The sequence below is a fragment of the Parvivirga hydrogeniphila genome (assembly GCF_023371205.1).
Lineage (GTDB): Bacteria > Actinomycetota > Coriobacteriia > Anaerosomatales > Anaerosomataceae > Parvivirga > Parvivirga hydrogeniphila.
Genome location: NZ_JAMCCO010000001.1, coordinates 620301 through 677548, shown reverse-complemented (window position 1 = coordinate 677548; position 57248 = coordinate 620301). Strand labels below are relative to the sequence as shown.

56 protein-coding genes and 1 pseudogene (2 of these 57 cut by a window edge) are annotated in these 57248 nt (G+C 67.9%); 13 read left to right on the top strand and 44 right to left on the bottom strand.

Annotation, left to right across the window (positions count from 1 at the left end):
• Nucleotides 1–153, top strand: partial view of a cyclic 2,3-diphosphoglycerate synthase gene (locus MX659_RS03530; RefSeq protein WP_323745457.1) — the 3' end only. Its footprint begins 1191 nt before the window's first position; 153 of the gene's 1344 nt are visible here — the last part of the coding sequence; its start codon lies beyond the left edge, outside the window; it ends in the stop codon at nt 151–153.
• The gene (locus tag MX659_RS03525) at nt 150–1103 is read left to right on the top strand and encodes a carbamate kinase (RefSeq protein ID WP_267192087.1); all 954 of its coding nucleotides are present in this window, start codon (nt 150–152) and stop codon (nt 1101–1103) included. Before MX659_RS03530 ends, MX659_RS03525 begins: the two co-directional genes overlap by 4 nt.
• A 4-nt stretch (nt 1104–1107) precedes the next feature.
• On the opposite strand, the gene MX659_RS03520 is transcribed toward MX659_RS03525, so the two are convergent.
• Both MX659_RS03520 and MX659_RS03515 read right to left on the bottom strand, forming a co-directional pair.
• Entirely contained in the window at nt 1108–1995 is an 888-nt protein-coding gene (locus MX659_RS03520; protein ID WP_267192086.1) for a DegV family protein, read from the bottom strand.
• Nucleotides 1996–2029: 34 nt separating this feature from the next.
• A complete protein-coding gene (locus tag MX659_RS03515; protein ID WP_267192085.1) occupies nt 2030–2899 on the bottom strand; it encodes a DegV family protein in 870 nt (289 codons plus the stop codon).
• A gap of 132 nt (nt 2900–3031) precedes the next feature.
• Here MX659_RS03515 and MX659_RS03510 point away from each other — a divergent pair, with 132 nt between their 5' ends.
• Nucleotides 3032–4735, top strand: coding sequence for an alkaline phosphatase family protein (locus MX659_RS03510; protein WP_267192084.1), 1704 nt, complete (start codon nt 3032–3034; stop codon nt 4733–4735).
• Here the strand turns inward: MX659_RS03510 and MX659_RS03505 are convergent.
• Nucleotides 4726–6258, bottom strand: coding sequence for a B12-binding domain-containing radical SAM protein (locus MX659_RS03505; protein WP_267192083.1), 1533 nt, complete (start codon nt 6256–6258; stop codon nt 4726–4728). The genes MX659_RS03510 and MX659_RS03505 overlap by 10 nt on opposite strands.
• A gap of 175 nt (nt 6259–6433) precedes the next feature.
• Between MX659_RS03505 and MX659_RS03500 the strand changes: the two genes are divergently transcribed.
• Nucleotides 6434–7012, top strand: a complete 579-nt coding sequence (locus MX659_RS03500) for a hypothetical protein (RefSeq protein WP_267192082.1) — start codon at nt 6434–6436, stop codon at nt 7010–7012.
• Here the strand turns inward: MX659_RS03500 and MX659_RS03495 are convergent.
• From MX659_RS03495 to MX659_RS03475, 5 genes are all read right to left on the bottom strand, one after another.
• Entirely contained in the window at nt 7009–7593 is a 585-nt protein-coding gene (locus tag MX659_RS03495; protein WP_267192081.1) for a flavodoxin family protein, read from the bottom strand. The genes MX659_RS03500 and MX659_RS03495 overlap by 4 nt on opposite strands.
• A gap of 19 nt (nt 7594–7612) precedes the next feature.
• Nucleotides 7613–8218 carry a bifunctional nicotinamidase/pyrazinamidase gene (pncA, locus tag MX659_RS03490; RefSeq protein WP_267192498.1) on the bottom strand — a complete coding sequence of 202 codons (606 nt, stop codon included), beginning with the start codon at nt 8216–8218 and terminating at the stop codon, nt 7613–7615.
• A 28-nt stretch (nt 8219–8246) separates the two neighbouring features.
• Nucleotides 8247–9701, bottom strand: a complete 1455-nt coding sequence (locus MX659_RS03485; protein ID WP_267192080.1) for a nicotinate phosphoribosyltransferase — start codon at nt 9699–9701, stop codon at nt 8247–8249.
• A 97-nt stretch (nt 9702–9798) separates the two neighbouring features.
• Nucleotides 9799–10596, bottom strand: a complete 798-nt coding sequence (locus tag MX659_RS03480) for an ABC transporter permease subunit (RefSeq protein ID WP_267192079.1) — start codon at nt 10594–10596, stop codon at nt 9799–9801.
• Nucleotides 10593–11534, bottom strand: coding sequence for an ABC transporter ATP-binding protein (locus MX659_RS03475; RefSeq protein ID WP_267192078.1), 942 nt, complete (start codon nt 11532–11534; stop codon nt 10593–10595). The genes MX659_RS03480 and MX659_RS03475 overlap by 4 nt, the downstream gene beginning before the upstream one ends.
• Nucleotides 11535–11620: 86 nt before the next feature.
• Between MX659_RS03475 and MX659_RS03470 the strand changes: the two genes are divergently transcribed.
• A complete protein-coding gene (locus MX659_RS03470) occupies nt 11621–12982 on the top strand; it encodes an MFS transporter (protein ID WP_407674467.1) in 1362 nt (453 codons plus the stop codon).
• Nucleotides 12983–12986: 4 nt separating this feature from the next.
• Here the strand turns inward: MX659_RS03470 and MX659_RS03465 are convergent, their stop codons facing one another.
• From MX659_RS03465 to MX659_RS03410, 12 genes are all read right to left on the bottom strand, one after another.
• Entirely contained in the window at nt 12987–15614 is a 2628-nt protein-coding gene (locus MX659_RS03465) for a complex I subunit 5 family protein (RefSeq protein ID WP_267192076.1), read from the bottom strand.
• A gap of 36 nt (nt 15615–15650) precedes the next feature.
• Nucleotides 15651–17153 carry a complex I subunit 5 family protein gene (locus MX659_RS03460; RefSeq protein ID WP_267192075.1) on the bottom strand — a complete coding sequence of 501 codons (1503 nt, stop codon included), beginning with the start codon at nt 17151–17153 and terminating at the stop codon, nt 15651–15653.
• 12 nt (nt 17154–17165) lie between these two features.
• Entirely contained in the window at nt 17166–18641 is a 1476-nt protein-coding gene (locus MX659_RS03455) for a monovalent cation/H+ antiporter subunit D family protein (protein ID WP_267192074.1), read from the bottom strand.
• A 1-nt stretch (nt 18642) separates the two neighbouring features.
• Complete coding sequence (locus MX659_RS03450) at nt 18643–20136, bottom strand: complex I subunit 5 family protein (RefSeq protein WP_267192073.1); 1494 nt, start codon at nt 20134–20136, stop codon at nt 18643–18645.
• Entirely contained in the window at nt 20137–20490 is a 354-nt protein-coding gene (locus tag MX659_RS03445) for a cation:proton antiporter subunit C (RefSeq protein ID WP_267192072.1), read from the bottom strand. It abuts the gene before it with no gap.
• Nucleotides 20487–21194: a hydrogen gas-evolving membrane-bound hydrogenase subunit E gene (mbhE, locus tag MX659_RS03440; protein ID WP_267192071.1), complete on the bottom strand. Its 708-nt coding sequence runs from the start codon at nt 21192–21194 to the stop codon at nt 20487–20489. Before mbhE ends, MX659_RS03445 begins: the two co-directional genes overlap by 4 nt.
• The gene (locus MX659_RS03435) at nt 21191–21445 is read right to left on the bottom strand and encodes a Na(+)/H(+) antiporter subunit B (protein WP_323745455.1); all 255 of its coding nucleotides are present in this window, start codon (nt 21443–21445) and stop codon (nt 21191–21193) included. The genes mbhE and MX659_RS03435 overlap by 4 nt, the downstream gene beginning before the upstream one ends.
• Entirely contained in the window at nt 21442–21777 is a 336-nt protein-coding gene (mnhG, locus tag MX659_RS03430; RefSeq protein WP_267192070.1) for a monovalent cation/H(+) antiporter subunit G, read from the bottom strand. The genes MX659_RS03435 and mnhG overlap by 4 nt, the downstream gene beginning before the upstream one ends.
• Nucleotides 21774–22049, bottom strand: a complete 276-nt coding sequence (locus MX659_RS03425) for a monovalent cation/H+ antiporter complex subunit F (protein ID WP_267192069.1) — start codon at nt 22047–22049, stop codon at nt 21774–21776. The genes mnhG and MX659_RS03425 overlap by 4 nt, the downstream gene beginning before the upstream one ends.
• Before the next feature lies 1 nt (nt 22050).
• Entirely contained in the window at nt 22051–22530 is a 480-nt protein-coding gene (locus MX659_RS03420; RefSeq protein WP_267192068.1) for a Na+/H+ antiporter subunit E, read from the bottom strand.
• A complete protein-coding gene (locus MX659_RS03415; protein WP_267192067.1) occupies nt 22527–23372 on the bottom strand; it encodes a GGDEF domain-containing protein in 846 nt (281 codons plus the stop codon). The genes MX659_RS03420 and MX659_RS03415 overlap by 4 nt, the downstream gene beginning before the upstream one ends.
• 186 nt (nt 23373–23558) lie before the next feature.
• A complete protein-coding gene (locus MX659_RS03410; protein ID WP_267192066.1) occupies nt 23559–23804 on the bottom strand; it encodes a hypothetical protein in 246 nt (81 codons plus the stop codon).
• Between the two features lie 82 nt (nt 23805–23886).
• Here MX659_RS03410 and MX659_RS03405 point away from each other — a divergent pair, with 82 nt between their 5' ends.
• Nucleotides 23887–24414: a helix-turn-helix domain-containing protein gene (locus MX659_RS03405; protein WP_267192065.1), complete on the top strand. Its 528-nt coding sequence runs from the start codon at nt 23887–23889 to the stop codon at nt 24412–24414.
• A gap of 300 nt (nt 24415–24714) precedes the next feature.
• On the opposite strand, the gene gatB is transcribed toward MX659_RS03405, so the two are convergent.
• Genes gatB through MX659_RS03365 form a run of 8 tightly spaced genes read right to left on the bottom strand, consistent with a single transcriptional unit; the run spans nt 24715 to nt 33142 of the window.
• Complete coding sequence (gene gatB, locus MX659_RS03400; RefSeq protein WP_267192064.1) at nt 24715–26250, bottom strand: Asp-tRNA(Asn)/Glu-tRNA(Gln) amidotransferase subunit GatB; 1536 nt, start codon at nt 26248–26250, stop codon at nt 24715–24717.
• Nucleotides 26250–27737, bottom strand: a complete 1488-nt coding sequence (gene gatA / locus MX659_RS03395) for an Asp-tRNA(Asn)/Glu-tRNA(Gln) amidotransferase subunit GatA (RefSeq protein WP_267192063.1) — start codon at nt 27735–27737, stop codon at nt 26250–26252. The genes gatB and gatA overlap by 1 nt, the downstream gene beginning before the upstream one ends.
• A complete protein-coding gene (gatC, locus tag MX659_RS03390) occupies nt 27737–28039 on the bottom strand; it encodes an Asp-tRNA(Asn)/Glu-tRNA(Gln) amidotransferase subunit GatC (RefSeq protein ID WP_267192062.1) in 303 nt (100 codons plus the stop codon). The genes gatA and gatC overlap by 1 nt, the downstream gene beginning before the upstream one ends.
• A gap of 54 nt (nt 28040–28093) precedes the next feature.
• Nucleotides 28094–28981: a cobalamin B12-binding domain-containing protein gene (locus MX659_RS03385; protein ID WP_267192061.1), complete on the bottom strand. Its 888-nt coding sequence runs from the start codon at nt 28979–28981 to the stop codon at nt 28094–28096.
• Between the two features lie 36 nt (nt 28982–29017).
• The gene (locus MX659_RS03380; RefSeq protein ID WP_267192496.1) at nt 29018–30016 is read right to left on the bottom strand and encodes a CPBP family glutamic-type intramembrane protease; all 999 of its coding nucleotides are present in this window, start codon (nt 30014–30016) and stop codon (nt 29018–29020) included.
• Nucleotides 30016–32070: an NAD-dependent DNA ligase LigA gene (gene ligA / locus MX659_RS03375; protein WP_267192060.1), complete on the bottom strand. Its 2055-nt coding sequence runs from the start codon at nt 32068–32070 to the stop codon at nt 30016–30018. The genes MX659_RS03380 and ligA overlap by 1 nt, the downstream gene beginning before the upstream one ends.
• 3 nt (nt 32071–32073) lie before the next feature.
• Nucleotides 32074–32370 carry a DUF2469 family protein gene (locus MX659_RS03370; protein WP_267192059.1) on the bottom strand — a complete coding sequence of 99 codons (297 nt, stop codon included), beginning with the start codon at nt 32368–32370 and terminating at the stop codon, nt 32074–32076.
• 43 nt (nt 32371–32413) lie between these two features.
• Nucleotides 32414–33142 carry a UPF0280 family protein gene (locus MX659_RS03365; RefSeq protein ID WP_267192058.1) on the bottom strand — a complete coding sequence of 243 codons (729 nt, stop codon included), beginning with the start codon at nt 33140–33142 and terminating at the stop codon, nt 32414–32416.
• A 52-nt stretch (nt 33143–33194) separates the two neighbouring features.
• Here MX659_RS03365 and MX659_RS03360 point away from each other — a divergent pair, with 52 nt between their 5' ends.
• Entirely contained in the window at nt 33195–34238 is a 1044-nt protein-coding gene (locus tag MX659_RS03360; protein ID WP_267192057.1) for a GGDEF domain-containing protein, read from the top strand.
• Here MX659_RS03360 and lipA read toward each other — a convergent pair.
• Nucleotides 34219–35097, bottom strand: coding sequence for a lipoyl synthase (gene lipA / locus MX659_RS03355; RefSeq protein WP_267192056.1), 879 nt, complete (start codon nt 35095–35097; stop codon nt 34219–34221). The two genes, MX659_RS03360 and lipA, sit on opposite strands and share 20 nt — an antisense overlap.
• Nucleotides 35097–36503, bottom strand: a complete 1407-nt coding sequence (gene lpdA / locus MX659_RS03350) for a dihydrolipoyl dehydrogenase (RefSeq protein WP_267192055.1) — start codon at nt 36501–36503, stop codon at nt 35097–35099. Before lpdA ends, lipA begins: the two co-directional genes overlap by 1 nt.
• Nucleotides 36504–36700: 197 nt before the next feature.
• Here lpdA and MX659_RS03345 point away from each other — a divergent pair, with 197 nt between their 5' ends.
• Complete coding sequence (locus MX659_RS03345; RefSeq protein ID WP_267192054.1) at nt 36701–38368, top strand: diguanylate cyclase domain-containing protein; 1668 nt, start codon at nt 36701–36703, stop codon at nt 38366–38368.
• A 4-nt stretch (nt 38369–38372) separates the two neighbouring features.
• On the opposite strand, the gene MX659_RS03340 is transcribed toward MX659_RS03345, so the two are convergent.
• The 10 genes from MX659_RS03340 to MX659_RS03295 form a co-directional block, all read right to left on the bottom strand.
• The gene (locus MX659_RS03340; protein WP_267192053.1) at nt 38373–38750 is read right to left on the bottom strand and encodes a molybdenum cofactor biosynthesis protein MoaE; all 378 of its coding nucleotides are present in this window, start codon (nt 38748–38750) and stop codon (nt 38373–38375) included.
• Between the two features lie 51 nt (nt 38751–38801).
• Nucleotides 38802–39536, bottom strand: a complete 735-nt coding sequence (locus tag MX659_RS03335; RefSeq protein WP_267192052.1) for a molecular chaperone TorD family protein — start codon at nt 39534–39536, stop codon at nt 38802–38804.
• Nucleotides 39537–39675: 139 nt separating this feature from the next.
• Nucleotides 39676–40557, bottom strand: a complete 882-nt coding sequence (locus MX659_RS03330; protein ID WP_267192051.1) for a methylenetetrahydrofolate reductase — start codon at nt 40555–40557, stop codon at nt 39676–39678.
• Complete coding sequence (locus tag MX659_RS03325) at nt 40554–41225, bottom strand: methylenetetrahydrofolate reductase C-terminal domain-containing protein (RefSeq protein WP_267192050.1); 672 nt, start codon at nt 41223–41225, stop codon at nt 40554–40556. Before MX659_RS03325 ends, MX659_RS03330 begins: the two co-directional genes overlap by 4 nt.
• A gap of 1 nt (nt 41226) precedes the next feature.
• Nucleotides 41227–43617, bottom strand: coding sequence for a homocysteine S-methyltransferase family protein (locus MX659_RS03320; protein ID WP_267192049.1), 2391 nt, complete (start codon nt 43615–43617; stop codon nt 41227–41229).
• Nucleotides 43610–43951: a hypothetical protein gene (locus MX659_RS03315; RefSeq protein ID WP_267192048.1), complete on the bottom strand. Its 342-nt coding sequence runs from the start codon at nt 43949–43951 to the stop codon at nt 43610–43612. The genes MX659_RS03320 and MX659_RS03315 overlap by 8 nt, the downstream gene beginning before the upstream one ends.
• A 19-nt stretch (nt 43952–43970) precedes the next feature.
• Entirely contained in the window at nt 43971–44378 is a 408-nt protein-coding gene (locus MX659_RS03310) for an NIL domain-containing protein (RefSeq protein WP_267192047.1), read from the bottom strand.
• A complete protein-coding gene (locus tag MX659_RS03305; protein ID WP_267192046.1) occupies nt 44379–45551 on the bottom strand; it encodes a homocysteine biosynthesis protein in 1173 nt (390 codons plus the stop codon).
• 402 nt (nt 45552–45953) lie between these two features.
• The gene (locus tag MX659_RS03300; RefSeq protein ID WP_267192045.1) at nt 45954–48137 is read right to left on the bottom strand and encodes a cell wall-binding repeat-containing protein; all 2184 of its coding nucleotides are present in this window, start codon (nt 48135–48137) and stop codon (nt 45954–45956) included.
• 39 nt (nt 48138–48176) lie between these two features.
• Nucleotides 48177–48623, bottom strand: a complete 447-nt coding sequence (locus MX659_RS03295) for an NUDIX hydrolase (protein WP_267192044.1) — start codon at nt 48621–48623, stop codon at nt 48177–48179.
• Between the two features lie 93 nt (nt 48624–48716).
• Between MX659_RS03295 and MX659_RS03290 the strand changes: the two genes are divergently transcribed.
• Together MX659_RS03290 and MX659_RS03285 are read left to right on the top strand one after the other, a co-directional pair.
• Nucleotides 48717–49661, top strand: coding sequence for an EamA family transporter (locus MX659_RS03290; RefSeq protein WP_267192043.1), 945 nt, complete (start codon nt 48717–48719; stop codon nt 49659–49661).
• Nucleotides 49662–49755: 94 nt separating this feature from the next.
• On the top strand, nt 49756–50076 hold the full coding sequence (locus MX659_RS03285; RefSeq protein ID WP_267192042.1) for an SHOCT domain-containing protein: 321 nt from the start codon (nt 49756–49758) through the stop codon (nt 50074–50076).
• Between the two features lie 99 nt (nt 50077–50175).
• Here the strand turns inward: MX659_RS03285 and MX659_RS03280 are convergent.
• Nucleotides 50176–50766: pseudogene (locus MX659_RS03280) on the bottom strand (DNA polymerase ligase N-terminal domain-containing protein); the annotation flags it as partial.
• Nucleotides 50763–51959, bottom strand: coding sequence for a cofactor-independent phosphoglycerate mutase (locus MX659_RS03275; protein WP_267192041.1), 1197 nt, complete (start codon nt 51957–51959; stop codon nt 50763–50765). The pseudogene MX659_RS03280 and the gene MX659_RS03275, both read right to left, overlap by 4 nt.
• A gap of 89 nt (nt 51960–52048) precedes the next feature.
• Here MX659_RS03275 and thrC point away from each other — a divergent pair, with 89 nt between their 5' ends.
• Nucleotides 52049–53590: a threonine synthase gene (thrC, locus tag MX659_RS03270; RefSeq protein ID WP_267192040.1), complete on the top strand. Its 1542-nt coding sequence runs from the start codon at nt 52049–52051 to the stop codon at nt 53588–53590.
• Between the two features lie 67 nt (nt 53591–53657).
• On the opposite strand, the gene MX659_RS03265 is transcribed toward thrC, so the two are convergent.
• Together MX659_RS03265 and MX659_RS03260 are read right to left on the bottom strand one after the other, a co-directional pair.
• Nucleotides 53658–53882, bottom strand: coding sequence for a hypothetical protein (locus MX659_RS03265; protein ID WP_267192039.1), 225 nt, complete (start codon nt 53880–53882; stop codon nt 53658–53660).
• 115 nt (nt 53883–53997) lie between these two features.
• On the bottom strand, nt 53998–55329 hold the full coding sequence (locus MX659_RS03260; RefSeq protein ID WP_323745453.1) for a glutamine synthetase family protein: 1332 nt from the start codon (nt 55327–55329) through the stop codon (nt 53998–54000).
• Between the two features lie 122 nt (nt 55330–55451).
• Between MX659_RS03260 and MX659_RS03255 the strand changes: the two genes are divergently transcribed.
• Both MX659_RS03255 and MX659_RS03250 read left to right on the top strand, forming a co-directional pair.
• The gene (locus tag MX659_RS03255) at nt 55452–57041 is read left to right on the top strand and encodes a glutamate synthase-related protein (protein WP_267192038.1); all 1590 of its coding nucleotides are present in this window, start codon (nt 55452–55454) and stop codon (nt 57039–57041) included.
• 93 nt (nt 57042–57134) lie between these two features.
• Nucleotides 57135–57248 carry the beginning of an MFS transporter gene (locus MX659_RS03250; RefSeq protein WP_267192037.1) on the top strand. 1236 nt of this gene lie beyond the right edge of the window, so the window shows 114 of its 1350 coding nt (coding positions 1–114); it begins with the start codon at nt 57135–57137; its stop codon lies beyond the right edge, outside the window.

The window sequence follows — 57248 nt, the reverse complement described above, 5'->3', positions numbered from 1 at the left end:
GTGGCCACGCCGATCGACCTCGCGCGGCTCATCGACATCCCGCACCCGACCGTGCGCGCCACCTACGAAGTCGTGGACGCCTCGTCCCCCACGCTCGACGACGTGATCGGGGCGTTCGTCCAGCAGCACGGTGTCCGAGGCGAGCAGGCGTGAGCGCCGCCTCTGAGGTGCAGCTCCTCGTCATCGCCCTCGGCGGGAACGCGATCCTCCGTCGGAGCGATGACGGCACGATCGAGACGCAGTTCCGTCGTGCCGACGAGTCGATGCGGCAGATCGTGCCGCTCATCGCGGCCGGCACGCGCGTCGTGCTCACGCACGGCAACGGCCCGATCGTCGGCAACATCGTCATCCGCAACGAAGCGGCGCGCGACCGCGTCCCGCCGATGCCGCTCTATATCGCAGACGCCGACAGCGAGGGCGGGATCGGCTTCATGCTGGAGACGAGCCTGACCAACGCCCTGGCTACCGCCGGGATAGACCGCCGCGCGGTCACCGTGGTCACCCGGTGCGTCGTCGACCCGCACGACCCGGCGTTCTCGCGCCCGACGAAACCGATCGGGCCGTACTACACGCCCGAGGAGGCCGCCCGCCTGGCGAAGGAGGAGGGCTGGGAGTTCACGGAGGTCCCCGGCGCGGGAACGCGCCGCGTCGTGCCCTCGCCGAGGCCGACCGAGATCGTCGAGGCCCCGACGATCGCGAAGCTCGCTGCGGCAGGCGACGTCGTCATCGCAGCGGGCGGCGGCGGCGTTCCCGTGCTCAGGCGGCCAGACGGGACGCTCGCGGGCGTGGATGCGGTGATAGACAAGGACTGGGCGTCTGCAATCCTCGCGGAGGCCATCAGCGCGGACCACCTCGTCGTGCTGATGGAGGCCGACCGCGTCTACGAGCGCTACGGGACGCCGGCGGCCCGCCCGCTCGAGCGGCTCACGGTCGAGCAGGCCGAGCGGCTGCTGCCCGAGCTCGACACCGGCAGCGTGGGCCCGAAGGTCGCCGCGTGCGCGCACTTCGCGCGCGCGACTGGAAAGGACGCCGTCATCTGCGCCGTCGATCAGCTTGCCGAGGCGCTCGCCGGGCGCGCGGGCACGCGCATCACGGCCAGGTGAGAGCTTACCGCTCGCGCTCCGCGCCCCAGAACACCACTGCGAGCATGCCCGGTCCGACGTGCGAGCCGATGACAGGGCCGACCGCGAGCTCGATGATCTCGCTCGGTCCGAACCGCTCCGCAACCATCGCCTTCAGCACCGCCGCCTCGTCCGGCGCGTCCGCGTGCGCGATGGCAACCGTGTCTCCGAGCGACGGATCGCGCCGCTCAGCCATGATGTCGAGCAGCGCGCTCATCGACTTCTTCCGGCCGCGCACGCTCCGCTTCAGCACGAGCTTGCCGGCGCGGTCGATGGTGAGGATCGGCTTGATGTCGAGAACGGTCCCTGCCGCGGCCGCCGCGTCCGAGATGCGGCCGCCCCTGCGCAGCGTCTCCAGGTTCTCGAGCGTGAAGTAGCCGTTCACGAGGAGTTTCCGCCGCTCGACGAAGTCCACGATCTCGTCTGCGCTCGCACCGTTCGCGTGCATCTGCATCGCGTGATAGACGAGGAAGCCCTCGGCCGCCGAGGCGTTCAGCGTGTCCACGAGCCGGATGTCGGCCTCGGGGAACTCGGCGAGGACCGACTGCCGCACCAGGTGCGCCGTGTCGAACGTGCCAGAAAGCCCGGACGAGAACGCGAGGTAGACGAGCGTCCTGCCGCTCTCGGCCGCCTTCCGGAACAGCGCTTCGTACTCCACGCGCGGAATCTGCGCGGTGGTCGGAACGGCGCCCCCTCGCATCGCTTGGTAGAAGTCGCGGTGCGGGAAGCTCCTTCCGAAGTCGTCCAGCCGCTCCTCGCCGTTCAGCGTGAACGGGAAGTGCAGCTCCTCGACGTCGAAGCGCTCCACGATCTCGGGCGTGAGATCGGAACACGAGTCGATCGCGAGCATCGGTCGTTCGTCTGGTGCAGTCATCGTCTCTCCTGTCGTGCTGCGTATCGTGCGAGCCCTAACCAGCGCTCTTCTCCATCGGCTTGTCTGTGACGTACACGAGGCCTACGGAACCGGGACCGACGTGCGTCCCGATCGTAGGCCCCACAGGGATCACCGGCACCTCGCGCCCGACCGCCTCCGAGGCCATCGCCGCGAGCTCGCGTCCCTCCGCTTCGTCCGCGATGTGGTGGGCAACGACGTCGATGAGCCCCTTGGCTTCCGCGTCGCGCGAGAGAGCGGCGACGATCTCGGTCATCGCCTTTCGCTTGGTGCGCACCTTCGCGAACACGTCGGTCTTGCCGTCGACCACCGTGAGGATCGGGCGGATCTGCAGAAGCGTGCCTATCAGAGCGGACGCGTTGCCGATGCGGCCACCGCGACGCAGGTACTCGAGCGTGTCGGGCACGAAGATGAAGCGGGTGTGCAGCGTCATCTCCCGGGCAGCAGCTGCAGCCTCCTCAGCGCTCGCGCCCTGCTCTGCCGCCCGGGCGGCCGCGAGCACCGCGAACCCGAGCTCCATGCAGTTCGAGCGCGAGTCGACGACCTCGATGCGAGCGTCCGGGCGCTCTTCGCGCACCATGTCGCGTGCGAGCAGCGCCGTGGAGTACGTCCCGCTCATCTCTGATGAGAGGAACACCGCCACGACCTCGTCGCCCGCCTCGACGGCGGCCCTGAACGCCTCGGCGATCGTCGCCGCGGAAGGCTGCGACGTGGTGGGGAAGCCCTTGCTCTTCAGCAGCGCGTCGTAGAAGGCCTCGTCTGCGACGCGCTCCACGTACGTCACGCCGTCGAGCGTGACAGACAGCGGCACCAGGCGGATGCCGTACCGCTCGACATCGCTTTGCGGAAGGTACGACGTGGTGTCCGTCACGACGCGCACGGCCATGAGCGCTCTCCTTCCATCAGCATCGGGGACCCGCGCAATGATGCGCCTCCTGCACCCGTCCGTCCAGTGCGGCGGCTTGCGCGCTTCGGGCTCGTCGGCCACACTCGCAGCGTCCCAAGAAAGGAGACGGTCGTGAAACGGTGGGCACTGCTCGTCCTCGGCATCGCGTGCTCGCTCGCAAGCGCGTACGGCGCCATGCAGCTCGCAACGTACTCGTGGAACCAGGTCGTCGATTACCGAAGCCCGTTCGTCGACCTTGACATCGAGCGCTTCACCGGAGCGCGTCCCCCGCTCTCCTCGCCCGTGCCAGACGCGACGCAGCGCAGGACCGTCGTCGTCCTCATCGACGGCCTCACCGACGCGGCCTCGCGCTCGATGCGTTCGCTTCAGGAGCTGCGTGAGCGCGGCGCCGACGTGCGCCTGACGGCGCCGCAGCCGAGCCTGTCGTACCCGTGCTGGACGACGGCGTTCTCTGGCGCCACCCCGCAGATCAGCGGCGTCACCACCAACTGGTACGACGGCCGCGTGAAGGTCGAGACGCTCTTCGACGTCGCTCGCGGATCGGGCCGGCGGCTTGCAGTGGCAGGGCCTGACGACCTCGATGCGCTCTACGGCGTGAGCAGCCTCACCTCCGCCACTGCGCTCGTGCCCTGGGGCGAAGGCGAGTACCGCTCCGGGCGTATCGTGGATTCCGCCATCTCGCTCGCGCGCGACGGGCGCTCCGACTTCCTCGTGGCGCTCCTCCCCGACGTCGACGACGCAGGGCACGCGGCAGGCAGCGCGTCTGCGCGCTACGCGAGCACGGTCGCGAAGGTGGACGCGGACCTCTCGCGGCTCATCGACGCGCTCGACAATGGCGCGACCGTCTTCGCGATCTTCCCCGACCACGGGCACACCCCTGAAGGCGGGCACGGCGGGTGGGAAGATCCGGTCATCCACACCTTCGCGGTGTTCGCCGGGCCCGGCGTGCGCCACACGCAGGCCAGCGCTCGTCTCGAAGACGTCGCGCCCACGATCTCGGTGCTCGCCGGCATGCAGTCCCCTCGCCTGGCGCGCGGCATGGCCATCGAGGATGTGCTCGCAGACGGCAACGGACGCGCGAAGGACGCCGACTTCGTGCGGGCCGCGGGCTTCGCGCTCGCGTACGCGCGCGAGGTCGGCGGTCCGCAGGCGATCGCCGGCGTCGACACGCTCGGCTCACGGGCCGACATCGAGCGCGTGATGGCGCGCGCAGACGAGCAGCGCCTCGCCTCCGACCGCCACGAGCGCGTCCCGCAGGCCCTGGCGCTCGCCATCGCCGCGCTCGGGGCCCTCGCCGTCATCGGGCTCGCCTCGTGGCGCGCGCTGCTCGCATCGCTTGCCGGTGTGGCGACGTACAACGCGGTGTTCCTGTCGCTGTACTTCCTCGTGCACCGGTTCCGGTGGTCGCTGTCCACCTTCAACGAAGAATCGCAGGTCCAAGCGTTCTTCAACGCGCGCATGGCCGAGGCGGTGCTCGCAGGACTCGTGGCGTGCGCAGTCGCGGCGATCGTGTACGCGGCGCTCCGGAAGCGGCCGAAGGGGCCGCGCGAGGGTCGCACGGCGGGGTGGCTCGCGCTCGGTGTCGCGACCGTCCTGGCGATACAAGCGGTGTTGGGACTCCAGGTGGCGTGGTTCCTGTGGCGATGGGGAGCGTCGTGCATCTGGCGACTGCCTGACCTGTTCTGGGGCTTCAAGTACGACGTCGACCTGCTGCAGACGACCGCTTTGGGGGTCACCGCAATCCTCGGCCCTGCGGTGACCTACGCGATCGGACGCTGGCATCCGAACGCGCACCGTGCGGAAGCTCAGTCCTGAAGCGCTCTCAGGTACGCGGTGTATTCGGGGTCGCGCAAGAAGGCCCTGACTCGCCGCCGTCCGACGCAGAGCACCGCGCAGGGCGCGAACTTGTACTGAAGGTGCATCCGCGCCCACTCGACGATACGCCGCGACGGCTTCAACCCCCGCAGGTATCTCCTCATTCCAGCGCCGAGCCGACGGTGTCGGACCACGAGTCCTTCCACGAACGCCTTGGCGATGCGGATCCGCGAGTAGAACTGCTTGTATTCGGCTATCACCGCTTCTTGCATCTGGCGTGCTGTCGTCCGGTACGGCCGGATCGCCACGTGCATCCCGTCCAGGAAGCGGAGGTCTTCGACCCTGTCGAAGATGACGCGACCGGTGGCCTCGTGCTCGGCCGTGGCCCGTGTGCCTGGAAGCGGCGTCTCGAACAGGTACTGGAGCGACGTCACGTACCGGCGAGCGAATCCGCCGTTCCGCTTGAGCGTCTCGAGCGTGTCGTGCGCGAAGGCGATGAACATGCCGTGCACGAGGACGCCGTATCGCCGGAGCGCCGTGAGCGCCGCAGCGACGCGGTCGACGTCGGTGCGCTTTTGCACACCTGCGAGGTCTTCGTCCGCTGCGGACTCGACACCGATGCATACCGTCGTCACCGGCGCCGCCTCCCGCAAGAGCCTCAGGAGCTCTCGGTCGAGTCTGCCGCCCTCGTCGAACACGGCATCCGCGCGCAGTTGCACCGTGAGAGGCCGTGCGTAGCTGCGGTCGATGGCTCCCTGTAAGAACCGTTTGAACGAAGGCTTGTTGGCTGCTGCGTTGTCATCGATGAGGAACACGCTGCTGAAGCCCGCCTCTTGACACCGGAGCAGCTCTTGTACGCTGATGCGCTCGTCGCGCAGCACGTATCGCGGCCAGATCTCGTGCACCTCGCAGAACGTGCAGCGCTCGGGACACCCGCGCGAACGCCACACGAGCCCCGTCGTCTGCCGTTCGGCACCGTCAACGAGCGACATGTCGACGAATGGAAGTGCGTCGAGCTCCGTGCGTGCGAGCTGCCGCGGCGGCGGCCCGAAGCGCAGGTCGCCATCTTGACGCCACACGATGCCCGGCACCTGCCGTAACGCTTCGCTCGGCGGCTCTCCGGGTTGCCACCCGCGGACCGCATCCAAGAACATGAGCAGCGATTGTTCCGCCTCTCCGCGGATGACGAAGTCGGCGCCAGCCTCGAAGGACCGGGCCGGTGCGCACGTCGGTTCCGGACCTCCGAAAACGATGGCCGCCTCGGGATTGGCACGGCGCGTCTGTTGAGCCAGCTCCGCGGCCCTCGTCAACGTGCACGAAATCGCCGAGAGGCCCACCACGTCCGCTCTGCGCACACATTCCCAGTCGATGCGCCCCCGTCCTCCGACGTCCTCGACGAACGCCCTCACCTCGTGGCCGGCGTCTCGCAGCACGGTCGCAAGCAACGGTACCCCGCGACCCATGGCGACGTGGGAGTAGATGTTCAGCCCCGGTGAGCCGGGTTCGATCAACACCACGTTCACAGCGACGCGCTCCCCGTGGATCCGCCCTCATTCGGGTTGTTCCCCACTCCCCGGAGAACGACACGCGGCGCCGTTCGTCAGGAACTTCCGCTCGCGGTGACGGCCGCCACTAAGACACCGCGCAGCGCGAGCCGATACGCCGTACGTAGTGTGCCTGCTCGCCCAAGGAACCGACATGGTCGACGTGCTTGCCCGCATCTCCGACCTCGAGCCGGTCATGTCGGCCTCGCCCGAGGTCTTCTCCGTCCTCGTGAACTCCCGCTCGCATGCCGAAGCCGGCCTGGCGCTGGACGTGCTGCGCGAGACGGTCCCCGAGCGGACGCTCGTGAAGGCCATCAACCTGCGCGAGGTCTTGCAGGCGCTCCCGACGTTCCCGTGCAGCATGGCCGTCGACGACCAGACGCTCACCAAAGTCGCGGGACTCGTGAAGGACGCCTCGCTCCTCAAGCGCAGGGTGCCGGGTGTCAAGGGCGCATGGACGGCCGTGACGACGGCTGGCAACTTCTGTTTCGATCTGTTCGTCATCTACCGCGGCAAGACCCACATGTGGATGCCGCACTCGGAATCCCAAGACATCATCAATCCCGAGGCGCTCCGGCTCATCGTGCGCCATCCTGCGATCCTTGGCGACGTGATCGGTCTTGTCCAAGACATGGGGCTCGTCTTCAACCCGCGCTTCTACCTGTCGCTCGAAGACTGGGGGTTCGACCACGCCCACGACGCGCTCGAGGACTTCCAGGCGCTGTTCTTCTAGCAGCCGTCTTCGCGCACCCGCTTGAGCAGCCACGCCATGTTCTGGCCGAGCCGGGCCATCGTCTGCAGGCCCTCCTCGTCGCTTTCGACCGCGCCCGCCGGACCGCCGATGCCGATGTTCCAGTACGACGAGCCCGGCACGATCATCTCGCTGATGAGGAAGAGGTGGTTGATGCTGTCGAACGCGTGGATCGCGCCACCACGCCTGACGGCGATCACGGCCGCGCCGACCTTCCGCCTCAGAAGCTCGGGGTTGGCGCGGGCCACGTACCCCACGCGGTCGATGAGCGCCTTGGCCTCCGGCGTGATGTCCGCGAAGTACACCGGCGAGCCGATGATGACGCCGTCCGCCCCGTCGATGGCCTCGATGCACTCGCTCACGTAATCGTTGATGCCCGAGCAGCGCCGGTCGAGCGTCTCCCGGCACTTCATGCACGCCGTGCAGCCGTGCACGCGCTTCCCGGCCAGCGTGAAGGTCTCGGTCTCGATGCCTTCGTGGCGCAGCTCGACGAGCACGCGCTCGATCAAGCGTGCCGTGTTGCCGTCTTTCCGCGCGCTGCAGTTGAACGCGACGACTCTCATGCGATGTCCTCCTGCCTTCCTAGAGCGCCGCGGCCGCAGCGCTGTCGATGATCCTCGCACCCGCGTCCGCCATCGCCTGGAAAGCGCGCTCGCCGTCGCCGGGAGCCGCGTCCACGGCGCGGCATCCGTCGCGGACGACGCTCACGCCGAAGCCAAGGCTGAGGGCGTCGAGCACAGTCGCCTTCACGCAGTAGTCCGTGGCGAGCCCGAGCACCACCAGCTCGCTCACGCCGTGCGAACGCAAGAAGGCGTCCAGACCGGTGCTGCTCACGCGATCGTTGTCGAAGAACGCGCTGTAACTGTCGACGTTCGGGTCGGTGCCTTTGCGCACCACGTGCCCGATCGGCACGACGTCCAGCCCGGAGTGGAACGACGCGCCCGGCGTCTGCTGCACGCAGTGGTCGGGCCACAGCACCTGCTGCGTCCCCCCGAGCGCGATGACGTCGCCGACCGACGTCCCAGGGTGCGAAGAGGCGAACGACGCGTGCCCGGGCGGGTGCCAGTCCTGCGTGGCGACCACGAGCGAGAACAGCGGCGAGAGGCGGTTCGCGACCGGCACCACCGCATCGCCGTCCGGCACGGGCAACGCTCCGCCTGGCATGAAGTCGTTCTGCAGGTCCACCATGATGAGCGCTCTCACGTCGATCCCTCCCTCAGCCGAGCCGCCGTGCGCGCGCGATGAGCGCGGTGCGCAGCTCGTGCAGCTCCCTCTCGATGCCGACGGGGTAGATGTACGGCGCCACCAGGCGCTTCACGCTCGGGTCGAGCCGCGCCATCTGCTCGGCCGTCCGTGCGCGCGCCGCGCTCGCGTCAGGCACGTCGTAGACGCGCTCGCCGCGGCGGAAGACCGGCACGAGCAGGTCTTCGTGCGCTTGCGCGCAGAACCGCTTGCGCCGGATCGGGTCGCCGGGATCCACAATCTCGCAACGCTCGCCAAGCGGCCGCGTCTCGTCGAAGACCATGTCGCCGTCGAACATGCCGTCTTTCACGAACCGCCTGACCTGCAGCACGCCTGGGATGGTCGTCTTGACGCTCTGCTCCGAGACCTTGATGCGCGGCTCCCACTGACCGCCCGGCTCCCGGACGGCGGAGAGCTTGTAGACCGCACCGAGCGCAGGCTGGCCGTCCGCGGTGGCGAGCTTCGTGCCCACGCCCCAGACATCGATCGGCGCTCCTTGGTCTTTGAGCGCCTCGATCGTCTGCTCGTCGAGCTCGTTCGACGCGTAGATCTTCACGTGCCGCATGCCGGCCGCGTCCAGCATCTCGCGAGCGCGTGCCGCGAACCACGCCAGGTCGCCCGAGTCGATGCGGATGCCGATGAGCGCGTGGCCGCGCTCCGCAAGCCGCTTGCCGGTCTCGATGGCGTGCCGCACGCCTTCGAGCGTGTCGTAGGTGTCGACGAGAAGGACGCAGTTGTTGGGCATCGCGTCCGCGTACGCGTCGAACGCGTCTTGCTCCCGATCGAAGGCCATCACCCAGCTGTGCGCGTGCGTGCCGCCCACCGGGATGCCGTACCGCATGCCGGCAAGCACGTTCGAGGTGGCGACGCATCCGCCGACGTACGCCGCCCTGCTCGCCGAAAGGCCGCCGTCGGGACCCTGCGCCCGGCGCAGCCCGAACTCGATGACGGGCGCTCCCTTCGCGGCGTAGCACACCCGTGCCGCTTTGGTGGCGACGAGCGTCTGGAATCCGACGATGGTGAGCAGCGTCGTCTCGACGAGCTGCGCTTGCGCGATGGGTCCCGTGACGCGCAGGATCGGCTCGTTCGGGAAGACCGCCGTGCCTTCCGGCACCGCGTCGACGTCGCACTCGAAACGCATCTGCGAGAGCCATTCGAGGAAGTCGCCGGGGAACAGCGGCGTGCCGTCCGCTCCGGAAAGCGTCGCGAGGTACGCGATGTCGTCGTTCTCGAAGCGCAGGCCTTCGAGGTACTCGACCGCCTGCGCGAGCCCGCACGCGATGGCGTACCCGCCCCCGAACGGCTGGGAGCGGAAGACCATGTGGAAGCATGCGTCCAGCCGCGCGGCGCCGCTGCGCCAGTACGCGTACGCCATCGTGACCTGGTACAGGTCCGTGAGCAGCGGGTGGACCGGCCGGGCCGTCTCCATCGTCACCTCCTCGCAGGTACGAAGAACGGTACCCGAACCGGCGCTGCTGGCGCCACCCTTCGTCGCAGCGGCCTGACCTCTTGACGCGGCTGGCGGGCTAGGCGGCGTCCCTGCGCGAGAACACCACGACGCTCGCCGCGAGCGACGCTGCCGCCACCGCCCCGTACAGCCACCAGGTCGACGGCTCGACGGTCCCTCCGTCCATGACGACGCCTGGCTGCCAAGCGCTCACGAGGTTCACTGGGCCGAAGAAGTCTGCGAGATGCGAGACGTTCGACACGATGTCGCTCGCCCACATCAGCGCGAACAGCCCTGCGGCGATGCCGCCGGCCTTGCCGCCGCCGCGGACGCACGCGCTGATGAGCATGCACACCCCGCCCCCGGCAAGCACGAACAGCGCGCCGATCGCGACAAGCTGCCACAGCGACTCGGCGGCCAGCTTCACGCCGTACGCAGGCCCGAAGAGCTGGATCGACCCGAACGTCGCCAGCGAGAGCACGAGCGAGATGACGACCAGGCCGACGATCCGGCTCACGGCGAGCGTCACGCGGGAGACCGGCTGAGCGAGCGTGAGCTCCATCGTGCCGTCGGCGATCTCGCCGGCGAACGCGCGCGACGCGTACACGAACGCTGCGGAGAGCACGATGAGCATCCACATCAGGCCGAGGTACTCCACCTGGAAGAACCCGCCGATCGTCCCGAACGACGCCACCGTGCCGCCGAACATCTTCAGCATCTCCGGAGGCAGGCTCTCGACGAGCTGCTGGTACTGCTCGCCGCCGAGGTTCGGCCAGTACCAGACCATCAGCCACGAGTAGAAGGCAAGCCCGGCGACGTACCACAGAAGCGCCGTACGACGCTGCCACAACGACGCACGGATCACGGTGAGGCTCATGCGTCCGCACCCCCTTCGGCTCCGCTTGCGTCCGAACTGCGGACGCCCTCATCGCCGCGGTAGAACTCCATGAAGACCTCTTCGAGGCTGGCGTGCTGGATGCTCAAGTCGGCGAGGCGCGCGGTCGCAAGCCGCTTGACGACCTCGTCCAAGTGGTCGCCCTTCACGCGCGCATTGAAGATGGCCGGACCGCGCTGCTCGAGCCGCATCAGCCCCTCGACGCCGTCGAAGAACCCCGGATCCACGGGCTCCGCGAATGTCACCGTGAGCTCCCGCAGGCGCTTCTCGAGCAGGTCCCGGACGCCCTCCTCGGCAGCGAGCCTCCCGTCGCGGATGATGCCGACGCGGTCGCACACCCGCTCGACCTCAGACAGCACGTGGCTCGACAGGAACACCGTCGCGCCGTCTTTCACGCGCTCCTCGATGATCTCGAACACCGTCTCTTGGTTGAGCGGGTCGAGCCCCGAGGTGGGCTCGTCCAAGATGAGCACCTCCGGCGAGTGCATCAGGCCGAGCACGAGCGCGAGCTTCTGCTTGTTGCCCTTCGAGAGCTCCTTGACCTTGCGCGACGGGTCGAAACCGAGCCGCTCGACGAGCTCCGCGGCAGCCGTCGGCGGGGCCTTCCTCAGACCGGAGACGTAGTCGATGTGCCAGCGGCCGGTCTCCTTCTCGAACAGGTGGAGCTCGCCGGGCACGTACCCCACCCGCGCGCGCAGCCGCGCTCCGTCGAGCACCACGCGCTGACCGAGCAGACGCGCTTCGCCTGCGGTCGGCCGCAAGATGCCGAGCAGGCACCGGATGGTCGTGGTCTTGCCGGCGCCGTTCGGACCGAGGAACCCGTACACGGAGCCCTGCGGAACCTCCAGCGTCAGGTCTTCGACGCCGCGCGTCGTGCCGTAGTACTTCGTGAGTCCCACGCACTCGATGACGCCTGCCATGCGATCGCCTCCCTCGTGACTTGAACGAGCGTACACCCAACCGCTTCCAGGTGCGAGGGGTGTGGAGCCAGGCGCCGCAGGCAGGTATGGGGCGCCAGGTCCCGCCGCCGCGCGAACGTCGCGCCGTGACCCACCGCCGGACAGACCTAGCGCTTTCGTATACCATGGGCGCTTGTCTGCATATCGAAGACGGGCGACCGATGGCATCCAGAACCGACATCAGACGCGCGCTCGCAGCGCGCTTCATATCGCGCGCCGGCAGCGAGGCCGCGTTCTTCATCGGCGTGTGGGGCAAGGCGGCGTTCTCGCTCCACGCAACGCCGCGGCAGCTCGCGCTCGTCATGTTCTGCTTGAGCGCCGCGTCGATCGCAGGCAGCGTCATCGGCGGCGTGCTCGTGGACCGCTACGGCCCAAAGCGCGTCATCATGGGCGCCGAAGCGCTGTTCGTGCCCGTCGCCTTGGCTGTGGCGGCCGCCGACTCCATCGCGATGCTCGTGCCGCTCGTCGCGTTGTGGGGACTCGCGGGCTCGCCCATCCAAACGGCTGGCGCCTCGCTTGCGCCGTACCTCGTCGGGAATCGAGCGGAGCTGCCGCGTATGAACTCGCTTCTGGAGACAGCCGGCTCTGCGGCGTTCATCACCGGACCGGTGATCGGCGCGTTCGTCTCACGCGGGCTTGGCGTCGACAGCGTGTTCGTGTTCGACGCGCTCACCTCGCTGGTCGCCGTCGCGCTGTTCTCCCGCACCCGGATCGACGGGCCGAGACAGCAGCGGGAAAGCCGCGGCGCGCTGCGTGAGATCAAAGAGGGCGTGCGCCTCGCGTACGGCATGCGGTCGATCCGGTTCTACGTGCTCGCAGGCACTGTGACGTGGCTCGGCTTCGGAGCATTCGGCGCGCTCGAGCCGCTGTTCTACCGCGATGTCGTGAAGACCGGCGTGGAGACCATCGGGTACATGAACGCAATCTTCGGAATCGGGATCCTCGCTGGCGCAACGCTGCTCAGGAGCCTCCCCCGCTCGATCATCTCGGCGCGCGGCCTCGCTGCCGCCGTCGCGCTCACCGGCGCCGGCAGCGTCATGTACGTCGGCACCGCCGACCTGCGCGTGATCGCGCTCGGGTCGTTCGCGTGGGGGACGATCGTCGGCCTGCTGGAGCCGTTGCTTCGGACGCTCCTGCACCGGGACACCCCGCACGGTCTCGTCGGGCGCGTGACGGGAACCGCCCAGGTGCACCGCCAGGCCGGCGAGCTCGTGCCGCTCGCGTTCGCGCCTGCCGTGGCCGCCGCGATCGGCGTGCAGCAGACCCTCATCGCAGGCGGCATGTTCACCGCCGTCGCGGCGCTGCTCGGCATGTTCGAGGCCCGCGCGATCGACCGCGCCGCAGCGGCTGTGCCCGTAGAGATACAGCCGCTGCTCGCATCAGACGAGCCGATATCGCCGGTGCGATAGGCGCTCAGCGTCGCTGCATGACGGCCGCAACGAACAGCAGCAGGACTCCGACGATCACGGCGACATTGAAGCTCATGTCGCGAGCATAGCGCGTGATCGCACGCCTCGTGAACAGCACGCTCTCCTCGCTGCTCGACGTGTCGAACACCCTGCCCGCCCGTTCCCGCGTCATCGCATCCACGCCCAGCCTGAGCATGTCGAGCAGCCACCTGCTCCACGAGACGGACGTGCGCCGCGACCACGAGCTGCCGCCCTCGAATGCCTCCCGCGCGCTCCGCGCCGCCGCTGCTGGCGCTTCCTCTGCCCTCGCTGCGAGGTGCTCCGCAGCGACCGGACGGCCTCGAATCGCGGCCTTCACCTTGAGATCGAACCGCTCCTCGCTTGCCGCGGCGTTCGCTGCGGCGGCCAGACGCCGCACGACGTCCCGGCCTCCACGCCTGTCGGCGGCAGCTGCGAAGGCCGCTGCCGCGACGTGCTCTCGCGTCGCAGCCGTATCGGCGACGAGACCATCGATGTGCTCCAAGACCTCACGCGCGTGGCCCTGACGCACAGCGTCTTGGACTACCGCAAGCCTGATAGCGAACAGTCGCTGCGCGATGTAGCTTGCTGATTCGCGAACGGCTTCGATCGCGTCCCGCCACTCGCCCTCGTCCGTCACACCGGCCGAGCTCAAGAGCCTCACGGCCCTGTCCACGGCCTGGCGGACCTCTTCGTGCCGCTCGACTTCCAGGGCGACTTCAGCGCGGGCAATCGCGCGCTGCGCAAGCCTCTCGGTCACACCGGTGGTCATGACCGCTACCGCCCTGCGATACCACCGCTCCACACGCGACCGCGAGCAATCGTACACGTCCCGGACCTGGCACAACGCGTCAGACACGCCGCGCAGCCAGGCATCGTACGTCCGGCCGATCCGCTCGATGCCGCGGCCCAGCGCTGACACCGTTTGCAGGTACCACCAGTCGATGGACAGCCAACGCGGAAGGTGTGCATGGAACAAGCCCGTCTTCATCCCGACCGTGAACACGCTCGCACCGATGGCGAACGCCACCAGCACCGACGAGATGTCGCCCCACCGCAAGAAGTACTCGGCCAGATACTCTTCCAACACGCCGAAGTGCAGCCCCCACAGGTGCAGTCCGGGCTCGAAGATGCCGCGGATGACGAGCTGCGGCCGGACGCCCAGCATGATGATCGCCGCGGCAAGGACCCCCATCGCCACCAGCATGCGCGGCGGAGCCTCTCGCACCTCCGGTCCGTACTCGACCTTCGGCCGGCCGAGGAACGTGAGCCCGATAAGCTTGATGAACGAGCAGGCCGTGCCTCCGCACGTCACGATGTACACCTTCTCGGCGAAGCCGAGCGATGCGAGGTGATGCAGGTCGTGCGCTTCGACAAGGGCATGATGGATCATGCACTTGCTCACGAACCCGTTGAACAGCGGAACTCCCGTGATTCCCGCAGCAGCCACGGCCATGAATGCGAACGTGAAGGGCATCCGCTTCGCAAGCCCACCGAGGCGGTACATGTCCAGCGAGCGCGTTCGGAAGTACACGGCGCCGACACCCAAGAACAGGCATGCCTTGAACAGCGCGTGGTTCAATACGTGGAACAGGCCGCCAGCGATACCCATCGCGCCGTGCGCGCCGAGGTATCCGGCAGCGCCGATGCCTGCCAGGATGAATCCCATCTGCGACACCGAGTGGTACGCGAGCATGCGCTTCGCGTTGCTTTGCAGCAGTGCCATGCACACCCCTGTGAACATCGTGAAGATTCCGATCCACAGGACGACCATCCCGAGCTCCGAGCTGAAGGCCCAGGCGTGCTCCGCGAGGTGCTCCGAGACCTCCGGTCTGAACAGCGCCGTCACCGTGCGGAAGATCCCGTACGCGCCGGCCTTGATCATGACGCCTGAGAGCAGAGCGCTCGCTGGTGAGGGCGCGACAGGATGGGCGTCCGGGAGCCACACGTGCACGGGCTGCATGCCGGCCTTGACGCCGAAGCCGAGCACGAGCAGCCCGGCGGCAAGCCACTTGAGCGCGACAGGGCCGCCCGCCGGAAGCGGCGCAAGTGTCCCGCTCCCCCCGAGACCGAACGTCGCCACGATGCCGCCGAACAGCGCGAACCCGCCGACGACGGTCATCCAGAAGTACTTCACGCCCGCACGCTTCGCCTCGTCGGTCTCTGCATGGATCACAAACAAGAACGCGACCAGACCGAGCGACTCGAAGAACAGGTAGAGCGTGACGAGGTCTCCTGCCATCACGACGCCGAGCATGGAAGCGAGGGCAACGAGATTCGTGATGTGGTAGCGATCGTGATGCTGCTCGTGTGCGAGGTAGTCGAGCGCGTACAGGGTCGATGCGAACCATACGAGCGCTGAGAACAGAGCGAACAGCAGCGAGAACGAATCGACCGTGAAGCATAGGCCGCCCATGAAGGCCGGGAGGACTGCGGCCGTGACACGATGATGCTCGGCGACCTGCGGCACGAGCGCCGCAACGAGGAGAAGGTCGGCACCGACCGCTGCCACGACGAAGGCGTTGCGCAACGCGGCGCGCACGCGCCCGAGCAGCGGAACCAGCACGGCCGCGACAAGCGGCAGTGCGACGGCCGCAACGGGAAGCACGCTCACGTATGCCTCGGCCTCTTCGTGCACATCAGCCCGCTTTCACCGGAAGAACGCCTCGACTGCGCCTTTGGCCACCTCCGCTGGCAAGAAGGGCGATGCGGCGCACACGCCGAGCAGGATCACGATGAGCGCAGCAGCGACGAGCGGAGCAAGCATCGTGAGCGGCGCTTCGCCGGAACCCCCTTTTGCGTGCAGCGTCTCTGGCAGAGCCGGACCCGGCTCTTTGAAGTACATGCGGTACGCGATGGGCAGCAGGTATACGCCAGCCAGAAGAGCGCCGCCAATCAGCACGACGAGGTACCCCACCTGCCCTGAGTGCAGGATCCCAAGACCGAGGTACCACTTGCTCACGAATCCCGCGAGCGGCGGCGTGCCGATCATCGCGAGCGACGCGATCGTCAGGACGGCGGCGGTCACCGGCATCCGCTTGGCAGCACCGTCAAGCTCGCGCACCGACCGCACGCCGAGACGCTTGATGAACAGTCCCGCGCAGAAGAACAGCGCGCCTTTCATGAAGGCGTGGTTCGCGACGTGCACAATCGCGCCTGTCGTGGCCTGCGGATCCAACAGCGCGACGCCGAGCGCCACGTAACCCATCTGCGAGATCGTCGAGTATGCGAGCCGCCGCTTGATGTCGTCTTGGTTCATCGCGAGCAAAGCGGCGAACACGACCGTGAACGCAGCCACGTACGCCACCCATCGTCCGACGCCAAGGGAGCGCACGAGCTCGACGCCGAAGACGTTGAAGAAAACGCGCATGATGCCGAACGTTCCCGTGGCGACCATGATCCCTGACAGGACCGCGGAGAACGGCGCAGGTGCAGCCGGATGAGCGTCGGGCACCCACCCGTGCAAGGGAACGAGCGCGGCCTTCACGCCGAAGCCAGCAATGAAGCACCAGAAGACCGCGAGGAGCTGCGCCCGCGGCATCCCCGCGTCGAGCAGCGGCCGACCGATGTCCTGGCCGCCCGCCAGGAAGTACGTGTATACGATCGCGAGCAGCACGAGGCTCCCGCCGACGAGTATGTACACGATGTACTTGGTGCCTGCAGCAAGCGCCTCCGGCGTCTGTTCGTGCACGACAAGCGGGTAGGTGAGGATGCTGAACAGCTCGTAGAAGACGAGGAACGTCAGCAGGTTCCCCGAATACGCCACACCGACGGTCCAGCCAAGGCTCAACAGGAAGAACGCGTAGTACCGGGGCAGGCGGTGCTCATCGGCCATGTATCCGAACGAGTACGCGAGCGCCAGCAGCCACAGAACGGCGGCCAGCACTCCGTACAGTGACCCCAAAGCGTCCACCTTGAGATGGATCCAGATCTGCGGGGTCATCTTGACGAGGTGGGCCTCCAACGTCACGCCCGACGAGACGCGGACGAGCACCCACGATGTCAGAGCGACCGAGAGCACGGCCACCGCTGAGAGCACGCCGCACCGCAGCCTCTTCGGCCACGCTCCCGAAACACCCGCGGCGCAGCCACCGAGCAACGGAACGAAGACCGCCGCAGGCACCACCCAGCTCGTATGAGCTCCCGCATCCATCTCGTCCTCCGATTACATCTTGAACACGAACTCAACGGCCGCCCGTGCGAGCGCGAACGGCATGCCGGGAACGTCGCTCGTCGTACCGAGGACGATCACCCACACCGCGCACACGAGCGTCGGCACAAGAAGCAGCGGCCTCGCCTCACGGACCTCAGGCCTGCGCTCGGGCGATCCTTTGAAGAAAGCCAGGTAGACGATGGGCAGCCAGTACGCAGCGTTGAGAAGCGAGCTCGCCAGCATCACGATCGCGAACCACCACATACCTGACTCGAGCGCCCCAAGCGAGAGGTACCACTTCGTGATGAAGCCCGCGAACAGCGGCACGCCGATGAACGACAGCGATGCGGCCGTGAAGGCGGCCATCGTCAGCGGCATCTCGTGCCCGATCCCGGCGAGCTCGTGGACCTGCGTCTTGCCCGTGGTGCGCTGGATCGCGCCGGCCACGAAGAACATCGTGATCTTTGCGAACGCCTGGTTGGCGATGTGCGCCACCGCTGCGCACGCCGCCGACGGAGCCAGCAGCGAGGCCCCCAAGACGATGTAGGAGAGCTGGCTCACCGTCGAGTACGCCAACCGGCGCTTGAGGTTGTCCTGGAACAGCGCGACAACGGAGGCGACGACGATGGTGAACGCCGCCAGATACGCGAGCGGCACCGTGAACCCGAGCGAGCGCAGAAGCTCGATCCCGAAGACGTTGTAGACAACGCGCAGGATACCGAACGCGCCCACCTTGACCACCGCGACTGCGTGCAAGAGCGCGCTCACCGGCGTCGGAGCCACCATGGCGGTCGGCAGCCAACCGTGCAGCGGCATGATCGCCGCTTTCACGCCGAAGCCAACGATGAGCGTCGCGAACAGGACGGCAAGAGTGCGCGGGTCTGCAGAGGCCGGCAGTATGCCGGATCGAGAGAGCGTGAGCGTGCCCGCCACCTGGTACGTCAGGGCAGAGCCGAGAAGGATGCAGGCTCCACCGCTCAAGGTGTACGCAAGGTATTTCCTGCCGGCACGCAACGCCTCCGGCGTCTCCTCGTGGATGACGAGCGGATATGTGCAGATGGTGAGCGTTTCGTAGAAGACGAACAGCGTGAGCAGGTTCTCCGCGAACGCCACACCGACCGTGGTCGACACGCACAAGGCGAAAAAGCCGAAGAACCGCACCTTGGCCTGCTCCGGCTCCATGTACCCGATGGCGTACACGGTGGTGACGAGCCACAGCGCTGAAGAGACCGTCGCGAAGAACATGCCGAGCGCGTCTGCCCTGAACGCTATGCCGATGCCTGGCGTGAACTCGATGAGATCCCACACGAAGGTCTTGCCCGCAAGGGCCCCAGGCAGCATCGACATGACCACCGCGAGCTTGAGCGTCGCTGCGCCTAGGCTCCAGAACCGCCGCCAGAACACGCTGCGACCCATCAGGAACACTAGACCCGCGCACGTGAATGAGATGGCCGGGGCCAGCACGACCCTGACGTCGACGGTCTCCATGTCACCCTCCCGCCGAACCGAGCAGTCGGCCGACTGCCGGTGCGATGAACGTGAGCGGCACCTTGCCTGCAAGACCCATCGCGAGACAGAGCCCCGCGAGGATCCAGGTCGGCACCAGCATGGAAAACGGCGGATCGCCTGCATGCACGACGTCGGCGTGCACCGGCTCTTGGAAGTAGAACGCGTTCAGCATCCGGATGTAGTAGACGAAGATGAAAAGCGCGCCAAAGATGAGCGCGAACCCGAACGCCGGACGGCCCGCCTCGAACGCCCCGAGCGCGATGTACCACTTGCAGAGGAACCCCGCGGTCGGCGGGATGCCGACGATGGAGACAGCGCCCACCGAGAGCGCGGCCGCCGTCAGCGGCATGCCGCGACCGACGCCCCGCAAATCGCTCAGACGCCGGTACCCCGTCTGGTGGATGATCGCCCCGGCCGCCAAGAACAGCGCAGACTTGATGATGGCGTGATTGAAGATGTGGACTGCCGCACCGATCACGGCGTACTGGGACGCGAGCCCTATCCCCATGACGATGTACCCGACGTTCGAGATGGTCGAGTACGCGAGCATCATCTTGATGTCGTCTTGGAATATCGCGAAGAACGCGCCCATGACGATGGAGATGGCCCCGAGCCACACGAGCAGCTGGTTCAAAGACCCGAGGTCGACAGCGCCGGACCGGTAGACGACCTGGTAGAACCGGAAGGTGCCGAGCAGCCCAACCTTCACGACCAGACCCGACAGGATCGCGCTCACCGGGCTCGGCGCAATCGCATGGGCGTCGGGCAGCCACACATGGAGAGGGAACAGCGCTGATTTCACCATGAACCCAGCGACGATAAGAGCGATCGCCACGGCGACCGGCGTCAGCGCCACGACGGAGCCAAGCAGTCGAGCCGCGTCGGCGAGGTTGAGTGTGCCCGTGATCCCGTAGATCATCCCGATGCCGAAGAGAACGAGCAGGGACGACACCGCCCCGAGCACGAGGTACTTGAACGCCGCCATCTCAGCGATGCGTTCACCGCTCACCGCCACGAGCGCATACGAAGAAAGCGAAATGATCTCCATGAACACGTACATGTTGAACATGTCGCCGGTCACCGAGAATCCGATGAGGCCAGCGATGTCCAGCAGCAACAGGGCGTAGTAGTACGGAACGCGGCACGGATCCAGCGCATGCTCCGCATAGCGTCCTGAGAAGACGACCGCGAGCATCCCGAGGAACGCGACGACGAATGCGAACGCGCCCACTTCGTCGAACCGGAATTCGATGCCATACGGCGGCTGCCAGCCACTGAACGCGTACGAGAACGGTCCTTCGTGCGCAACACGCACGACGAGCGCGAGCGTCACACACGTCGTGAGCACGGACGCGGCGACGGCCCATCTCCACGCTTTCCGGACATCACCATTGGAGACAGCAGGCGTCGTCACGCCGAACCCAAGCGGTGCGAGGACCGCGAGCGGGAGCCAGTGCGGCCACTGCCACCACATCTACTCCAGCTCCCTCAGTTCGTTCGCCTCGATCGTCCCGCACTGCCGCCAGACCCGCACGATCAGGCCGAGTGCAAGCGCGGTCGTGCTGACAGCGACCACGATGCCTGTGAGGATGAGCGCCTGTGGGATCGGGTTGACGAACGGCGGGCGCGCGTCGGGTCCCATGATGGGCGCGCTGCCGCCTCGGACGACGCCGAGCGCCACGATGAACGCGAATACCGAGGTCTCCATGATGTTGAGGCCCATGAACTTCTTGATCAGGTTGTTCTTGGCGATCACGCAGTACAGCCCGATCAAGAACAGCAGCACCGAAACGGCGTAATCGAAGTTCGCCCACAGCGTTGCGATCACAGCTCATCACCCAGCCGCCAGAAGATGGTCGCGAACACGGTCGCGCCACCGACACCGATGCCGAACTCGATGACCATCAGCATGGCCGTGGTGAGGCTCTTGGAGGTCTGCGGAAAGCCGAGGTACCCGCCTGTCAGGATCGCACCGAGCGTGCCGACGACGATGAACGAAAGGGGGCCTGCGATCTGGAGCCACGGACGCACGCTGCCAGGAAGCATGCGCTCCGCAACCTCGCGGCCCGTCACCACGGACAGGATGATGACGAGCGCTGCAAAGATCGTCCCTCCTTGGAAGCCGCCGCCAGGCGAGCTCTCTCCGAACAGCACCACGTAGAAAGCGAACAGTGCGATGAACGGCGCCAGAAGCCGTACGACGTACGCGACGACTGGACTGAGCGGGACCGTAGCGCCGCTCGCTCCCTTCTCTTTGCTCGACCGCTGCGACGCGAGCACCGCGCACACCGCCGCACACGCCGTGAAGATCACCGTCACCTCGCCGTTCGTGTCGAAGCCGCGATAGTTGAGGATCACCCCCGTGACGATGTTGTCAGCGCCTGCTTCCTCGGCGCCCCGCTCCAGGTATCGGCGTGCGACATGCGTGTACGCGGGCTGCCGTGCGCTACCGAACTGCGGCATCTGGGCCATCGCCGCAAGGAGGGGCATGGCCGCCACCACGAGCAACGCTATGATCAGCGCCTTTTTCACTTCTCTCTCCGTACCGTCTTGCTGACGGCCGAGAGGAACAAGACGGTGGTGACGCCAGCGCCGACCGCGGCCTCCGTCATCGCCACGTCGGGCGCGCCGCGATGGTCCCAGACCAGACACATCACGAGGCTGTATGCCGAGAAGATGATCGCCGCGGCGAGCAGGTCTTTCGTCCGCACGACAGCGAGCGCGCACAGCACGAGCAGCACCATCAGCCCGAGGTCGAACAGCCGGCTCATCTCCACGCTCACGTACGCTCACCCCCATCGATGCGGCGCGTCCACGGCCTGAGGCCCGTACGGTACGCGGCCCGCGCGAGGGCATGCCCGGCAGTCGGACTGGTGAGAAGGACGAGCGCCGCGATGGCCAGGATCTTCAGGGCGTCCGGTGCAAGGCCACGCAGCAACGCCAGGCCGATGAGGATCGAGCCGGCCCCGACCGTGTCGCACTTGGTCGCCCCGTGCGTCCTGGAGTAGAAGTCCGGGAAGCGCAGCAGACCAAGCGTGCCGACGAAGAAGAAGAACGCCCCAATCGAGATCAGCACGACCGAGACGGCGTAGCGCACAGCGTCGACGATGCTCACTGCCACTCACCCTTCAACGCGCCCGTCTCGAAGTACCGCGTGGCGACGACAGTGGTCACGAAGTTCAAGAGCGCATACACGAGTGCGACGTCGATGTACAGCGGCCTGCCGAAGACGAAGGAGAGCATCACCAGGAGAACCATCGTCTTGGTGCCTATGACGTTCACCGCCAGCACGCGGTCCAGCACAGTCGGCCCTGTATACGCTCGATAGAGGCACACCGAAGCCACAGCCAACAGGAACACCGCTGCGCCCCACAGGAAGGTGTCCATGTCAGCGCTCCTCGAACACGCGCCGGATGCGGCGCTCGAACGTCCCGTTGACGATGTCCTCCGCGAACTCCTCAGCGAGGCAATGCACGAGGAACTGGTCACCGTCGACGTCCACTGTCAGGGTGCCGGGCGTCAGCGTGATCGAGTTCGCTAGGGCGACCCGGCTCACCTGTCGGTCGAACTTCGCGCGATGGGCGATGAGGACCGGCTCGATCGGCATGCGCGGGTCGAGCACCTTCTCCGCCACGACGACAGCGGCGGCGACGATGTCTCGGACCAGGCGAAGGACGTAGCCGACGAAGCGAAGCCACTGGACCGGACCGAGGACAGGAGGTTCGTCCTGCGCCCAGAGCCGAGAAGAGGCCCACGAGGCGATCAGGACGGCGGCAAGAAGCCCCACGATGTCAGAGACCACGTTCTGGCGCCCAACGAGAATGAACCAGAAGACCGCGAGGAGCGCTGCACACTGGCCGGTCTTCATACCTGGACACCCGTTTCAGAAAAGAGCGAATCGTCCGCAAGCGCGATCCGCTCTCGCAGCAAACCCAGAAGCGTCTCGACGTTCTCGGCGTCGTCAGGAAACACCGCCCACGCCGTTCTCGCCTCCGCAGTCACGAACGGCTCGACCGCGTCGCCCTCGAAACGGGTTTGGGCGACGATGTCTGAGACCCGTGTTGCAACCGCCTGGCATTCTGCTGTCCCCGACTGCGGCAGCAGGATTCCGATGTCGTGTTCCCCGAGACGTCCGACGATGTCGCTGTCGCGGACGGCGGCCCGCACCGCTTCTGCGAAGCGGGCGAGCATCGCCTTCCCCTTGAACGAACCGAACTTCCTGACGAAGCTCTGGTAGCCGGAGACCGATGCGCGGACGACACCGAAGGAATGGCGGTAGCGGACGGACCTGCGGGCCTCTTCCTCGACGCGAGAACAGAAGTGCCGTTCCGAGATCACGCCGGTCTCTTGATCGAGCGCGCTGAGAGCCTGCAGCTCCACGATACGCGCCTCGTCGCGCGTGGTCTTGATGCCAGCGATCACGGCGATGGCGGTGAACGAGCCGATCCCTGCCCACACCGACGATGTATGCTCACGGAGCAACAGGAACGCCGCAAGGGCGCTAAGCGCTCCTGTCACCACCCCGCCGCCGGGCCCGAGCAGGAGTCCTGCCAGCACGATCGGAACGCTCATGAGCGGCCAGACCAGCGCCGCGATGGAACCGGTGGACAACAAGAGCGTTACGAAACCCCATGTCGCTGCGATGATCAGCAGCGACCCGAGCTGCACCCGAGGACCTCGCGCACGCTCGCCCTCGCTCTCGCTCAGCATGGCAGCCCCAGACCCCGCGCGACCTGCGCACAGCAACACGACCCCTGCTGGCGCCGACTTCAAGGAAGTGCTCGCAGCAGTTCACGATTTCATAGAGGAGTGTACCACGGACGAAGTGAAATCAATCACTTGCTGTATAATATGAGCAAGCCTGAACCCCGCTGATGCATATTTCATGCGCGGGCCTCAGCAGGCGTGCACGGTGGCGTCGGCCGAGCTGATGCCTGCCGGATCCGCCACCCAACGCGGCAGGCCCGCCACGCAGGCCGGGCAGTCGTGGCTCGCCAGCATGTCAACGAGAGCAAGCGCCGGAGCGCCGTCCGCAACGAAAGCGCCTGGAACCGCGTGCACGTGCTCGTGCCCGCAGGCGTGGCGGACAGCGAGGATGCGCCTGGCGGGCTCGCTCGATGAGGTGTCGTGTGCAGTAGCCATCGGATCGTCCTTCTGTCGGTACATACCGTACCGGTGTTTGCCTGAGTTGTCAAATGGTTTGACAGCGCTGTAGAATGCCCTCGTGGCCACCACAGTCGGACACACGCTTCGCAGCCTTCGCGTCTCGCGCAACGAGACGCTTCTCGACGTCTCGCGTGCCACCGGACTGAGCGTCGCCATGATCTCCCGCATCGAACGCGGCGAGCGCGCCGCCTCCCCCGCCGCGATCCTCGCGCTCGCGAAGCACTACGGCCTCCCGCCCGACGAGCTCGTCGGGGAAGCGATCGCTGAGCGGATGTGCGCGCGGTACGGCTCTGAGACGGCGTCGTGGGCCGCCGTCCTGCTGGTGCAGACCTCCCGGGCCTCGTCAGGCCGGGATGTCGCGCCCGCACGGCGTCCGGCTCCCACGGATGCCGCTGAGCGAGCGGTCTTCGACCTCGTCCGGGCCGCCGAATGGGGAAGCCGCGACCAGGCGCTTGCTGCGTGCAACGCGCTGCGCAGGTTCGCTGACGTGTCCCTCCGGGCGCTCCGCGACGTCCGCGAACGGCATCCGGATCCGGCAGTGCGTTCCGCGGCCGCGGCGCTGCTCAAGCGCGACATCGAGCGGTGAGCGGGAGAGAAAAGGAGTGTCCCGAGAAACCTCTCCTGCGGTTCCGGTACTCGACAGCTTCCCGTTTCTTACCTTTGGGACCTGAGCGTCCGGCCTGCTTGCGCTGACCCTTCAGCTCCTGCCCCGCCGGCAGCTGCTGGTACGCTGCCTTTCGCGGATCGCCCGGATCGACCTCTCGGGACAAGACGGACTATACCCGCCACGCCGCGCGGGCGCAAGCGGTTTTCGCAAAAATCCGCGGATTCCTGACGAACGGCAATTTACGCGCGCCAAACGGTAGCCTGAAGCCGCTGCACGGCTCTATGCGTCGAGATGCCGCCTGAGGACCTCGTTGACGACGGCCGGGTTCGCCTGCCCGCGCATCTCGCGCATCACCTGGCCGACGAACCACCCGATGAGCCCGGTCTTGCCTGACCGGTAGCTCGCGACCTCCTCGGGGTGCTCTGCAACCAGCTTCGCGACCACCGCTTCGATCGCATCGGCGTCCGAGACCTGCCGCATGCCCTTCCGCTCGACGATCGCTCCGGGCATCTCGCCCGTGGACGTCATCTCGGCGAAGACTTCCTTGGCCTGCTTGCCGGATATCGTCCCCTCGTCGATGAGGACCACCAGCTCGGCGAGCATCTCCGGCGTCACCCCGCAGCCCTCGACGGTAGCCCCGGTCGCGTTCAGGTGCGCAGAGAGCTCCCCGAGCACCCAGTTCGCGACCGGCTTTGCACGCTCAGCGCCCGCCGCCGCGACCGCCGCTTCGAAGAAGCGCGCAAGCGCGCCGTTCTCGGCGATCAGCCGGGCGTCTTGCCTCGGCAGACCGAAGGTCTGCACGTACCGGTCCCGTCGCGCGGCAGGCAGCTCGGGCAGCCGCTCGCGGATCGCCGCTATCTGCTCGTCGGTGAACTCGAACGGCACCATGTCGGGCTCCGGGAAGTACCGGTAGTCGTGCGCCTCTTCCTTCGACCGCAGCGAGCTCGTGCGCTTCGCTGCGGCGTCCCAGTGGCGCGTCTCCTGGACGACGCGGCCGCCAGCGTCCACGAGGTCCGCCTGCCGCACGATCTCGTACGCGAGCGCGTCGTGCAGCGCCTTGAACGAGTTCATGTTCTTGACCTCGGCCTTGGTGCCGAGCCCGGTCGCTCCACGCGGCCGGACGCTCACGTTGGCGTCCACGCGCATCGAACCTTCCTCCATGCTGCAGTCGGATATGCCGAGCGCGAGAAAGATCGTGCGGAGCGACTGCGCGAACCGCCGGGCCTCTTCCGGCGTGCGGATGTCGGGCTCGGTGACGAGCTCGATGAGCGGCGTGCCGGCCCGATTGAAATCGACGAGCGAGTGGTCCGCCCCCGCGATGCGCCCCTCGGCGCCGCCGACGTGGATCATCTTGCCGGTGTCCTCCTCGAGGTGGATGCGCGTGATGCCGATGCGCGTCACGTACGCCGCGTCCCCTTCCCCGACCTCCACGTCGAGGTGCCCGTTCATGCAGAAGGGCAGGTCGTACTGCGAGATCTGGTAGTTCTTCGGCATGTCCGGATAGAAGTAGTTCTTGCGGTGGAACTGGCTGAACCGCGCGATCTCGCACCCCAAGGCAAGACCCGCGAGGATCGTCGCCTCCACGGCCGCTTGGTTCGGCACGGGAAGCGCGCCTGGCATGCCGAGGCACACCGGGCACACGCGGGTGTTCGGCTCGCCGCCGAACTCGACGGGGCACGAGCAGAACATCTTCGACTTCAGACTCGTGAGCTCGGTGTGTATCTCCAGGCCGATCACGGCCTCGTAGCGCTCGAGCACCTCGTTCAAACGGTCCTTGGCCACGGTGGCAAGCTCCTTCGTGTCGTCTGCTCGCATCACCGCTGCTCGCGCACGAGCGGCGGCGTCATGTCCAAACCGAGCGCCTGCTCCAGCGCCGAAGCGACGCGGAACATGGTCGCCTCGTCGAAGTGGCGCGCGGCGATTTGCGCCCCGATGGGCAGCCCGGTCTCCGAGCACAGCGCCACCGGCACGCTGATGCCGGGCAGGCCGGCCAGGTTCAGCGGGATCGTGTAGACGTCGGACAGGTACATGGCGAGCGGGTCGGACGCCTTCTCGCCGATCTTGAACGCGACCGTCGGCGTCGTCGGCGTGAGCAGCACATCGAAGCGCTCGAACGCGTCTGCGAACTCCCGGATGATGAGCGTGCGCGTCTTCTGGGCCTGCGCGTAGTACGCGTCGTAGTACCCGGACGACAGCGCGTAGGTGCCGAGCATGACCCGCCGGACCGTCTCCGGGCCGAAGCCTTCTGCTCGCGACCGCATGTACAGATCGAGCACGTCCTCGGCGTCTTTCACGCGGTACCCGTACCGGATTCCATCGAAGCGCGCGAGGTTCGAGGACGCCTCCGCAGGCCCGATGATGTAGTACGCGCTCAGGCCATGCCTGCTCATCGGGAGCTCGACCTCGCCGACCTCCGCACCGGCCTGTGCGAGCACGCTCGCGGCACGCTCGACCGCTGCGCGCACCTCGCCCGCACAGCCCTCCATGGCGAGCATGTCGGTCACGAGGCCGACGCGCAGGCCCTCGACGCCCTCACCAAGAGCGCCGGCGTAGTCCGCCACCGGCTCGTCGACACTGGTAGCGTCCATCACGTCCTTGCCTGCGATCGCCTGCAGCACCAGCGCGGCGTCTTTCACCGTGCGCGCGAACGGCCCGATCTGGTCCAGCGACGACGCGAAGGCCACGAGCCCGTACCGGCTCACCCGGCCGTACGTCGGTTTGACGGCCACCGTGCCGGTGAGCGCCCCCGGCTGCCGGATGCTCCCGCCCGTGTCGCTCCCGAGGGAGACCGCGGCCATGCGCGCAGCGACCGCCGCGGCGCTCCCCCCGCTCGAGCCGCCAGGCACGCGCTCAAGGTCCCACGGGTTGCGCGTGGGCCCGAACGCGGAGTTCTCGGTCGACGAGCCGAACGCGAACTCGTCCATGTTGCACTTGCCGACCGGCACGGCCCCGGCGTCGAGCAGCCGCTGCACCGTCGTGCAGGTGTACACGGACTCGTAGTTCTCCAGGATGCGGGCGCTGCATGTGGTCCGCGTTCCGATGAGGTTCATGTTGTCTTTGATCGCGACCGGCACGCCGGCAAGCGGCGGCAGCGGATCGCCGGCCGCCACCATCGCGTCGATGCGGTCGGCCGCTGCGAGCGCAAGCTCGGGCGTGACCTGGTTGAACGCGTGCACCTGCGGCTCAAGCGCCTCGATCTGCGCAAGCGCCGCCTGCGCGGCCTCGCGCGCCGACAGCTCCTTGCGCGCGACCGCCTCCCGGATCTCGGCGGCGGTCATATCGACGATGCGACGGCTTGCCATCACGCCTCCTCCTCGACACCGACGATGCGCGGGATGACGAACGCGCCGTCGCTCGCTGCGGGGGCGTTGAGCAGCGCCAGCTCGCGCTGCAGACCTGGTCGCACCTCGTCAGGGCGCGTCACATTGCGGATCGGGAACGGGTGCGCGGTGGGCTCGACACCGGCAAGGTCGAGCTGCTGGATCTCGCTGATGTGGTCGAGTATCGAGCTGAGTTCCTGCGCCAGGTGGCGCACCTGCTCGTCGGTGAGCGCGAGGCGCGCGAGGAGCGCCACGTGCCGGACTTCGCTTTCAGAGATCGCCATGTTCGCTGGCCTTTCCAGGACGGGGCGTACGGACGTATTCTACGCGACCAGGCCTCACGCAACGAGCGAGCGTGCGACGCGCACGGCCTCCGAGGCGCTGGGTGCGTAGGCGTCCGCGCCGATCGCTGCCACCACCGCATCGAGCGGCGTATCGGCGCCGAGGAACACCGCGTTCCAGCCCTCGAGCTCGAGCAGGTCGCACACCATGCGCAGACCGAGTTCGTGACGCTCGCCTGCCACGCACGCTCCGACGAACACCGGCCCGGCGTCCGAACGCGTCGACGCAACGATCGGATACAGCCGCGCCATGAGCACCTGGTTGACGCCGGTGATGTAGTGCTCCATCGCAACGCTCAGACGGCCGCTCTGCCACAGCCTGCCGACTTCGTGCTGGACCGCCCGCAGCACGCGGTCGTACAGGTCGCTCAACCGCACGCCCTCGGTCGCTGCGTCCGCGAGAAGCTGCATCGCTCCGTGCGCGTCCCCCTCGAGCAGCATCTCGAGATAGGCGGTCGCCAGCGAGGCCAGCGGATCCGCGGGGTCGATGGCCGACGGCAGGTCAGGCTTCGCCTCAGCGAGGGCCGCCAACGCGCTGCGCAGCATCTCGGCCGCTTCGCTCGCGCCTGGCCGACTGTCGGCATGGAGCGCTTCCACAAGGGCCGCCACGGCGTCGGTGAGGCAGGTGTCCGGCAGGTCGCGGTGAGCGAGCAGCGACTTCGCCCACACCAGGTACTCTTCGAGCAACCGAGCGTCGCCCACGTCCAGCGCCACTGCAACGGCTCGCGCATGGTGGCGCATGTCCTCGAGGCACACCTCCGGAGCGCTTTCGAGGAAACGCCTCGCTTCGGCACTGCGCTCGTACAGCACCGACAGCGCGGACTCGGCGACGGCGTCGACGTCCCGCACCGGGTCCTGTCCCCAGCGGTCAGATGCGTGGGCCACTGCCTCTCCTCCTCCGTCGATCATCGCCCGGCCGCGTCACCCGCGCAGAGTGAATGCCGCCACCACCGTGATGGCATTGTACGCGGCGTGCACGGCGATCGCTGGCTTGAGTCCGCCGCGGTCGTGCGCGAGCCACCCGAGAGCAGCCCCCAGCACGGCCATCGGCACGAACAGCCAGAGCGACCGATGCAACGCCGCGAAGATGAGCGCCTGGACGGCGATAGCGGCAGGGACCCCGAACCGCGAGAGCATGCCTTTGAGCAGCACTTCCCGAAACACGAGCTCCTCGACCACCGGCCCTACGAACACCACAAGCGCCGCGGCGAGCACAAGCCCGGTCGCACCCGCACCGAACGTCTGCAGCAGCGTCGAGGAGTCCGGAGCGAGACCTGCGCTTCGCACCGCAAGACCGTACGCGATCGCGGCAAGCCTGGCCCCGACGAGAACGAGCACGGCGAGCCCAGCGGTCGCAGCGCGCTCGCGCAGCGTGCGGTCACGCCCGCCGAACAGGTCGCGGAGCGTCCTGCCGCGCCGAGCGGCGAGCCATCGGACCGCCCCGAGCTGCACCAGGTAGTACGCGCTCAGCGCGACCGCTCGCACGAGCACGAGCGCGTCCATCGGAAGCGCCCGGACCGGCCGGGACGCGAGAAGCGCCTCCTTGCCGACGAACGCCGCCAGCGTCACGGCCAGCATCGCGAGCGCTTCAAGCAGCGACCACCCATCGTCTGCCGCGCGCACGCGCTGCGCGCTCGACCTCGCGCGCGGCGTGGCCGCTGCCGGGGGCGCTGAGCGCCCGCGCGGTGCCGCCACCGGGCGCGCCGGCGCCCGCGAACTGCGCACGGCCGGCGACGCGGGCGCCGAGAGCGCGCCTGCGCCGCACACCTTCACGCACGCCATGCAGCCGTCGCACACGAGCGGGTCGATGGCGATGAACGTCCTGCCGATGCGGATGGCGTTCCGCGAGCAGGCCGAAAGACAGCGGCCGCACCTGTCGCAGCGGCGAGGATCGATGCGCACGCGGGTCCTTGACGCCATCACGACGCGGGGGGCTCCTTGGCAGCCAGCATGCGCACAAGGTCGTCCTCGCCGATGATCGGCACGCCAAGCGCACGGGCCTTGTCGAGCTTGCTGCCCGGGTTCTCGCCGACCACCACGAACGAGGTCTTCTTGCTCACGCTGTCGGTCACTTTCGCGCCGAGCGCCTTGAGCGCTTCGCTCGCCTCCTCGCGCGTCATGGACGAGAGCGCGCCCGTGAGCACGAAGGTGAACCCGGCAAGCGGCTGCTCGCCAGGCGTCTCGGGACGCTCCTCGCAGGTCGCGACACCCGCGGCCTTCAGGCGCTCCACGAGCGCGCGGTTCTCGGGGTTGCCGAAGAACGCGCGCACGCTCGCGGCGATGACCGGCCCGACACCCTCGACCGCCGCAAGCTCGGCCTCGCTCGCCTGCGCGATCGCGTCCAGCGATCCGAACGAGTGCGCGAGCGCCTCGGCCACCGTCGCGCCCACGTGACGGATGCCGAGGCCGAACAGCAGGCGTGCCAGCGGCCGCCTCTTCGAAGCCTCGATTGCGGCGATGAGCTTCTTTGCGACGACGGGCCCAAGCACGACCGGCGATCCGTCCTTCTTGGTCCTGCCGGTCGAAAGCGTCGCCAGGACGTCTTCGGTCAGCCGGTAGAAGTCGGAGACGTCCGTGACGAGCCCTTCGTCGACGAGGCGACGGATGATCTCCTCGCCCATGCCGTCGATGTCCATCGCGCCCCTGCTCGCCCAGTGGATGAGCCGCTCCAGACGCTGCGCGGGGCACGCGGCGTTCACGCACCGCACCACGACTTCGCCTTCGGGCTTCCAGACCGGCGAGCCGCACGAAGGGCACCTGTCGGGCATCACGAACGGCCGCTCGGTGCCGTCGCGGAGCTCGACGATCGGGCCGACGACCTCAGGGATGACGTCGCCCGCCTTCCTCACGACGATGGTGTCGCCGATCATGACGCCCTTGCGCGCGATCTCCTCGGCGTTGTGCAGCGTCGCGCGCGCGATCGTCGAGCCGGCGACCCGCACGGGCTCGAACACTGCGTACGGCGTGAGGGCGCCCGTACGCCCGACGCTCACGCGGATGTCGAGGAGCTTGGTCGTTCGCTCCTCGGGCGGGAACTTGTAGGCGATCGCCCAGCGCGGCGCTTTCGCGGTGAATCCGAGCTCCGCCTGCTTCGCGAAGTCGTCGACCTTCACCACGACGCCGTCGATCTCGTACGGCAGGTCGTGCCGGCGCTGTAGCGCCTCGCGGCAGTATGCCACCACCTCGTCTGCAGACGAGCACACCGTGACGTCCGGATTCACTTTGAACCCCGACGCGCGCAGCCACTCGAGCGCCTCGTGCTGGCTTCGCAGCCCGAACCGATCGGGATCCACGACCTGGTACATGAACGTGTCCAGGTCGCGAGAAGCCGTCACCGCCGGGTCCTTCTGGCGGACCGAGCCCGCTGCGGCGTTGCGCGGGTTGGCGAACACCGGGAGGCCGGCCGCCTCCTGCGCCTCATTGAGCCGGGCGAACGACTCCTTCGGCATGAAGACCTCGCCGCGCACCTCGACGGTCGCGCCGGCGCCGGGACCGATCAACCTGAGCGGCACCGTCTTGATCGTGCGCACGTTGGCGGTGACGTCCTCACCGACGGTCCCGTCTCCCCGGGTGGCTCCGCGCACGAGCACGCCGTCCTCGTAGGTCAGCGCGATCGAGGAGCCGTCGATCTTGAGCTCGCACACGTACCGCGCGTCCGGCCCCACCTCGGGACTCACGCGAGCGAGCCACGCCAGCAGCTCGGACTCGTCCATGGCGTTGTCGAGCGAGTACATGCGCTGCGCGTGCCGCACCGGCGCGAACTGCTCCGACGGCGGCGCTCCCACGCGCTGGGTCGGCGAGTCGGGCGTCACGAGCTCGGGGTGGTCCCGCTCGATCTGCTCGAGCTCGCGCACGAGCGCGTCGTACGCGTCGTCCGAGATCTCCGGGTCGTCGAGCACGTAGTAGCGCCAGGAGTGGTATGCGATGAGCTCGCGCAGCTTCTGTGCGCGTGCGGCGATGTCTTCGCCGGCCACCGTCTACTCCTCGTCGGACTTCAGCCGCTGCACGTGGACGTCGTTCACCGAGTAGATGGTCGCCTCCGGCACGAACCGGTTGATGCGCTCGGCCTCGTAGATCCACACGTCGGTCATGCGCACCTTGAAGTAGACGCCGCCAGGAGCGTGCACCGGCTCGACCTCCACCTCGTTCGCGAGGTAGGCCCTGAGCTCGGTCTCGACGTAGTAGTTGAACACCCGCGCCGCATCGCGGTACTCGTCGTAGAGCTTGATGCGGTACTCGGCCTCTTTCAGGTCCAGCTCATCGATGCTGTCCATGCTCGTCCTCCTCGGAAACCGCCTTCACCCAGGCCCATTCCACTCAAGCCACGGGAGCGAGCGATATCTCGCCCGCGGCCGCCATCGTCTCGCCTGCTATCGCTACCGCGCCCAGGACGCCAGGCACCGCCACGACGCGCTCGACAGCCGTCTGCACGTCGGACGGGCGATGCACGAGGTTCCCGAGCATGCTCGCAGCCGCGTCCGCGAGTGCCCCGCTTCGCGCGACCACTGTCGCCGCGTGCGCCGAACCGAGGCTCAGGCTCGGGCCGACCGTTGCAGACGATGTGCACACGGCCACGCCGTGGGGAGCCGATCCCAGCCGCACCGTCACGCGGCCGGACAGAGGCGAGCCGCCTGCGTCAATGCGCACCGCACGCTCGTGGCGCGTGATAAGGTACACGTCGCCGCCGTTCTCGACGATCACCTCGCGCGACAGCGGCGCGAGCGCACGGGCCACCGCTTCTGCGACCGCGCCTGCCACGGCCGCCAACGGCCCGACGCCGGCGAGCCTGCCCGCCTCGGCCATCTCGCGCACGATCGCCGGCGCGCTCGGCTCGACCTCGACGGGCGCCAAGCTCTCAGCGAAGCGCGGGTGGGCCGCGACGTACGCGTCGAGTCCGCGTCGCAGCTCTTTGACAGTGCGCAGCGCTTCTTCCGTAAGATCGCGGTCCGCGGCCACGAACAGGTCGGTCTCTGCGAACACGACCTCGAAGCGCGCAAGCCCCGCCGGGTCGACGTGATCGCGGTATATGCGCGGCTCGTAGGGCATGTGCTAATCCTACCCTACCGTGCCATACTGGAGGACAGGAGAAAGGACGGCCGTGCACGAGATCCTTGCACTGTGCATCGAGCTCGACGAACGCGCTGAACACTTCTACCGCGCGCTCGCGGAGCGCCTCGGCTCCGAAGACCTGCGCGCGCTCTTCCGCGCGCTCGCGGACGAGGAGCGCACGCACGTCGGGTGGTGGAGCGAGCTTCTGGACGCGTGGGACCGCGGACTGCTTCCCGACATCGTCGATGACCCTGGATCGCTGCTCACGCGCCTGCGCCACATCCGTGAGGAGATGAGCGTCGCGCACAGGACGTCGCCTGAGCAGGTCGATCCCGAGACCGCGCTTGGGCTCGCGGCGCGGGTGGAGTTCTTCATGCTCGATCCCGTGTTCAGCCAGCTCATCGACCTCATGGAGCCGGCGCACGCGACATCACGCCACGATGCGTACAGCCACCACGTGCAGCGCCTCGTGGCCGCGATCGCGCGTCACGCGCAGCCAGGCTCGACCGCGGCCACGCTCGCGAAGGTGCTCGAGCGCACGTGGTCGGACAACCGAGAGCTCACGCGGTTCGCGACCCAAGACCCGCTCACGGGTCTGCGGAACCGCCGCGCGCTCGACACACACCTGCCGCAGTGGCTCGCCTGGGCCGCCCGGTACGGCCGGCCGATCGCGCTCGTGCTCGTCGATCTCGACGGGCTCAAGGGCATCAACGACGGCCACGGCCACCGGGCGGGCGACCGCGCGCTGAAGGCCGTCGCCGAGTCCATCCGGTCGTCGATCCGGGCCTCGGACCTCGCGCTGCGCTACGGAGGCGACGAATTCGCGATCGTAGCACCCGAATCCGGGGTCGAGGAGTACGAGGCCCTCGCACGCAGGCTCCTCGATGCCGTCCGCTCCCGGTCGGTGACTGTTGCAGACGGCGTGGCGATCCCCGTGCGCGTCAGCGTCGGCGGCGCTATCGCCCTCGACCCGGCAGGCTCTCGGCCGCGCTCGGTCGATGAGCTTATCGTGGCCGCCGATACCTCGCTGTACGAGGCGAAAGACGCCGGGCGCGACCGTGCAGGCGCCGCCGTCACGCTCGAGCTGCGGTAGCCGCCTCCCGCGCGTGGTAGCTCGACCGGACGAACGGACCCGAGGCGACCGCCGCGAACCCCATCGCACGGGCCTCGGCCTCCACCGCCGCGAAGACCTCCGGTCGCACGAACTCGACGACCGGCAGGTGCCCGCGGCTCGGACGCAGGTACTGCCCGACGGTCACGATCGAACAGCCCGCACGCCGCAGGTCTGAAAGCACCGCCACGACCTCGTCGAACGATTCGCCCAGCCCGAGCATGAGGCCGGACTTCACCGGAAAACCGCCTGCGTCGGCAGCACGCCGCAAGACCCAGAGGCTGCGCTCGTAATCCGCTTGCGGCCGCACGGCAGCGTAGAGCCGTGGCACGGTCTCGACGTTGTGGTTGAAGACGTCAGGGCGCTGGGCGAGCACGACGTCGAGCGCCTCGGCCGAGCCGCCGAAGTCGCTCGTCAGGACCTCGACGGCCGCGCCCGGAACCGCTGAACGGATCGCACGGATCACCGCCGCGACGTGGCCGGCGGCGCCGTCCGGAAGGTCGTCGCGCGTCACCATCGTCACGACGACGTGCTCGAGACCGAGCTCGGCCGCGGCCTGGGCGACCCGCTCGGGCTCAGTGGGATCCAGCGGCTCAGGGGAGCCGGGCTCGACCGCGCAGAAGCGGCATCCTCGCGTGCACACCGCTCCGGCCACGAGGAAGGTGGCCGTCCCGGACGCGAAGCACTCGCCCTGGTTGGGGCACTTGGCAGACTGGCACACGGTGTGGAGCCTGTGACGTGCAAGGAGGTCCTTGACGGTCGCGTACGAGCCCTCGCGCGCGATCGGCCGCCGCATCCACTCAGGCATCCGCGCCGCGCGCTCGCCGTGCTCGTAGGCCATCAGCGACCGGCCTTCGACTTCGCGGCGGCTTCCTCGCACGCCAGCATGAGCGTCTCGGAGGCGGTCGGGTGCGCGTGCACCGCCTCGCCGATCTCGGCGACGCTGATTCCCTTCCGGATGGCGATCGAAGCTTCGTGGACGATCTCGACCGCGAACGGGCCCACGATCTGGCATCCGAGCATCCGGCCGCTGCCGCGTTCCGCCACGACCTGCACGAATCCCTCGGGCTCGCCCTCCGCAAGCGCCCGTGCGTTGCCGGTGAACTTGGCGATCGCCTGCACCGCATCGATACCCTGCGCCGCCGCCGCATCACGCGTGAGACCCACGGTCGCGACGTTCGGGAAGGTGTACACGCACGCAGGGATGCAGTCGTACCGCACGCTCTCGTAGTCGGGCTCGACACCTGCAACCGCCGCCTCGACCCACGCGACCGCGTTGCGGGCGGCCGCCCGGCCTTCAGCCTCCGCGGCGTGCGCCAGCATCATTCCGCCGATGGCGTCGCCCACTGCGAAGACGCCCGGCACGCTCGTGGCCATGTGGGCGTCGACCTTCACCGCTCGCCGCTCGAATGCCACGCCTGCGCACTCAAGGCCGATGCCGGACGCCGTCGGAACGCGGCCGACCGCTGAGAGCACGACGTCGGACTCCACCGCCCGGCCGCTTCGCAGCGACGAGAACATGCCTCCGCCGCGCTCCTCGACCGCTTCCACCGCATCGCCCAGCACGAAGGTCGCTCCGAGCGCCTCCAATGCTTGCTGGACGGTGCGTGCGACGCGCTTGTCCATGCCTGGCAGCACCTGTTCGGTGAGCTCGACGACCGTGACCTGGCTGCCGAACGCAGCGTACGCGCACGCGAACTCGAGACCGATGACGCCGCCGCCGATCACGAGGATGCGTGCCGGGATCTCCTTGAGCGAGACGGCATCGTCGCTCGTCCACACCCCCGGAAGCGAATGGTCGATGTTGGGCAGCCGGAACGGCTCCGAGCCGGTCGCCACGATCACCGCGTCGGCCTCGATGGTCTGCGAGCCACCGTCTGCCATCTCGATCTCGACGATCCGGGCCGCGCTCAACCGCCCCGACCCCCGGATCACCGCCACTTTCAGCCGACGGGCGGTCGCCTCGAGCTGGCCTCGAAGCTCGTCCATGACACCGCGCGTGCGCGCCTCGAGCGCCGGCAGATCGACAGAAAGCGGCGAACCGGAAAGCCCCAGCGAAGCGGCGTTGCGTGCGTCGAGCGCCGCGTGCGCAGACCTCAGGATCGCCTTGGTCGGGACGCAGCCCCAGTTGAGACAGGTCCCACCGAGCCGGTCGCGCTCCACCAGCACGACGTCAGCGCCAAGCCGAGCGGCCTCGAACGCTGCCGCGTATCCGCCCGGCCCCCCACCGATGACCACGATACGCATACCGACCTCCCAACGTCGCATATCGCACGATTCTAGCACCGCGCTGCGAGCCGCTTCCTTGCCGTTCGTCCGGCCGTTCGTCGGGAGACGGAGCGATTTGGTTGTCAATGGTCGGTCGTATGCTAACAATGTTGCTGTGCAGTGCCGATATGAGGGGAAACGGTCGCAATCGGCACAACGGTCTTGAGGGGACGATCATGAGGAAGCCGCGCGGTGCGACGCCGCGGAACGAGCCACGGCTCTTGGCGGCCGCGCTAGGGGTCATCATCCTCTTTTGGCTCGCCGTGAGCTACGTCCACGGCGTCCTCTCGCCCGAAGGCCGCGGATTCCTGAACGACCTGCTCCATCCCGAGCCGCCGACGCTCGCACTGCGAATCATGATAGCAGCGCTTATCGGCCTCGGTGCGTGGTACACGCAGACCATGTTCGACCGGTACGCGGCCACGGTGCGGACGCTCGAGCACGAGCGGTCGAAGCTGCAGATGGTGTACGACCACAGCCCGGACGCGGTGATCATCCTGGATCCGGACTACACGGTTCGCTACGCGAATCCAGCGACGCAACGGCTCACCCGGCTCGACCCCGAAGACCTCGTCGGCCGTCGATGCTTCGAAGCCGTCCTGGGTCTTGACGGACCGTGCGAGGGATGCAGGCTCGACGAGGTCGTGCGCACGCACGCGCCGCAGACCGGCGTGAAGCACAGCGTCGACTCCACCCGAGGAGAGATCTGGATCGAATCGACGTTCTATCCGGTGCTATCACAGGACGGCTCGATCGAATCGGTCGTCGAGACGGCGCGTGACATCACCGACATCAGGCGGGCGGAAGTCGCCCTTCAGGAGTACAGCGAGCGGTTGGAGCGGGAAGTCCACGAGCGTACCGCTGACATCGAGCGCGCGAACGAGCTCCTCACGGAGGAGGTCGCCGTGCGACGCCGCGCCGAGCGCGCGCTCCGTGAAAGCGAGGAGCGCTTCCGGAGCCTCGTGGAGATGGCCCCGGACCTGATCCTCGTCCACATCGAAGGCGTCGTGTCGTTCATCAACCCGAACGGCGCGCGCATGCTCGGCTATGACGACCCCCGTGACGTGCTGGGGACGCACGTGCTGGAGTTCGTCGACCCGGCGTTCCGGGACCGCGCGGCCGAGGCCCTGAGGACGACGGTGGTTGAGCGCAGGCCCCTGCTGCCGACAGAATTCCGATTCCTCCGCAAGGACGGCACCACCGTCGACGTGCAGGTGTCTTCGACACCGCTCATGTACCACGGCAGGCCCGCCGTGCAGGCGGTGGCGCACGACATCACGGAGCGCAAACGCGCCGAAGAGACCATCCGCAAGATGGCGTACTACGACCTGCTCACCGGGCTTCCGAACCGCGCGCTGTTCGACGATCGCCTCGCGGTGGCGATCGCTCGCGCCGAGCGGGAGGACTCGTGCTTCGCTGTGATGTTCATGGACATCAACGACTTCAAGCTCATCAACGACTCGCTCGGCCACGCGGTCGGCGACGCTCTGCTCGCCGAGATCGGTCGCAGGCTGAGCAAGGTCGTGCGCCGGAGCGATACGGTCGCACGCCTCGGCGGCGACGAATTCACCGTGCTGCTTCCCCAGGTGACGTCGCGAAAGGCCGCAGGACTGATCGCTCGCAAGATCGTCAAAGCGCTGGAAGAGCCGATGCTCATCGAGGAAGGAGCCGTCCCTATCGACGTGTCCATAGGGATCGCGTTCTACCCCACCGACGGCCGCAGCTTCAGCGACCTCATGCACGCCGCTGACATGGCGATGTACGCATCGAAGAACGAAGACGTGCCGTTCGCGTTCGCAGATCCGAGCCTCGTGATGCCTGGCAAGGACGCATCGCGAGCATAGCGGCTCAGGCGCGCGTCTCTTTCTCCGTGACGACCTGCGTCTTGATCATCCGCACGAGCGCCTGGAGCGCCTCGAAGACGTGCTCCCTGATGTCGCCGGCGACGACCACGTACATGATGTCGTCCCCTACCGCGAGCCTGCCTTCGTTCACCCACGCGCGCACGTAGGTGACGCCTTCCATCAGCCGTGCGCTGGCGACGATCTCCTCGAGCCGGTCCCGGTCGACAGAGAGCTCCATGCCCGCGACGAGCTCACCTGAGCGCGAGGTGCCGCGCACGACACCGTTGTGCACCAGGAACATGCCGGTCGCAGACAGGTCGCACGAGCGCTTGGCCTCTTCGAGCCACTCGTCGACGGACGGGCGACGCCCTGCGGGTGCCATACCCAGCTCCTCCGGACGCGGGCGGACGGATCGCTGCCAGTATAGCGTCGCTCAGCTCGAGCCGGCCAGACGGCACTGGATGCAGTTAGCAGGAACGCTGCTGCGTATGACGTGCTCTTCACACGACAAGAAGCGGTCGAGCGTGATCGCCGCACACCGCGAGATGGGATGGCTGGCCGCATCACCGAATGCGACAGCGAACAAGATCGACCAGCCTGAGAGGTGCGTGAGGAAGAAGTCGGCCGCTTGATCAGACGCTCCGCTGTCTCCAGTGCGTACCCGCTCCAAAAGGAACCGCATGTAATCGAGCTCGACCGCGATGTGCGACTCGCACGACACCAGGTGACGCACGACGTAGCCGCTCTTCTCGTACAGAGCACTGAGGCGCCTCACGAGGTCCTCGGGCCTGTCGGTGACGTACATCGCCTCGCACGGCGAGACCCGGTGGACGAAGGGGTCGAACCGTTCAGCCCCGATGATCGCCTGACGCTCGTCACAGAAGCGAGCCGCTTCACCAGGATCGCGCGCCGCACGCTCCGCCTCTGCGCACGCCGCTTGGATGGCGTTCTCATCGTAGAACGCAAGCGAGCACCACGAACCCGCGCCCCCCAGCGAGACGACACCTGCGGCCGCTTCCTCGGCGGTGCCTCCGAATACATCGGCAAGCGCACCGTAGGTCTTGATCCGAGCCTCGAGGTCGCACCGGCAGAGCTGTTCGCCGAAAAGCCCCATCGTCTCACCGCGCTTGCTGATCGGATGATCGGTGTGCGTCCGCAATCGTAGCACGCCGCCCCCTGTTGTTCATCGATGCTTTCAGGACTTTTCACCTGATTAACGCGCGACGGCTTCAGAAGGTTACGGCGGAAGAGGCACCGCGGTGTGCGCAATGCACGGGGGCTCCCGCAGTGCGGCACGCGGTGCGTAGCTAGCGTTGCGGCACGACGCCTGCGCGCTCGAGCACTTCCGGCACCCGCGCGTCGAGGCCGAGTGGCATGACGTGGACACCGTCCGCGACCTCGCGGATGGCCGCCACCTGCTCGACCGCAAGGTCGATCGCCGCCTCCAGCGGGTCTGCGGCCTGTCTGATCCGCCGCGCGACATGCTCAGGCACCATGAGCCCCGCCAGGTGGGCGTTCACGAAGTCGATCACACGCGGGCTGCGCAAGAACAGCACGCCCGCGATGACCTTCGCGCCGTGCGCGTGCACCGCGTCCACAGCGCGAGCGAGCTTGTCCAAGTCGAAGACGGCCTGCGTCTGGAAGAACCGCGCGCCGGCCTCGATCTTCCCGACCGTCCGGGCGAGCTGCGCGTCCCACGGTTCCGCCTCGGGGAACATCGCCGCGCCGAGGTAGAATCCCGTCTTACCTGCGAGCGGACGGCCCTGCATGTCCTGGCCCTCGTTCATGCCGGACGCGATCTGCAACAGGTGCGTCGAGTCGATGTCGAACACTCCTTTGGCTTGCGGATGGTCGCCGCTTCGCGCGTCGTCCCCCGTCACCACAAGCAGGTTCTCGATACCGAGGGCCCACGCAGCCATCAGGTCCGATTGCAGCGCAAGCCGGTTCCGATCGCGGCACGTCTGCTGGAAGATCGGCTCGAATCCCATCTCGAGCGCCACCAGACACGCGCCGAGGCTCGACATGTGCAGCGAGGCGCCCTGGTTGTCGGTGATATTGAGCGCGTGACACAAAGGACCCACGAGACCCATCGTCTTGCGCATCGCCGAGACGTCCGCGCCGCGCGGCGGAGCGATCTCGCCGGTGATGACGAACTCGCCGCGCTCGAGCGCGTCACGCAGGCGGCTCATCGCGCGCTCCCGCTCGGTCCGCTCGCCCGCACGCTCAGCTTCGCGGGCTTGAGCTTCTTGGAGTGGTCTTTCGGCGGCAGCGTGCGCGCGACGTCTCTGCCCTGCTGGGCGAGCCGCTCGCGGATCTGCACGTGCACGCACGGGCGGTCGCGCACGACGTCGCACATGCCGTCCCACATGCCGCCGCACGGGCCATTCAGCAGGCCTTTCGGACAGGTGGTGACGGGGCAGATGCCTCCGGTGGCGTCGAGCACGCACTCGCCGCACATCTGGCAGCGTTCCTCGAACACCCCATGGCGTACGACCGTGCCGAGGAACGCCGACTCCAGCCCAGGGAACACCGGTTTTGCCACGGCGTCGGCCACCGTTTGCGTCCCGGCGCCGCAGGCGAGCACGACGATCGCATCGGCGGCATCGATGGTGGCCGCGTGCTTGCGCGCCTCGAGCTTCACGCCGCCCGCGTGGCACGTGACCTCGGGGACGGTCGAACCCGTCACCGCAAAGCCGGCCGCGGACAGACGCTCGCGGGCCTCCGCCACTTCCGGTTCGCCGCCGGTGTGCGCAGCTGTGGCACACTCCCCGCATCCCACAACGAACACGCTTCGCGCGCCCACCGACGCCAGGTCGTCGAGCACCCGCTGCCATTCGCGCTGTCTCGTGATGATCACGTCAGATGCCCTCCTCGCCTCGGCGCTTCGCGAGCGCAGCGCGCACCGCCTCCACGCACCCCGGAGCGTCCTCGGCGTAGCCTGCCCCGATCGAGCGCGCGTAGTCGGCTGTCACCACGGCGCCGCCCACGAGCACCGGTGTCCCCGTCGATGCGACAGCACGCACGGCCTCCTCCATCGCCGAAAGCGTCGTCGTCATCAACGCGGACGCGCACACGACGTCCGCGTCAAGGGCCGCCTCGGCGAACCGCTCCGCGCTCACGTCCACGCCGAGGTCGTCCACAGAAAACCCGTAGCTCTCGAGCATCGAGATGCAGATGTCCTTCCCGATGCTGTGGATGTCACCTTTCACGGTGCCGAAGGCCACGCGCCCCAGCGAAACGCCCTCGCCTGGTGGCAGGTGACGCTTGGCGACCTCGACGGCCGCCTTCATCGCGTCCGCGGCCGCGATGAGCTGCGGCAAGAAGACGTCGCCCCGCCCGTACGCGTCACCGAGGCGCTGGATCGCGGGGGTGAGCACCGACGCGATCACGTCCTGCGGCCGCACGCCGCGAGCGATCAGCCGCTTCACCAGCCCAGGAGCGCCATCCGCGTCGCCCCGCTCGATCGCGAGCGCGAGCAGGTCCTCGTCGCGTGCCGATTCCGGCGCCGCCTCGGGCGCGCGCTCCGCGGCAAGCGCGACCCACCGCTGGGCGCGCTCGTCACGACCGAGGAGCGCATCGACGGCCGCTACCGTTCGCATCACCTCAGCGTCTGCCGGATTCACGATGGCAGCGTCCAGGCCTGCACCGGCCGCCATCGCCAAGAACGCGGCGTTCAGAGTCGAGCGCCCGGGCAGTCCGTGGCTCACGTTGCTCACCCCGAGCACGGCCGCAAGGCCCCACCGTGACTTCACCTGACGCAGCGCCTCCAGTGTGACCGCCGCTGAGCCGGGGTCGGACGCGGCTGTGAGCACGAGGCAGTCGACGAGCAGGTCGTCGTCGGCAAGTCCTGCGTCGTGGGCGCACCCACGCACACGCTCCACCACCGCGACGCGGCCCTCGGCCGTCGCCGGGATGCCGTCGTCATCGAGCGCGAGCACGAGCACCGCCGCTCCGTAGCGCCTCGCAAGCGGCAGCACCGCGCTCATCGACGCCTCACCGCCGTTCACGCTGTTGATGAGCGCGCGCCCGGGATACAGCTTGAGCGCCTCCTCGAGCGCATCCGCGTCCGTCGTGTCGAGCACGAGCGGCAGGTCGCACGAGCCCGAAAGCGCGAGCACCGCTGCGGGAAGCGCCTGCTTCGCATCCACGCCGGCGGCGCCGACGTTCACGTCCAGCGCGTCTGCCCCTGCTGCGGCCTGCTCCGCGGCGAACTGACGTACGATCGCCATCGACCCTTCTTTGAGCGACTCGGCGAGCGCCTTCTTGCCGGTGGGGTTGATCCGCTCGCCGATCGCAACGATGCGGCGTCCGCCGCCGATCGTCACCGTGCGGCGCGGGCTCGCAAGCGTCACGCCCGGGCCTCGTCCGGACCGTGCGCGCACGGGAAGGTGCTTGGCGGCATCGACGATCGCGCCGGTGAACGCCGGGGTCGAGCCGCAGCACGAGCCCACGACCGACGCCCCTGCCTCCACGAACTTCGCGGCGTACGAGCCCATCTCATCGGCGGTGCCCGGGAAGACCGTCGCGCCGTCGACGATGCGCGGGATGCCCGCGTTCGGCTGGATGATGATGGGAAGCGCTGTCGCGCGCGCCATGCGCTCCACGAGCGGCAGCATCTCGGCTGGGCCGAGCCCGCAGTTGATGCCGACCGCTGCCGCGCCCGCCGCCTCGAGGATGACAGCCGCCGTCTCGGGCGGGGTGCCCGAGAGGTCCATGACCCCGCTGCGGCCGAACGTGACGGTCACGAACACCGGGAGGTCGCACGCGTCCCGCGCGGCGAGCACCGCGCAGCGCGCCTCGGCGATGTCGGTCATCGTCTCGATGAGGATCGCGTCCGGCGACTCGACCGCAAGCGCCTGCACCTGCTCGAAGAAGTGCGCGTACACCTCGTCGAACGTCGCAGCGCCCAGCGGCTCCATCACGAGGCCGGTCGGACCGACGTCTGCGAGCACGTGCTGCGCACCGGACTCGCGCGCGAGGCGGACGCCTGCGCGGTTGAGGTCATCCAACATGTCTTCCAAACCGTGCTGCGCAAGCTTCGGGCGCGTGCCGCCGAAGGTGTTCGTGGTGACGCAGTCCGCCCCGACGAGCACGTAGCTGCGATGTATCTCAGCGATGACGTCCGGGGCGATGAGATTGAGTTGGATGCCCGGCTGCTCGGTCGGTATGCCGGCGCGTTGCAGCATCGTGCCCATCGCCCCGTCGACGACGAGCACCTCACGGCCAAGCCGGGCCGCGACATCAGGCATCCTGCGCGCCCTCCTTCCGCTCCTCTGCCGCCCTGTCGTCGAGGTATCTCGATGCGAAGTTGTGCGCGGTGAAGTACACGATGAGCACGAACGCGCCGATCTGCACCACCGCATCCAGCCCCATCTCGCTCCAGAACACGCGCAGCTCTCCTGACGAGGCCCCCCACGCCACGCATCCCGCGAGGCCGGCCAGCAGCGTCGCGCTGCTCGCCTGCAGCACGCGGCGGCCGGCGCGGGCGCCTGCCCGGGCGCCGGCCGGGAGCGCCGCCACGGCCAACGCGAGCGACACGACCACGAGCACGACGAACGCCTGCAGGAATCCGAGCTGCGGCACGAGCGTCACCTCCTCCTGGCTAGAAGCTGAGCGTGATGGCCCGTCGTGGACAGGCTACCACGCACGCCTCGCAGTACACGCACTTGTCTTTGTCGAAGACGAGCTCATCGCCCCTGCCGTTCAAGGTGAGAGCGCCGGGGCGGCACACGGCTGTGCACAGACCGCAGAGCACGCACTTCTCTTCGTCTAGGCAGATGTCCGTCGCCGCAGGCTTGACCACGATGCCTTCGGACTCCAAGAACGCGACGCCGGCCTCGAAGTCCTCCTTCCGACCGGTCACCTCGAGAACCATGCGGCCCTCCTGGCCCGGATGGATCTGTGCTCGCAGGATGTTCGGCACCAAGTCGAAGTCCTTCACCAGGTGGTACGTGACCGGCTTCGTGGCCTGCCGGGGCGGGAACGTGAGGTCGAGCCTCTTGCGCGGCATCTATATCGCCTCCTCGCTTCGGATCTCCAGCGGTTTGACGCCTTGCTCGCCAGGCTGCGGCAACGGCTTGAGCGGCTCGGCGAGCGTGAAGCGCTCCTCGGCGATCCACCGCTTCAGTTCCGCTGCGATCTCCCGCGCCTTCGCACGCGAGCTGATGGGGCCGGTAGGGACCTTCTTGCCCTGCACCTCGATCGTGCCGGATCGGAGCTCAGCGTAGGTCACCTGGCCGAGCGCGGGGCGGCTGCGACGCTGCACCCCGTAGTCGAACACCGTCGCCGAGATGTCGGCGTCGGTGAGCGCAAGCGTCGCGGCGATCTCTTCGTCGAGCACGGGGATCGGGACGCCGATGCCGACGAACGCGCTCACACCGTACCCCGTCATCGATGCGGCGGCGAAGAACCGCGTCGATGCACGTTTCATGTCGGCAATGACCGCGAGCGTGCCCGCCGGCGCCAACGGCACGCCATGCTCGTCCCGTTGCTGGTTCGGGTTGTGCTGCGTCCCTTCCCAGGCGACGAATCCCGGGGCGCCCGCGACGAAGATGCGGCTGCCCACGCCGATCGTCCGGTAGGTCGGGTCGTTCAACAGCGGTGAGAGCGCGCCTGCGGAGCAGTACGTGGCGTTCCCCAGGTGCGGGAGGAGCGTGCCCATGTAGGTGTGCAGCACGCGTTCGGATGAGTTCACCGCCACCGCGTAGTTCTGGTACGCGTTCCGTGGGTTGAAGAAGTACGCCTGGTTGAGGTCCTGAAGCCGCACCCACGTGTCGATCTCGGTGCGCGGATAGCAGTCCGTGCCAGAGCTCCACGCTCTGAGCCGCACCGCCTTGCCAGCAAGCAGGTCTTCGATCACGTGCGCGCCGCCATACTCGATGCCACGCGTCGAGCTCTGCTGCGTCACGCCCAGGTAGGTGTCGACGGCCGCCAGGCCGCCGTACGCCTCCACGTCGTTCAAAGTGATGCGGCTCATGCGGATGGGCGGGTCGCTGTGCCCGAAGTTGAGCATCACACCTGAAGAGCACATCGGGCCGAACGTCCCGGTCGTCACGACGTCCACGCGCGCGGCCGCTTCGCTCACGCCAACGCCCGCCGCTAGTTCGGCGAACTCCTCGGCCGTGAGCACCACCGCTGCGCCCGAGACGATGCGCTCGTTGATCTCGTCCCACGTCTTCGCCATCACACACCTCCTGGTATGCAAAACGCCTCCCGCCCGACAGTCCTTGTCAGGGCGAGAGGCGCCTGGGCCTTCGCGGTACCACCCGACTTCGCCGCGCGTCGCGCGGCCTCATCTCGAGCACGGGACCGGTGGCGTGTCCGCTCGGCCGGCGGGAGTCGACCGAGGGGGTCCGATGCTCACGAAGCCTGCGATAACGGGGGCGTCCGTCCGGCATTACTCCGCTGAAGAGCGTTTCCTCCGGATGCCTCTGGGGCCATGTTCCGCGGGCTTTCGGACGCCGGTTCTCAGCTGCCCCGGCTCTCTGGCGGACCTACCGGTCCCGCGTACTCATCCCCATCAACGGCACGTATGAGGTTGGTGCCGAAGTCTACGCGCGCGGCGGCGCGGTGTCAACGCGAGCCGCTACCACCACGTCGGAGGATCGTCCGGCCAGGTCACCCAAAGCACGCTGTCGGCGCTGCTCCGCACGGCGTCCGAAAGAGCGCCGGTGCCGCCGAGCAGACGGCACGCCTCGACACGCGCCTTCTCGCTTGCCAGGAATGCCTGCGCAGATGTGGACAGCGCGGTCGGCTTCGACAGCAGCAGCACCCCGCCTTCGGCTCCGGCGAGCGGTCCGCCTGCCAGCGCGTCCGGGAAGTTCTCCCCCGTTGCGAGGGCGACGAAGCGGGGCCTCGCCGTTCCCGTTCTGACGCCATCTTGGGCGACCGCCGCGGCGGTCGCGTACCGGTCGACGCCCCACACACGGCGCGTCGTTTCCGCAAGCGCGTCGACCTCACCGAACACCGCACCGGAGACGGCGCCCGAGCCGCCCACCACCACCGCCTCCGACGGGGAGAGCTCGCCTAGCACTGCGCGCCCGCTGCTAGGAAGCGCGTCAGATCTGGTGAGCAGCACTGGCCTGCGGCCGTTCCACGCAAGCGGCGAGACGGCGAGCGCGTCGGGGAACGTGTCGCCCCGCGCCACGTACACGACGCCGTCGAAGTCCGGACCAAGGCGCGAAACCACATGCCGGGCCACCTCAGCGGAAGTCGCGTAGCGGTCAGCGCCGCTCACGCGCGTCACCACTCTCACGCTGGGCCGGGCCGCAAGCGCCGAGACGACCGCGTCCGAGACGGCGCCCGGTCCGCCGATCACGAAGACCCGTGATGGCCCCAGCCGGTCGATCTCCTGCCGCACCATGTCAGGAAGCGCGGTTTTGCGCACGAGCAGGAGCGGCGCATCGTACGCACCGGCGAGCCCGGCAGCCGACAGCGCGTCCGGGAAGCCCTCGCCGCTCGCCACGACCACCACGTCCGAGCCTGTGCGGAAGCCGGACTGCGAGATTCGGACTGCTGTCGCGTATCTATCGGCGCCTGAGAGCCGGCGGCTCGTCACCGTCTTCCAGACGCGTTGCTCGAACAGCGGCGTCGGAGACGAGTCCATACGCAGGTATGCGACGCCTTCGTCTGCTTCCGAAGAAAACATCCACGAAAAGCGCTTCGGCTGGTCCGAGGCAGGCCACGCTGACGCCCACGCAGCCGTCGTCGTGTCCGCTGTGCTTGCCGTGCCCGGCGCGAACAGCCACGCGGAGGCGGCTGCCGGAGTCGGGCTCGTCCACAGCGAACCGGTGAGACGCTGGCCCCACCGCACCGGGACTGCGAAGACCATGCTTGCACCGAGCGTGCCGGTCGCGGCACCGCTCTGAAGCGGCGTGCCCGGGACGTCCGGGACGGCCGCCTGCCATGCCAGCGTGTACGCGGTGCCCGGCGTCACCGCGCGCACGTCGAGGTACCAGATGCCGCCGCGCCCGCTCGGGACTGTCACGGTCATCGTGATGGTCGAACCTCTCTGCGCGACGGCATCACCGGCGTGGTAGACGTCGAGCGTCGGCTCGAGGATGCCGCCGTTGTTCCACACGGGCGGGTACACGATGAGATCAACGGTCGCCGCGGGGCTCTCAGCAGTGAGCGTGCACGTCAGGCTCTGCCCCTCTGCGAGCGCAAGCGCATAGACGTCGTCGCGATCGGTGTAAGGATCCACCGCGCCCGTCGCCACGCTCGCTGTCAGGGGGCGACCAGGGACGTTCCCGTCGGAGCGGCCCGCGACGTGCCAATCCAGCTGGTACGCACCCTCGGAGTTCCAGGTCACCACCGCAAGGTAGTACCGACCCGCACCGAAGCGCCGGCTCGCCGTGTAGCAGATGCTCTCGTCCGACGTTCCCGCAGCAGCAGAGCGCGCCACCTCGTGCGCGGCGATGAACGTGACCGAGTCAGGGCTGAACAGGTAGAGATCGAAGTCAGTCCCAGGCGTCCCGGTCAGACGAGCGTGCATCTGCTCGCCAGGAGCGAGGTAGACCGAGAACAGGTCGACGGCGTCTTCAGGAGGCAGCGAGATCGGCAGCGCGTCAAGCGTCCCCGTGACCGTCCGCGAGACTATCGGGTAGCTGTCGAGCGGTACGCCCGGGACGTCGTCGTCAGCGGCGAGCGGCCGAAGCGCGGTCCTCAGGCCGGCGGCATGTACCGGCGGCACAGGCGGTAGCGCCGTGAGAACCAGCGCCGCAGCAGCCACCGCAACGATCAAGGTCCGTGTGCGTGTGCTCGTGCGCATCGCGTCCTCCCTCGATGTCGCCCCCGCGCTCCACCGCAATCATACGTCAGTATGCCCCGCAACCAACCACTTCCGCACGTCCTCGAGGATCGCGGCGTGGTCGAACGCGAGGTCTGGCACGGTATCGAGCGGGTACCACGCCGCCTCAGCGGCGTCGTCTCCTGCAACTGCCGCCGTCTCGACGCCCTCGCCTACCACGCCAGCATAGACCGCCGAGACCGTCCAGCCCCTCGGGTCGCGCCCAGGCCCGCCGTACACGCCGATCAGCGCGAGCGGACCTTCGTAGCGGATACCCGTCTCCTCCTGGAGCTCTCGGCGAGCGGCCTGCTCAGGAGGCTCGTACTCGTCCACGAAGCCGCCAGGCAGCGCCCAACGCCCCTGGAAGGGCGCACGACCGCGTTTGACGAGCAGCACCTCCCATCCTGAAGCCTCCCTCCGCAGCAGCGCTGCGTCGGCAGTGAACGCAGGTCGAGGATACGCGCCCATGGCCTCTGCCTTCCGCCACGACCGACCCATGCACGTCTTTACGGAGTATGATGCCCGAATGCGACATCGCACCGTGAGAGAGGCGCTGCGCTCGTGACAGGGAGCCACCGCATCAAGCTCATCGCCGCGTTCGCCACGCTGTACGTGGTCTGGGGCTCGACGTACCTCGCGATCCGCATCGGGCTGAGCGCGGAGATGCCGCCTGCGCTGTTCGCCGGCTTGCGGCTCACGCCTGCGGGACTGGTGCTGCTCGCGTTCGCCACGCTTCGGGGCCGCCCGATCCGCATGCGCGCTGGCGACCTGCGCACCACGGCGATCGTCGGCATCTTCCTGCTTGTCGGCGGGATGTACTCGACATTCCTTTCCGAGCGCGTGATCCCGTCCGGCCTCGCCGCGCTCATCGTCGCTCTGCTCCCCCTGTGGATCGCGCTCGTCGAGTGGGCGCTGCCCGACATGGAGCGGCCGTCCGCGCAAGGCGTCGTGGGCCTGCTGCTCGGGCTCGTCGGCCTCGCCGTGCTCGTCGCGCCCCGCATGACCGGCGTCCACGGGACCGCGCAGGAACTCGGCGGTATCGCCATCCAAATCGTCGGGACCTGGCTTTGGACGGCCGGCTCGGTGTACTCCAAACGCCGACCGGTGAAGGCAGATGCACTCGTGGTCACCGGGTACGAGATGCTCATCGCGGGGACGGTCCTCCTTGGAATCGGTACGGTCGCGGGAGAGTGGAGCCGCCTCTCGCTCACCACGCGCAGCGTCGCAGCGCTCGCGTACCTTACCATCGTGGGATCGTGCATGGCCTTCACCGCGTTCGTGTGGCTCCTTCGGAACGCGCCCGCATCCAAAGTGATGACGTACGCGTACGTCAATCCCGCGATCGCCGTCGGCCTCGGCCACCTTGCGGGACGAGCGGGCCTCGTGCCGCCAGAGCCGATCGACGCGTGGACGCTTGCCGGAGCCGCCGTCATCATCGCCGGCGTCGCGCTCGCGACGAGCGCTCCGACGCGGCCGCCTCGCCGAGCGTCGGACACCGAGTCCTGACCCCACAACATCTTCACATCGTGCTCACGAGCGCTGCATACCGCGCGGGCATCCTGATTCGTGCCGGCAGTTCCGGCACGACAAAGGAGGAACCATGATGCACGCATTCCCATACCGCGGAGCGCCGCTCGGCAGAGGTCTGATAGACGGTCCCATGCACGACGGGCTTTTCTTCCCGTTCGCAGGCTGGCTCGTCGGGTTTCTCGTGACTGCGGCCATCGTCGCGCTTGTCGTGTGGCTGATCGTCCGCGCGAGCCGGCACGGCGCTGGATCCGCTCACGCGGTGATGCCCGCTGGCGCCCCGCCCGCGCCCTCGCCTGCTGACGACGCGCTGCGCATCGCGCGCGAGCGCCTCGCACGCGGCGAGATCGACGTCGAGCAGTACCGCTCCATCGTCCAGGCGCTGACGACCTAGGCCTTCCCGGCACCTGGCAGGGTCTGCCACCCCCTCGGGCCCTGCCGACACCCTCCCTCGAGCGATGGCCCGGCTCCGTCCGGGTCATCGCGCGTCTCGGGCGATCTCCTCCATCGTACGGCCGCTCGCCACAGACCTCGCATCGGCCGATGCGAGATGCTCATCGCTCACGCTCAAGGCGTGCTCGTCCCGTTCCTTGATGAGCAGCCAGTTGTCCCGCGTATCGCCAGGCTTCCTGCGCATGCGCACGAGCGCGAATGCCCCTTTGAGCCGAGAGCCGTGCAGCACGAACTTGAGCGACCCTCGCTTGAGACCCTCGTCCGCATCGCCCACGGGCTTCCAGACGCCCTCGTCCCAGACCATGACGGTGCCCGCTCCGTACTCGCCTTCAGGGATCACGCCTTCGAACGAGGCGTACTCGAGCGGGTGGTCTTCGACCTGCACCGCAAGCCGCTTCTGCGCCGGGTCGAGCGACGGCCCTTTCGGGACCGCCCACGACTTGAGCACGCCTCCCCACTCGAGCCGAAGGTCGTAGTGGAGGCGCGCGGCGGCGTGCTTGTGCACCACGAACCGAAGCGGCGCACCGCCTTCGTGGACCGCCCCGCGGTCGTCCGTCGACGCTGCCTCGCCTGCCGGCTCGTGCGTACGCGTGAAGTCGCGCTTCGCCTGGTACTCCGAAAGGTCCATCATCCCACCGTCCCCGCCTCAAGCAGCATGTCCATGACGAGCCGCCCCGGGTCGACCACGAGGCCGGTCTCGGCAGCCGTCCGTTCGTTGAACGCGCGTGCGCCGCGTGCCTCGATGCCAGGGCCGTGCACGACGAACGGGACCGGCTCGCCCACGTGCGTCTTGAGCGCGATCGGCGTGGGATGATCGGGCATGCAGAGCACCCGAAGCGGCTTGCCGCACGCGCGGATCCTGCCGACGATCTCGCGGTCGATCGCCTCGATGGCGGCGATCTTGCCCGCTACGTCGCCTGCATGCCCTTCCTCGTCCGGCGACTCGACGTGGATGACGACGAGATCGTGGTCTGCGAGCGCCGCGAGCGCGCCGTCAGCTTGCGCTGCGTAGTCGGTGTCCGGGCCGTCCGTAACGCCAGCTATGTCCAGGCGGTCGATGCCGAACAGCACCGCGAGCCCGTTGAGCAGATCGACGCCGGAGGTGAGCGCCGCTCGGATTCCCCGCGCTTCCGTGAAAGGTCGCAGCCCCTGCGGCGCAGCGCCCGGCCAGAACGGCCAGATCTCCGTCGCGTGAAGCTCGCCACGCGCCATGCGGGCACGATTCGTAGCCGAGGCTGCGAGGACCTCGCGGGCTCGCTCCATCAGGTCGAGCAGCAGATCCGCGCCCGAGCCGCGCGGCTCGTGACCCTCGACCGGCTTGTCGGAGATGTCGTGCGGCGGCGTGTACCGGGCATCGAGAAGCTCCGGGTGTCCCTTCACCACGAGGATGTGCCGGTACGCGACGCCCGGACAGAAGGCGAAGGTCTCGTCGGCGAGCTCGCGCGCGAGGTCTTCCACGATCCGGCGGGACTCGTCTGTGGCGATGTGTCCGCACGAGTACGACCGCATGATGCCGTCAGCCACGTGGACGAGGTTCATCCGCAGCGCGACCTCGTCGTCTGCGAGCGAGATGCCCATGCTCGCCGCCTCGATGGCGCCGCGGCCGACGTAGTCGCGCACCGGGTCGTACCCGAGGATCGAGGTGCACGCGGCTGAAGACGAGGGCTCGGCGCCTGGCGGCACGGTCTGCGCGAGCCCGACGATGCCTTCTGCCGCCAGCGCATCCAGGTTGGGGGTCCGGGCCGCCTCGAGGGCCGTCGCTCCGTCGAGCTCTTCGAGCGGCCAGCCGGCCGCGCCGTCCAGGATCACGACGACGTGCTTCACGCGTCCTCCTCCCGCCGTTTGCGACACGGTACCACGCCCGGACGCGCGCTGCAGCAGGAGTACCGCGGGTTTTCTGGTACCATGCGCGCATGGCCATGCGATACCTCGACACCCGAGACCTCGACAGCTCCCGCCCCACGTTCACGGAGGCGGTCGTCAAGGGCATCGCTCACGGCGGCGGTCTGTACGTACCAGAGCGGATACCAGCCGTCACGCTCGAGGACGTCCTTTCGCTTGCGGACCTTCCGTACGCCGAGCGCGTCGCGCGCGTCTTCGCGTGGTTCGAGGTGGACGTCCAGCCCGCACGCTCGCTCGAGCTCGCACGCGCTGCGTACGGCGACCAGTGGGACGACGAGCGCATCGCGCCGGTCGAGGAGGTCGTCCCGGGGATGCACGTGCTCGAGCTCTGGCACGGCCCCACCTCGGCGTTCAAGGACATGGCGCTGCAGTGCATGCCGCTGTACTTCTCAGAGGCGATCGCCATGCAGCAGCAGACCGGCACGCTCGAGGACGACTTCCTCGTCCTCGTCGCCACCTCGGGCGACACCGGCAAGGCCGCTCTCGAAGGCTTCGCCGACCGCGAGCACACCCGCATCGCCGTCTTCTATCCGCACGGCGGCGTGTCCGAGATGCAACGCAAGCAGATGGTCACCCAACGCGGGTCGAACGTCGCCGTCTTCGGGGTGCGCGGCAACTTCGACGACTGCCAGGCAGCAGTGAAGGCCGCGTTCAACGACGCGGGGTTCAACCGCTGGCTCCACGAGAATGCGCACCTCGCGCTCTCGTCTGCGAACTCGATCAACTGGGGCCGGCTGCTGCCGCAGATCGTCTACTACGTGAGCGCCTACGCCGAGATGGTGCGCCAAGGCGGCGTCGTCCTTGGACGCCCGATCGACGTGTGCGTCCCGACCGGCAACTTCGGCAACATCCTGGGCGCGTACTACGCGCGCCGCATGGGTGTGCCGATCGAGCGTCTGCTGTGCGCAAGCAACGAGAACAACGTGCTCGCGGACTTCATCGCAACAGGAACGTACGACATCTCGGCCCGGACGTTCGTGACGACGCCGAGCCCGAGCATGGACATCCTGGTATCCAGCAACCTGGAGCGCCTGTTGTACCACCTCGCCGGCCCTGAGTCCGTGCGTGAGTGGATGCGCGATCTGAGCGAGCAGAAGCGGTTCCGCATCGACCGCGACACGTTCCATCAGATGAGAGCGTTCCTTGTAGGCGACTGGGTCAGCAACGACGACTCGCTCGCGACCATCAAGCGGCTCCACCAAGAGACCGGCTACCTCATCGACCCGCACACCGCCGTGGCTTGGGAAGTGGCGGAGCGGCTGCGGGGCGACAATCCCGTGCTCGTGGTGTCGACCGCGCACTGGGCCAAGTTCGGCGCCGACGTGCTCCGCGCGCTTCTGGGGCTTCGGCACGACGATGAGCTGCCACCGGAATACGCCGGCCGCACCCCGAGCGCGCTTCTCGACGCGGTGGCGTCCACGGCAGGCCCGCGCGCGCGAGTGCCTCAGGCGCTTGCGGAGATCGACGCACTGCCCGAGCGGTTCAGCACCGTGGTAAACGCCGGTCGCGAAGGCGTCGAGGCGGCCGTCCGGGCGTGGCTGACGGGCGCGTAGCGCGCTCAAGACCGCTCGACCCGTGTCGCAACACAGGCCCTCCGGCCCACGGCGCGCAGATGTCCGCTCACACCGCCTGGATGAGGTACTCGTCTGCCCGCTCGTGCTGGTACGGGAGCAGCCCGTCGGGGACCTCATCGATGCCGATGGCGATGGCCAGCGCCCACCGAGCGCATGCCGAGCAGTCGCCCATGCAGTAGTGGTCGCGATACCGCATGGCCACGTCGGCCCGCACCGAACGGCCCAGGAACACCGCGCATCGGGAGCTGAACTCGCACGTTGCCGACGCCATCGGGCACCTCCATGACCGCTTGTCGCCTTGCTCTACCGATTGTCTCGGCAAGGCAGCCATTGGTCTGAAGGCGTCTGCGACGAACGGCGATGCGGGTCATGCGTCACGCCACACCTTACAAGAGCGGCAGGTACTTCTCCGTCTCCCAGGGCGTGACCCGTGTGCGGTACTCGTGCCACTCGGTCGTCTTGTTGCGGAGGAACCACTCGAAGACCTGGTCGCCGAGCGCCCGGCGCACGAGATCGCTTGCTTCCATCTCCTTGAGCGCCTCGTACAGGTCCTCGGGTAGCTGCTCGATGCCCCTCGATGCCCGCTCACGCTCCGACATCTCATACACGTCATCGGTGACGTCCGGCGGAAGCTCGAGCCCGCGTTCGATACCATCGAGTCCAGCTGCGAGCATCACGGAGAAGGCGAGGTACGGGTTGCACGCTGGATCAGGCGAACGAAGCTCGATGCGGGTCGCCGCTTCCTTGCCAGGCTTGTACATCGGCACGCGCACGAGCGCCGAACGGTTCCTGTGGGCCCAGCAGATGTACACCGGCGCCTCATATCCTGACACGAGACGCTTGTAGCTGTTGACCCACTGGTTGGTGACGGCGCAGATCTCCCGGGCATGCGCGAGGATGCCAGCGATGTACGCCTTCGCTGAGGCCGAGAGGTGGTACTCGTCTTCTGGATCGTAGAAGGCGTTCTTGCCGTCCTTGAAGAGCGACTGGTGCACGTGCATGCCGCTGCCCGCCTCGCCGAACAGCGGTTTGGGCATGAACGTCGCGTACACGCCGTTCATCTGCGCGATCTCCTTGACGACGACGCGGTAGGTCATCACGGCGTCGGCCATCGTGAGCGCTTCCCGGTACCGCAAGTCGATCTCGTGCTGGCTTGGGCCCACCTCGTGGTGGCTGTACTCGACCTGGATGCCGAAGCGCTTGAGCGCGCGCACCGTGTCCTTGCGCAGATCGACCGCCAGGTCCCGCGTCGTCTGGTCGAAGTACGTCGCGCGATCCAGCGGAAGGGGCTCCTGTTCGCTCTTGAGGTAGTAGAACTCGAGCTCAGGACCGATGAAGAACGTGTAGCCCATCTCTGCGGCACGTGCCAGATTGCGCTTGAGCACGTACCGTGGGTCGGCCTCGTACGGAGAGCCGTCCGGCTTCACGATGTCGCAGAACATCGTAGCCACGAGCGCCCCTTTTTGCCGCCACGGCAGGATCTGCAGCGTTGACGGATCCGGCATGGCGATCATGTCGGACTCTTGGATGCGGGCGAAGCCTTGGATGGACGAGCCGTCGAAACCCATCCCCTCGGTCATCGCCGTCTCGAGCTCCTCGACATCGATGGTGAAGCTCTTCAGGAATCCGAGAACGTCGGTGAACCACAGATGGATGAATTCCACCTTCTGATCCTTGATGGCCTTGACCGCCTCATGGCGCAGTTCGTGCGGCATCATCACGCCCTTTCTCGCAAGGAAACGACTCCTTCATGCGATTCGTGGGTTCTAGCGCCCTTTCGCTGCATTACAATAGCGTACAACCAGCCGGCAGAAGAGACATGGGAGGAGCAGGGGCTAGAATGAATCTCAGGCGACCGAATGCGAACGAGGCGACCCAGACGAGCAACCGCTCGCGCGACGTCTCGCCGTCTTCAGGCATCTGCACGCGGTGCGTGGACGGGTGCCGCGGCAACTGCGAGGTCTTCAAGGCGACGTTCAGAGGCCGCGAAGTCATCTATCCGGGTCCGTTCGGCGAGATCACCGCGGGCGGCGACAAGGACTACCCGGTCGACTACTCGCACCTGAACGTCCAGGGCTACGCGCTGGGAGCCAAGGGCCTGCCTGAGGGTGTCGAAGGCAACCCGGACAACACGCTGTTCACGATGGTCGACACGGAGACCGAGTTCGGGTACCAGAACAAGGTCCGCATGAAGCTCCCGATCTTCACAGGAGCTCTCGGCTCCACCGAGATCGCGCGCAAGAACTGGGAGCACTTCGCGGTGGGCGCTGCCATCTCCGGCATCTCGATCGTCTGCGGCGAGAATGTCTGCGGCATCGACCCGGCCCTCGAGCTCAACGACAAGGGCAAGGTCGTCAAGGCGCCCGACATGGAGCGCCGTGTCGAGCTGTACAGGCGCTACCACGAGGGCTACGGCGACATCCTGGTACAGCTCAACGTCGAGGACACCCGCCTGGGTGTGGCCGAGTACGTGATCGAGAAGCTGGGAGTCGAGACCATCGAGCTCAAGTGGGGCCAGGGCGCGAAGTGCATCGGCGGCGAGATCAAGGTCGACTCGCTGGACCGTGCGCTCGAGCTGCAGCGGCGCGGCTACCTCGTCACGCCCGACCCGAGCGACCCGGCTGTGCAGGCCGCGTACCGCGCCACCGCCATCAAGCACTTCGAGCGGCACAGCCGCCTCGGGTTCATCGATGAAGAGTCGTTCTACGCGGAAGTCGAGCGGCTGCGCGCGCTCGGAGCCAAACGCGTCACGCTCAAGACCGGCGCGTACCCGATGCGCGAGCTTGCCATGGCAATCAAGTGGGCCAGCAACGCCAAGATCGACCTGCTCACCATCGATGGCGCCCCCGGTGGTACCGGCATGAGCCCGTGGCGCATGATGGAGGAGTGGGGCGTTCCGACGTTCTACCTGCAGTGCATGACCAACCAGCTCGTCGAGCGGCTGCGCGCGAAGGGCGCCTACGTGCCCGACATCGCGATCGCAGGCGGCTTTTCCACCGAAGACCACGTCTTCAAGGTCCTGGCCCTCGGCGCTCCGCACACCAAGGCCGTGTGCATGGGTCGCGCGCTCATGATCCCGGGCTTCGTCGGGAAGAACATCGGCAAGTGGCTTGAAGAGAAGGACCTGCCGCGAACCGTCTCCGAGTTCGGCTCGACGAAAGAGGAGATCTTCGTCTCGTACGAGGTCCTCAAGGCGAAGTACGGCAACGAGGTCGAGAATCTGCCGCTCGGCGCCATCGGCATCTACACCTTCGCCGACAAGATCAAAGTCGGCCTCCAGCAGCTCATGAGCGGATCGCGCAACATGCGGCTCTCGACTATCTCGCAGGCCGACCTCATGGCGCTCACGCGCGAAGCGGCCGAGATCTCAGGTATCCCGTACGTCATGGACGCATACCGCCAAGAGGCCTTCGACATCATCGACGCCTGATCGCTCGCGTGGCACGGCTTCGCGCCGTACAATAGCGACGAACCCGCCGCCCCTGCTCCGCGCAGGGGCGGCGCGCCTTGGCAAGGAGGATGCGTGCGCGAGACCTGCGGGCAAGACGAAGCGGCTGCACCCGGAATCGGCGGCTCGACGGCGACCGAACAGGCGCTCGACACCCTCACTGCGGAGGCAGACGCGTGCGGCCCTCCT

Coding starts and splice junctions, on each gene's coding strand:
- MX659_RS03420 (WP_267192068.1), bottom strand. CDS start 22,530: ATGAAGACCGGCCAGTGTGCAGCGCTCCTCGCGGTCTTCTGGTTCATT.
- MX659_RS03295 (WP_267192044.1), bottom strand. CDS start 48,623: ATGGGCGCGTATCCTCGACCTGCGTTCACTGCCGACGCAGCGCTGCTG.
- MX659_RS03415 (WP_267192067.1), bottom strand. CDS start 23,372: ATGCTGAGCGAGAGCGAGGGCGAGCGTGCGCGAGGTCCTCGGGTGCAG.
- MX659_RS03380 (WP_267192496.1), bottom strand. CDS start 30,016: ATGGCGTCAAGGACCCGCGTGCGCATCGATCCTCGCCGCTGCGACAGG.
- gatA (WP_267192063.1), bottom strand. CDS start 27,737: ATGGCAAGCCGTCGCATCGTCGATATGACCGCCGCCGAGATCCGGGAG.
- MX659_RS03310 (WP_267192047.1), bottom strand. CDS start 44,378: ATGCCGCGCAAGAGGCTCGACCTCACGTTCCCGCCCCGGCAGGCCACG.
- MX659_RS03300 (WP_267192045.1), bottom strand. CDS start 48,137: ATGCGCACGAGCACACGCACACGGACCTTGATCGTTGCGGTGGCTGCT.
- lipA (WP_267192056.1), bottom strand. CDS start 35,097: ATGGCCTACGAGCACGGCGAGCGCGCGGCGCGGATGCCTGAGTGGATG.
- MX659_RS03265 (WP_267192039.1), bottom strand. CDS start 53,882: ATGGCGTCGGCAACGTGCGAGTTCAGCTCCCGATGCGCGGTGTTCCTG.
- MX659_RS03475 (WP_267192078.1), bottom strand. CDS start 11,534: ATGGCAGGCGTCATCGAGTGCGTGGGACTCACGAAGTACTACGGCACG.
- MX659_RS03470 (WP_407674467.1), top strand. CDS start 11,621: ATGGGGCGCCAGGTCCCGCCGCCGCGCGAACGTCGCGCCGTGACCCAC.
- MX659_RS03410 (WP_267192066.1), bottom strand. CDS start 23,804: ATGGCTACTGCACACGACACCTCATCGAGCGAGCCCGCCAGGCGCATC.
- thrC (WP_267192040.1), top strand. CDS start 52,049: ATGGCCATGCGATACCTCGACACCCGAGACCTCGACAGCTCCCGCCCC.
- MX659_RS03520 (WP_267192086.1), bottom strand. CDS start 1,995: ATGACTGCACCAGACGAACGACCGATGCTCGCGATCGACTCGTGTTCC.
- MX659_RS03425 (WP_267192069.1), bottom strand. CDS start 22,049: ATGGACACCTTCCTGTGGGGCGCAGCGGTGTTCCTGTTGGCTGTGGCT.
- MX659_RS03500 (WP_267192082.1), top strand. CDS start 6,434: ATGGTCGACGTGCTTGCCCGCATCTCCGACCTCGAGCCGGTCATGTCG.
- MX659_RS03320 (WP_267192049.1), bottom strand. CDS start 43,617: ATGCCTGATGTCGCGGCCCGGCTTGGCCGTGAGGTGCTCGTCGTCGAC.
- MX659_RS03370 (WP_267192059.1), bottom strand. CDS start 32,370: ATGGACAGCATCGATGAGCTGGACCTGAAAGAGGCCGAGTACCGCATC.
- MX659_RS03460 (WP_267192075.1), bottom strand. CDS start 17,153: ATGGATGCGGGAGCTCATACGAGCTGGGTGGTGCCTGCGGCGGTCTTC.
- MX659_RS03305 (WP_267192046.1), bottom strand. CDS start 45,551: ATGGCGAAGACGTGGGACGAGATCAACGAGCGCATCGTCTCGGGCGCA.
- pncA (WP_267192498.1), bottom strand. CDS start 8,218: ATGGTGGACCTGCAGAACGACTTCATGCCAGGCGGAGCGTTGCCCGTG.
- MX659_RS03345 (WP_267192054.1), top strand. CDS start 36,701: ATGAGGAAGCCGCGCGGTGCGACGCCGCGGAACGAGCCACGGCTCTTG.
- MX659_RS03340 (WP_267192053.1), bottom strand. CDS start 38,750: ATGGCACCCGCAGGGCGTCGCCCGTCCGTCGACGAGTGGCTCGAAGAG.
- MX659_RS03515 (WP_267192085.1), bottom strand. CDS start 2,899: ATGGCCGTGCGCGTCGTGACGGACACCACGTCGTACCTTCCGCAAAGC.
- gatC (WP_267192062.1), bottom strand. CDS start 28,039: ATGGCGATCTCTGAAAGCGAAGTCCGGCACGTGGCGCTCCTCGCGCGC.
- MX659_RS03330 (WP_267192051.1), bottom strand. CDS start 40,557: ATGAGCCGCCTGCGTGACGCGCTCGAGCGCGGCGAGTTCGTCATCACC.
- MX659_RS03495 (WP_267192081.1), bottom strand. CDS start 7,593: ATGAGAGTCGTCGCGTTCAACTGCAGCGCGCGGAAAGACGGCAACACG.
- gatB (WP_267192064.1), bottom strand. CDS start 26,250: ATGCGAGCAGACGACACGAAGGAGCTTGCCACCGTGGCCAAGGACCGT.
- lpdA (WP_267192055.1), bottom strand. CDS start 36,503: ATGCGTATCGTGGTCATCGGTGGGGGGCCGGGCGGATACGCGGCAGCG.
- MX659_RS03455 (WP_267192074.1), bottom strand. CDS start 18,641: ATGGAGACCGTCGACGTCAGGGTCGTGCTGGCCCCGGCCATCTCATTC.
- MX659_RS03480 (WP_267192079.1), bottom strand. CDS start 10,596: ATGAGCCTCACCGTGATCCGTGCGTCGTTGTGGCAGCGTCGTACGGCG.
- MX659_RS03260 (WP_323745453.1), bottom strand. CDS start 55,329: ATGATGCCGCACGAACTGCGCCATGAGGCGGTCAAGGCCATCAAGGAT.
- MX659_RS03485 (WP_267192080.1), bottom strand. CDS start 9,701: ATGGAGACGGCCCGGCCGGTCCACCCGCTGCTCACGGACCTGTACCAG.
- MX659_RS03285 (WP_267192042.1), top strand. CDS start 49,756: ATGATGCACGCATTCCCATACCGCGGAGCGCCGCTCGGCAGAGGTCTG.
- MX659_RS03450 (WP_267192073.1), bottom strand. CDS start 20,136: ATGTGGTGGCAGTGGCCGCACTGGCTCCCGCTCGCGGTCCTCGCACCG.
- MX659_RS03365 (WP_267192058.1), bottom strand. CDS start 33,142: ATGCCCTACGAGCCGCGCATATACCGCGATCACGTCGACCCGGCGGGG.
- MX659_RS03255 (WP_267192038.1), top strand. CDS start 55,452: ATGAATCTCAGGCGACCGAATGCGAACGAGGCGACCCAGACGAGCAAC.